The sequence below is a fragment of the Methylomonas sp. MK1 genome, from assembly GCF_000365425.1.
GTDB lineage: Bacteria > Pseudomonadota > Gammaproteobacteria > Methylococcales > Methylomonadaceae > Methylomonas.
This window is the reverse complement of record NZ_AQOV01000001.1, coordinates 2,016,205-2,072,767: the sequence shown is the minus strand read 5'-3', so window position 1 is coordinate 2,072,767 and position 56,563 is coordinate 2,016,205. Positions and strand designations below refer to the sequence as shown.

Genomic DNA, 56,563 nt, shown 5'->3' with positions numbered 1-56,563 from the left:
CCTCCGCGCACCTGGCCTCCGCCGGCATTGGCATGCGCACGCAATGGTTTAAGCATTTGCTGGCCGAGTTGGACTGGAGTTATCCGTTTTACCGGCAAGGTACTGTAGATCCCGGCCAGCAGCGGGTCGATTTTAGGGTGATTTATGAGTTTTAGCCTCAAAGGTTTACATTACTTTCGATGGTTGCTTCGTGAGCATTTCGATTGCAGAACAAAAGGATAGGATTTCAATCAAACGCTTCCGTCGATGTATCATGCTAATTCTTCGTTGTCACCGTTCGTTGAAAAAGTATGAAATCTACACAGATAGAATCCGACGCTTCGCTTCCGCGCTTAAAAATCACGCTTCGTTTACTTCATAATGAAGAAATCGCCATGGGGCCGGGTAAGGCCGAGCTGTTGGCGGCTATTCAGTCAACCGGTTCGATTGCGGCGGCCGGGAAAAGCATGAATATGAGTTACCGGCGCGCTTGGTTGCTGGTAGATGTGATGAATCACAGTTTTGCCGGTCCCTTGGTGCATGCGGCCAAGGGTGGGCGGCATGGCGGAGGGACCACATTGACACCGTTGGGACAGCACGTATTAGATCAGTATATGAAGATGTCCGAAGCAGTGAATCATACCGCGCAGGCTTATCTGCCGCTGTTTTCCGGGTTGATGTCCCAGCAGGCGGATGAGAATCCCATAGATGAATAACGTGTTTTCCAGGGACTGGATCGAGGGTGAATTACGCTTGATAGGCTCGTTGGATACCCGGATGATCGGTTTATTGCGAGCCATAGATGAAACTGGTTCGATTAACCGTGCAGCCATGCAGGTGGGCTTAAGTTACAAAGGAGCCTGGCAGATGATAGAGCGCGCTAATAATCTGGCGCCACGAGCGTTGATCTCCACCGCCATCGGCGGCAGCAAGGGCGGCGGCAGCTGTTTGACTGTGGCGGGTCGCGCCTTATTGGAGTTGTTTACTCGCTTGGAGGTGCAGCATCGCCGGTTTTTACGGGACCTCAATCAAAGTTTGCTGGATGATCCCGACGTGATGTTGTTACTGCGGCGGCAGGTAGTAAAAAACAGCGCTAGAAATCAGCTATTCGGCAAAATTACTGCGATAGAGCTTGGTGCGGTGAATGCCGAAGTGTATGTGACCCTGAAGGGAGGCGAACGCGTAGTGGTCAGTGTGACGCTGCCGTCATTGGATTATCTTGGCGTCAATATCGGTAGCGATGCAGTATTGTTGATCAACCCGTCGGATATTCTCGTGGCCGGTGGCGACGAGCATTTTTTATTGTCGGCGCGCAATCGTCTGGATGGTCATGTGATTCGGGTGCAATTCGACGGCGTCGATTCTGAAGTGATTCTCCAGTTGTTGAGTGGCGAAACGATAGCCGCGACGGTTACGCAAACCAGTGTCGAGGCTCTGGATTTGAAACCAGGCTGCAAAGCCGGTGTACTGTTTAAAAGTAATGCGGTGATTCTGGCCGTGCTCGCTGCTACCGGCGCTTCTTAGTTGGGGCTCCTTCAAGCTTTCGTGCTAAATCTTACAAAGCTCAAATAATTGCCGGCTGACGATTGTCGTGTTTACGACATTGTCGGATCGCACCGCTGCGAAATCGCTTATTTCCGCGAACTATTTTCCAAAGAGATACTAAGTAAAAACCTTATCAACCATGGCTTTGATGTGGTTTTAGTCGTCCTGGCAAGTGTTTTGCTTGCAAGCTGTTAACTACTTTTCATTCATTACCTTTCATTGGGGATTTAAGCAAATGCTACTTGAAAAATACGACAGCCAAGGGCTTTTATGGATTACCACCTTAGTCGGCAAAACCAGCACTGCCGGGCTTTCCGCGTTTCGCGGCGACTTGGTGTTAGTGGAAGGTGAGTTGCGTGAAGGGTCGACGAACATCCGTGACCGGAAAACCCCGGAGATGGTGATTAATCAATCAGCGATATTGGCCGATGCCGACAAGATTTTGTTCATCAACGGCCTGTTTTTCCAATTGGAAGACTTACCGGTATTCGTCGAAAAATATAAAGAAGCGTTGACCCCGGAAACCGTCACCCTGTTCTACGTGCAAAATATCGCTAAGCCGATGCAAATCGTTTTAGATGGCGTGGTTTTCAATTTATTGCCGCATCAGGAAGGCATGATCTGGAACTTGATGTTGGAAGAGCTATATATCGAAAAATCCGATCTGAAGGGCCAGTCCGGCGAAGACAAGGTAATCACCGCATACGAGGCGGCTAAGGGCTATAAAATCACAGCCGAGCCTATTAGTCTGGAGGCTGCTCTCTCGCAAACTATCGAAGTTAAAAAAGATTTAGCCGGTGGGCCGGTTTAGGGTTGGCTTCTTGAGCCTGGTGAGGATGTTAGTGCTATGAAAAATTTCAAAACTATCTCCACGGCCGATTCCGAACAGCTGATTGCGGAGCAGCAACCGATGATTCTGGATTGCCGCGATCTTAAGGATTACCGGGCCGGGCATATCGAAAATGCCATGCATGTCCACGAGCAATTGCGCGATTCGCTATTGAAAAAAGCCGACAAGGCCAAGCCTTTGCTGATTTATTGCTATTACGGCCATGCCAGCGAACATTTGGCGGAAATGTTCGGCGATTTCGGTTTTCAGCAAGTCTACAGCTTGGCCGGCGGCTATGCCGATTGGAAAGAACAGCACAAACTTTAAGGGTGACGCTATGGAACAATTATCACGAGATCTGGCTTTGCGTATCGCATTGGCTTCGCGGATTTTGCCGGGAGTGGATGTGCCGAAGTTGATCGGTGTGTTGCACGAGAAAGTCGGCTCGCCGCTGGACGACGAGAAACTGAAGTCGATTACTGTCACCAACCTGAAGACCGGCATCGGTAGTCTGGATGGCGAGGAAGACGGCGAAGATATCGGCATCGGTCTGGAAAACATCAAGCTGGCAGTCAGGTATTTGTGGGGCGAGGAAGAGGAAGACGAAGGTCTGCCGGAGATTATGCCTTACAAAGACGGCGATATTCCGGAATCGATTCGGGTGGCGATTGCCTCCAATAGCGGTCAGCTATTGAATGGGCATTTTGGTTCCTGCATTCGGTTTTTGGTCTATCAATTGTCCAAAAGCGATATGCGCTTGATCGACATTCGCTCTACTGTGGAAGCCGATAGTGCGGAAGACAGAAATCTGTTCCGGGCTAATATGATCAAGGATTGCCATGTGCTGTTCGTGCAATCCATCGGCGGACCGGCGGCGGCCAAGGTGATTCGTGCCGATATTTATCCGATCAAGGAACCCGATGTAATCGACGCGGTGGAAAAACTCACCGAGTTTCAGAAGGTTTTTGATGCCGCGCCGCCCTGGATGGCGAAAGCCCTCGGTAAAAGTGCCGAGGAGCGGAAGCGGTTTGCTCATCAGGAATAAGATTCGAAAATCGTGCGTCTTACCCTCTCTGTGGAGAGGGTAAGTTTTCGGTTCGAAAATAGTCCGTCTTTGCTTCAATCAGAATGGCTTGGTGGCGAAGCGTTATTGCTTTTCCATAGTCTTGATAAACGCGTCCGCCTCATTAATCGATTTTTCCATTTCCACTACCAAGGCCGATACATCGGATCTAACCGAGTCCAATTGGCCTTTTAGCGAGGCGATAGCTTGTGCATTCAGGTTGTGTTTTAGATAGAGCACTTGATCCCGAAATACGCTGAGCACCGGCTCGATTTTGGTTTCGGCTTTGCGCATTGCCGCAATCAGTTGTTGATAGTGCGCTTTGGTGGCTGTCAATTTTTGCTGACTATTTCGTCTTAGTGAGGCATTACTGTATTGGGTGAGTTCGGTTTCCCATTCGCTGAACAGAGCGCTGGAGACGTCTTCTATGTCGGCGATGCGTTTGTTAACTTCCTCGGCCTTTTTCACGCTGGCCTCATATTCACCGTTAAGTTTGTTGTAGGTGGCTTCCAAATCGCCGCCCTTAAAATTAGTCATCACGGTGAATTGTTCGAGCGCCGATTTAAATTGTTGCTTGGTTTCTTCCTGGGTGTCGCGAGCTTTTTCCACGCGATGCACCATCACTTCACGTTTAGGGATGCCGATTTTCTCCAGGCCGCTGTAATACGCGCTGGAACAGGCGGCTAAGCCAAACGTCAACAAAAACAACATAAAACGCGAACTGTATTTCATAAAAGCTCCTTGGATGGGTGAGCGCATTATAAGCTGGAGTCGGTGTAGTTCAACTTGGCTTGGTCGCTGGGTTCTTAGCAGGTAGACAGCGCGCGAGCATTCGATTGTGAATAGATTCACATATTCGGCATTGGGTTTTAAAACGCAATAAACATAGACAAGCAAACTCCAGAGTTAATCAGGGTTACAGCGGATATCAATAATATCTAAAGTTAAATAATGCGAGTGCTATTCAAAATTTATCTATTGCCAGTGGCGGATGATCCGATTTTGAGTTTTACTTATGCCACGTTTTCGAACAGGGCTTTGAAGAAGTTTTGGGATGATTTAAAAAATTATTAACAGTTTTAATTATTATTTTTTTATATTAGGTGGCGCAAATGAACGAATTAAAAAAAGACATGTTTATCGGTTCTGTATCTTTTTTAGGTATAGTCGCTTTTGTTTCAGGACAGTTTATATTGTCAACAATGATGTTTGGGGTTGCGGCAGTATGGAGCACGATTTTATTAAATAATCGTGCGCAAGCAGTTAAGAATTGAAAGTTTTCTCCTATAGTCAGAGACTTGCAAACGATCTTCCATCATACGTTTGCTTCCATACTCCCATAGATTCCTTGATTTATGGGAGTTTTTTTTGCCCGCTACCATAAGCGCAGAGCGAATCAGCTAATTCCGCTATCTATATATTCCAGTTATAATCGAGTTTTTAATGGTGTTTTGCTGTAGTTAAAATTATAGCCGCCAAAAGATTGCATCCAGTTTTCAATTCTTATAATTTCCGCAGGAAATTCAGTTTCTCTTTTATTTTTATTTCCAAACCACGTTCCGCCGGAAAATAATACTGCCGGGCTTTTAACGATTCCGGGAAATAGTTTTCGCCAGCGGCATAAGCATTTTTTTCGTCATGGGCGTAGCGATAGTCCGCGCCGTGTCCCAGTTCCTTCATTAATTTGGTTGGCGCATTGCGTAAATGGATGGGTACTTCCAGCGAGCCGCTGTTGCGAGCGTCCGCCATGGCGGCTTTGTAGGCCACGTAAACCGCATTGCTTTTCGGCGCGCAGGCCAGGTAAACGATGGCTTGCGCCAGCGATAGTTCGCCTTCGGGACTGCCCAGCCGCTCGTAAGCGTTGGTAGCATTCAACGCCAATTCCAGGCCTCTCGGGTCGGCGTTGCCTATGTCTTCGGATGCCATCCGAATCACTCGGCGGGCGATATACAAAGGATCGCAGCCGCCGTCCAGCATTCTGGCAAACCAGTACAGCGCGGCGTCCGGGTCGGTGCCACGTACCGATTTATGTAAGGCAGAGATTTGATCGTAGAAAATATCGCCGCCCTTATCGAAGCGGTTGGCATGGCCCAGCAGCACTTCGTCCAATACTTCGCGATTCACGGTTTCCCGGCCGTCGATGTTTTCCGCCAGATCGGCGGCGATTTGCAGGATGTTTAAACAGCGGCGGGCGTCGCCGTCGGCGGCTTTGGCGATCATGGTCAGCACATCCGCGTCGATCTGCAAATTGCGGCTACCCAGTCCGCGTTCTGAGTCAGTCAATGCATTATTTAACAAGGCCTCCAGATCTTCGGTCTCGATGCTGCGCATCACGTAGACCCGCAGTCGGGACAGTAAGGCGTTATTCAACTCGAACGAAGGATTTTCTGTGGTGGCGCCGAATAAAATAATCGCGCCGCTTTCGATGGGGGCCAATAACGAGTCTTGCTGGCTTTTGGAAAAGCGGTGAATTTCGTCGATAAACACCACGGTGTTCAGATTGCGGCTCTGTTTAACCTCTTCCGCCTCGGCTACCGCGGCCCTGATTTCCTTCACGCCTGCCATCACCGCCGACAATTCGATGAAATGGCAATGCGCGCTGGCGGCGATGATTTTGGCCAAAGTGGTTTTGCCGACGCCGGGTGGCCCCCAAAATACCAGCGAGTGCGGCGCACCTTGTTCGATAGCCACGCGCAGCGATTTGCCCTTGCCCAGCAGATGCTGCTGACCGATGAAATCGTCCAGCGTAGTTGGCCGCATTCTGGCCGCGAGCGGCGCATAGGCGGTATTATCAAAGGCGGTAGCATTCTTCATTTGCAGGGACTCGGTAAAACAAATAGGCAATGACGGCATTTTTCATTAGAATTGCCGGCCATTTTATTGATTCTAATGCCGGATTGACATGGATTTAAAATTCTTAGATTTCGAACAGCCGATTGCCGAACTCCAGGCCAAGATAGAAGAGCTGCGTAAGGTAGAGCTGGACAATAATTTCGACATTTCCGAAACCTTGAAGCAACTCGAACAGAAATGCGAGAGTCTGACTGAAAGTATTTTCGCGGATTTGTCGGACTGGCAAATATCGCAATTATCCCGCCACCCTGGCCGGCCGTACACCTTGGATTATATCGATCTGATATTCACAGAATTCCACGAGCTGCATGGCGACCGCTCCTATGCCGACGATCCGGCGATAGTCTGCGGGATGGCGCGTTTGTTGGGGCAGCCGGTGGTGGTGATCGGGCATCAGAAGGGGCGGGATACCAAGGAAAAAATTTATCGTAATTTCGGCATGCCGCGTCCGGAAGGTTATCGAAAAGCTTTACGCGTGATGAAGTTGGCCGAGCGTTTCAAGCTGCCTATCATCTGTTTGATCGATACTCCGGGCGCTTATCCGGGTATCGGTGCCGAAGAACGTGGCCAAAGTGAGGCTATTGCCCGTAACCTATTCGAAATGTCCAAACTCCGCACGCCTATTATTTGCACCGTCATCGGCGAAGGCGGCTCCGGTGGGGCGTTGGCTATTGGTGTGGGTGATAGATTATTGATGCTGGAATACAGTACATACGCGGTTATCTCTCCGGAAGGTTGTGCCTCGATTCTATGGAAAAGCGCCGATAAAGCCCAGTTGGCGGCGGAAGCGATGGGGATAACCTCGGACCGCGTACGTGAGCAAGGTTTTCTGGATGAAGTGATTCGCGAGCCAGTGGGTGGCGGTCATCGCAATTTCGAAAAAATTGCCGCCAATTTGCAGGACGCATTGTCCAGGCACCTTAACGATCTTCAGCAACAGGCGGAAAACATGGATTTACTGCTGGAGAGACGCTATCAGCGCATTATGCGTTTTGGTTCGTACATCGAAGAGCCGGTTAAATAAAACTGTCAGTCAAATTAGTTGTTCAATAAAAGGCCGAGTCAAATCGGCCTTTTTTGTGAGTAAACCATGCCCGATCTCAATCCGCAGACTGTTGCTGCTTTATTGCCTGCCACGTGCCGGAAAGTGTTCGTCGCCTATAGCGGCGGTTTGGACTCGACTGCGCTGCTGGATTTATGCGTGGGCTTGCCTGCGCTCGCCGGCAAGATCGTCGCCGTTTATGTCGATCACGGCTTGCAAGCTGAGTCAGCGGGATGGGGCGAACATTGTCGCCGGCAAGCAGAAAGCTTAGGAGTGGATTTTGAATTGCTAACGGTGGATGCGCGGGCCAGCAACGGCGAAAGCCCGGAAGCAGCGGCCCGCGAGGCGCGCTATCGGGCGCTGCGGCAACTATTGGCTGTCGACGATATTATCCTGCTGGCCCAGCACCGCGAGGATCAGATGGAAACCTTACTGTTGCAATTGTTTCGAGGCGCCGGCGTGTCAGGCTTGGCCGGCATGCCAATTGCGAGTGCTTTTGGGAACGGACAGCTGCTGCGGCCGCTATTGGACGTGGCTAAGGTCGATATCCAGCGCTATGCGCAAACGCACGGTTTGCAATGGGTGGAAGATCCCAGCAATCAAAGCAGCAATTTCGATCGTAACTACCTGCGTAACGAAATCCTGCCTACATTGAAACAGCGCTGGCCGTCGCTGGATAAAACGGTTGCGCGTTCGGCCAAGCTCTGTGGCGATGCGGCACAGATGATTGAGGCTTGGGCGAATCAGACCTTGCCGGCGGTTTTCGATCCCACCGATGGCAGTTTCAATATCGCCGATCTATCAGCTTTCTCGGCAACGCAGTTGAATTGCCTTTTGCGGCAATGGTTGGGACGCATGGGATTGAAGCCGCCAAGTCAGGCGGTGTTGCAAACCCTGGTCGAGCAGTCAATTGGTGGGCGTGCCGATGCATTGCCGCAAATTTATATTCAAGGCCATTCCATCCGCACATATCGGCAAAAATTGTATTGCATCCCCGAGCTCAATCTACGAAAGGACACTGAAGCAAAGTGCTGGGCGCAAGAACAGGAGCAAATATCTTTAAGCAATGGCTATGTGTTGCGTAGAAATTCAGCATCGGTCGGGTTATCTAAAGATTTATGGCAGAATGCAAAAGTGACGGTGGAGCCACGGCGCGGCGGCGAAAAGCTTAAATTGGCTGGTCGGGTCGGTCATCATTGTTTAAAAAAACTCTACCAGGAAGCAGGGGTTCCGCCTTGGGAAAGAGATATTCGGCCATTGATTTATTTGGATGGTAGTCTGGCTGCGGTAGCAGGCTTATGGATTGCGGAATGGGCTTGGCTTAGTGCGGTGGACGCTTGTTACCAGTTGGATTGGCGCGCATCCGAAAGCATGTAATGATAGCTAACGAAAACCGATAGGAGGTGTCATGTTGATGTTTCCCGAGATACTCCAGGCCATGATCGTGGGCATGATGATCGCGATTCCGGCGATCTTGATCTATAAAAAAGCCGGTCTAAATCCGGCGTGGGCGGCATTGGTGTTTTTGCCGGTCTTTGGATTGCTGATCGTGTTTCTGCAACTGGCTTTCCAAGAATGGCCGAATGCAAAAAAGGAGGGCTAGTCATGGAACTATTTTTCGTGTTGTTGCCGGCATTCATGCTGTTTTGCCTTTGGCTGGGCTATCGAATTTTGGAAAAAGCCGGATTCGACGGGCGCTGGACGCTGGTTTTGTTGGTGCCGGTGCTTAACGTCATCATGATTTGGGTGTTTGCATTTAGCTCGTGGCCCAAGTTACAAAATGGCGTAGACCAGGGTTTTTAAGCGGCATCCTGACATGACCGAAAAGACCCGCGGCAAACTTCCGGCGATTTTCATTCCGGTGGTGTTGTTCATCGTGTTTGATGCGGTGGCGCTGGGGCTTAATTTTTGGATTTCCGCAAAGCTGGAAAAGAGCGCGGTGGCGATTAATTTATCCGGCCGCCAACGCATGTTGTCGCAGCGGATGACCAAATCTTTGCTGATGTTGCATGTCGCGCAAACCAATACGGAAAAGCTCAGCGCTTTTAGCGAATTTTCCAATGCCGTCGACTTGTTCGATAAAACCTTAGATGGTTTTTTGCAAGGCGGTATGACCAGTAGCGGTGATGGCAAACCGGTTTATCTGGCCGCCGCCGATGCCCCCAATACGCAAATGATTATCGGCTCGGCGTCCCAGCTTTGGACGCTGATTCACAAACGCCTATCGCCGGTTGAGCAGGGCGGTGCCGGGGTTGATGCCGAGGTTTTGCGGCCGGCACTGAATGCTTTGTTGATGCATAACTCGCAATTGCTGGGTTTGATGAATGAACTGACTACCGCATTGGAGCAGAACGCCACCAAGGAAGTGTTTTATCTGCGCAGCTTGCAAGCCAGTTTGCTGTTACTGGCATTGCTGAATTTTGCCTTGGTCTGCAAGCGCTTGCTGGCGCAAATCAAGCAATCGCAGGGCAATGTGCAGGCCTTGCGCAATATCATCGATTCCATCGAGACCGGTATCGTGTTGTATGGTCGTGACGAATGTGTGCGTTCCGCCAATAAGACGGCCAATCAGTTGTTCGGATATAGCGATCAGGCTTTGATCGGCAAGCCTTTAAAAGAATTGATTATTGCGGACAATGTCCGAATGCTGGGGTTGCGGCGCGACAACTCCACCTTTGTTGCGAAAATCAACATCCAGACCCTGTTCGAATTTAACGATCAGATCAGCTTATGCACGATTACCGATGTCAGCGAACAGGAGCGCAAGGAAAAGCAGTTAATGTATCTGGCGTTTCACGATCAGCTCACCGGTTTACCCAACCGCGGTTTGTTGGTCGAGCGTTTACGGCAAGACTTACTGCGCGCTAAGCGCGATTCGACATTTTTGGCAGTATTGTTTCTGGATTTGGACGGTTTCAAGATTGTGAACGATGAAATGGGCCACGATGCCGGCGATGAGTTATTGCAAGCCGTGGCCCGGCGTTTCGAGCAATGTTGCCGTGAAGTCGATACCGTTGCGCGCTTGGGCGGCGATGAGTTCGTATTCGTGCTAACGTCGCTGCACTCGGTGTTGGCGGCCAAGCAAGTGGCGCAAAATGTGTTAAAAGCTATCAATCAAGCATTTTTAATTCATGGAAAGACCGTCAAAATTGGTGCCAGTATCGGCATTGCCATGTATCCCACCGATCATTCCGAAGCTGAATTGTTGATTAAATGTGCCGACGATGCGATGTATTTGGCCAAGCAACGCGGCAAAAATCAGTTGGTGTTTACTGCCGAATGTCGTTGATGTTTTTCAATTATCGAGATCCCAGCTCAGCTTGCTTTGGCAATTAAAAAGGCAATTGCACCATAAAACTGTTAGAATTTGCCGCTTTTCGACCCCCTTGCTATTGCTTAACAGGGCGCCAAACGTTCATGACAAAATTCATATTCATCACCGGCGGAGTGGTTTCATCCTTGGGAAAAGGGATAGCCGCTTCATCGTTGGCAGCCATCTTGGAAGATCGCGGCCTCAAAGTCACTCTCACCAAACTCGATCCTTACATCAACGTCGACCCCGGCACCATGAGCCCGTTTCAGCACGGCGAGGTGTTCGTTACCGAGGATGGCGCGGAAACCGATCTGGACTTAGGCCATTACGAGCGGTTTTTAAAAACCACGATGGCCAAGAAAAACAACTTCACCACCGGCCAGGTTTACGAACAAGTGTTGCGCAACGAGCGCAAAGGCGAGTATCTGGGCGCTACGGTACAAGTTATTCCGCACATTACCGACGAAATCAAACGCCGCGTCTATGCCAGTGCCGAAGGTACCGATGTGGCCTTGATCGAAGTCGGCGGCACGGTTGGTGACATCGAATCTTTGCCGTTTCTGGAGTCTATCCGGCAAATGGGCGTGGAATTGGGTCGGGACCGGGCGGTATTTATCCACCTGACTTTGGTGCCTTACATCAAGTCGGCCGGCGAAATTAAAACTAAACCGACGCAGCATTCGGTAAAAGAGCTGCGCACTATCGGTATCCAGCCGGATATTCTGATTTGCCGTTCCGAGCAGCCGATTCCGGCCAGCGAGCGCAAAAAAATCGCCTTGTTCACCAACGTCAACGAAAAAGCGGTCATTTCCGCGATTGACGCCGACACCATTTATCGCATCCCGCTATTGTTGCGCGAACAAGGACTGGACGACATTGTCGTAGCCCAGTTGCGTCTCGATGTGCCGCCGGCTGATCTGTCTGCTTGGGAAAAAGTGGTTGATGGTCTGACTCACCCGACCGATGAAGTCAACATCGCCATTGTCGGTAAATATGTCGACCATACCGATGCCTACAAATCCTTGAACGAGGCTTTGATTCATGCCGGTATCCACACTCGCCACAAAGTACAAATCACTTATATCGACTCTGAAACCATCGAAGCCGAAGGCACCGCAAAGCTTAAAGATGTCGATGCGATTCTGGTACCCGGTGGTTTTGGCGAGCGCGGCGTGGAAGGCAAAATTTCCACGGTACGTTTCGCCCGCGAGAACAAAATACCTTATCTGGGCATTTGTTTGGGCATGCAGTCCGCAGTGATCGAGTTCGCCCGCGACGTGGTCGGTTTGGAAGGCGCCCATAGCACCGAGTTTTTGCCGAATAGCCCGCATCCCATTATTGGCTTGATTACCGAGTGGATGGATGAGGCCGGTCAATTGAATAAGCGTGACGAAGATTCCGACATCGGTGGCACCATGCGCTTGGGCGCGCAAAAATGCCGTTTAAAATCTGATTCGTTGGCGTTCGAGTTGTATCAGAAAGACGTGATTACCGAGCGGCATAGGCACCGTTACGAATTCAACAATCAATATTTGAAACAGTTGGAAGCCGCCGGTATGCGCTTCTCCGGTAAATCGCTGGATGGCCGCTTGGTGGAGATTATTGAACTGCCCGATCACCCCTGGTTTTTGGCCTGCCAATTTCATCCGGAATTTACTTCAACACCGCGTAATGGTCATCCGTTGTTTTCAGGCTTTGTGGAAGCGGCCGCCAAACACAAGAAACAAGGTTAAACATGCAATTATGTAATTTCGAAGTCGGCCTGGATAAGCCGTTTTTCCTGATCGCCGGCACCTGTGTGATCGAAAGCGAACAAATGACCCTGGATACCGCCGGTAAATTGAAAGAAATAGCCGACGAGTTGAATATTCCATTTATTTATAAGTCCTCGTTCGATAAAGCCAACCGTTCTTCACTGGGCAGTTTTCGTGGCCCTGGCTTGGAAAAAGGTTTGCAGATCCTGGAAAAAGTGAAGCAACAATTGCATGTGCCGGTTTTGACCGATGTGCATGAAGATACCCCTTTAGAAGAAGTTGCGGCGGTGGTCGATGTGTTGCAGACGCCGGCATTTCTATGCCGCCAGACCAATTTCATTCAAAGCGTCGCCGCTTTGGGCAAACCCGTAAATATCAAAAAAGGCCAGTTTTTAGCGCCGTGGGATATGGCCAATGTCGCCGCCAAAGCCAAGGCGACCGGCAATCAACAAATCATGGTTTGCGAGCGCGGCGTGTCGTTTGGCTATAATAATTTGGTTTCGGACATGCGTTCACTGGCAGTGATGCGCGACACCGGTTGCCCGGTGGTATTCGACGCCACCCATTCCGTGCAGTTGCCGGGTGGGCAAGGCAATGTTTCCGGCGGGCAGCGCGAGCATGTGCCTGTTTTAGCGAGGGCGGCAGTCGCAGTGGGCATTGCCGGGCTTTTCATGGAATCACATCCCAAACCGGAAGAAGCGTTGAGCGACGGCCCCAATTCTTGGCCCTTGCACCGCATGAAAGAATTATTGGAAATGTTAGTAACGATAGACCGGGCTGTTAAATCCACCAGCCTGATTGAAACCACACTATAGGGCAAAATAATGGCAAGAATAGTAGACGTAAAGGCAAGAGAAGTTCTGGATTCACGCGGTAACCCGACCGTGGAAGCGGAAGTGTATTTGGCATCAGGCATCATCGGCAGCGCGATGGTGCCATCCGGTGCATCAACCGGCGAACGCGAAGCAATCGAATTGCGCGATGGCGATAAATCCCGTTATCTGGGCAAAGGTGTATTGAACGCCGTTAACTTCGTCAATACCGAAATTCGCGAAGCGGTCGTCGGTATGGATGCCAACAACCAAGCTGCGTTAGACGAAAAAATGATTGCCTTGGACGGAACCCCAAGCAAAAGCCGGATTGGCGCCAATGCCATCTTGGGCGTTTCCATGGCTGCCGCGCGCGCTGCTGCTCAAGAAGCCGGCGTACCGTTGTACAAATTCCTGAACAAATCCGGCGAATTTATTTTGCCTGTACCGATGATGAACATCATCAACGGCGGTTCGCACGCTGATAACAGCGTTGATTTGCAAGAGTTCATGATTCTGCCTGTCGGCGCGCCAACCTTCCGCGAAGCGATCCGTTACGGTGCGGAAGTATTCCACAACCTGGCTAAAGTATTGAAAAGCCGCGGTTTGGCGACCACTGTGGGCGACGAAGGCGGCTTTGCGCCTAACTTGTCTTCCAACGAAGAAGCCATCGAAGTCATCTTGGAAGCCATCGAAAAAGCCGGTTACAAAGCGGGCGTTGACATCTATCTGGGTATGGATGCAGCCGCTTCCGAATACTTCGACGACGGTAAATATGTGTTGTCTGCAGAAAATCGCAGCTTCAATTCTACAGAAATGGTCGACTTTCTGGCTGCGTGGGTTGATAAATACCCCATCATCTCGATCGAAGACGGTCTGGACGAAAACGACTGGGACGGCTGGAAATATCAAACCGAAAAATTGGGCGGCAAAATCCAGTTGGTCGGTGACGATTTGTTCGTGACCAACCCTGCTATCCTGAAAGAAGGTATCGAGAAAGGCATCGCCAACTCCATCCTGATCAAGGTCAACCAAATCGGTACCTTGACCGAAACCCTGGCGGCTATCGATATGGCGTCTGCTGCGGGTTACAGCGCGGTGGTTTCTCACCGTTCCGGTGAAACCGAAGACACCACCATCGCCGACTTGGTTGTTGCCACCGGCACCGGCCAAATCAAAACCGGTTCATTGAGCCGTTCCGACCGGGTTGCTAAATACAACCGTCTGATGAAAATCGAAGACGAGTTGGGCGACAAAGCCAAATACGCCGGCCGCAGCGCGTTCAAAATGCTGAAATAAAAAAAGCGTAGGTTGGGTTAGCCCTTAGCGGTAGCGAAGGACGTAACCCAACACGTTGGCATTAAATGTTGGGTTACGCTCTGATAGAGCTAACCCAACCTACATTGTTGAGAATTCGCTATAAAAACGCTCATCGCCATCATTATCCTATTGATCGTTCACTTCCAGTATCGGTTGTGGCTAGGTGATGCCAGCGTCTCGCAGATTAGCGATTATCGGGAACGCCTGGATACTTTGACCAAGGAAGCCCAGGAAAAAAAGGAACGCAACGATTCTTTATATGCCGAGGTGCTGGATTTGCGCCGTGGTTTGGAAACCATCGAAGAACGCGCCCGCTACGAGCTGGGCATGATCAAGGAAAACGAAACCTTCTTTCAAGTGCTTGAGTAGAGCATGAAGCAAATTCTCAAATGCTGGGCAGTAGTCCCGGCAGCCGGCGTCGGCAAACGTATGCAAGCCGACCGCCCTAAACAATATCTGCCATTGGCCGGCAAAACCGTCATCGAACATACCTTAAACCGTTTATTGCAATCCGGTGCTTTTCAGGCAGTGGCGGTGGCGATTTCAGTTGAAGATCCGTATTGGCCGGAATTGGACGTGTCCAAACATCCTGATGTGATTACCGCACCGGGCGGCAAGGAACGGGCCGACTCGGTACTCTCGGCACTGAAATCTTTGCAAAGTCAGGCTGCTGAAGAGGACTGGGTGTTGGTACATGACGCCGCCCGGCCTTGTTTGACTGCCTCCGATATTCATCTGCAAATCGACACGCTTAAAAACGATGCGGTCGGCGGCATTCTGGCGCTGTCTTCACACGACACGCTGAAGCACGTCGACGGCGATACGATTACCGCAACGATAGATCGCAAACATGTCTGGCGGGCGTTGACGCCACAAATGTTCAAGTACGGCATGCTGCGCGATGCCTTGCAGCAAACCGAAGGCAATCCGGCCGTTACCGACGAGGCTAGCGCATTGGAATTGTTGGGCTACAAACCCAAAATCGTCGAAGGCCGCCCCGACAACATCAAAATCACCCGGCCCGAAGATCTGGCGCTGGCGCAATTCTATATGGAGCAACAAGCATGATTCGAGTCGGCCAAGGCTACGACGTCCACCGTTTCAACGACGGCGACCACATCATTCTCGGTGGCGTTACCATTCCGTACGAGAAGGGCTTGGAAGCCCATTCCGACGGCGATGTTGTGCTGCATGCCTTGGCCGATGCAATTCTCGGCGCGGCAGCACTGGGCGACATCGGCAAACACTTTCCAGATACCGACCCCGAATTCAAGGGTGCCGACAGCCGGGTATTGCTACGCCACGTCTACAAAATTGTCCAGGAAAAAGGTTACAAGCTGGTTAACGCCGATGTCACTATCATCGCCCAGGCACCGAAAATGCTGCCGCACGTGCCGGCTATGCGTGCCAATATCGCTGCCGACTTGGCCGTGGATGTCGATTTCATCAATGTCAAAGCTACCACGACTGAAAAATTAGGCTTCGAAGGCCGCAAGGAAGGCATCGCGGTGCAGGCGGTGGTGTTGATAGAGAAATAAAAACGTTGCCAGCGTTAGATCACGAGCGATACCGCGATACTCGACCATCTAGTGTAATCTTGAAAATTGCACCATACGGCATCAATTAGTATTACTGTCTTTAGTATTGATGCTCGGTAAATGAAGGAATTGACAATGAGTCTAAATGACACAATAAGCGAATTTATCGCCTATGGCTTTGAGCGTCATGGCGTAGGATTCGGAATTGTTCTTTTTGGCACCGCTATGCTTATTAGTTCCGGGATGATTCCTTGGTTAAGCGACAGGCAAAAAAGAGGAGTCAGAGGGTATTTAGACGCTCAAAATGACTCACGCCCGCCAACCAAGGAGGAAGAGTTTTATCACTCGAATTTTCTTACGTTTAAAGCCGGTATTTTCATTGTTGCCTTAGGCGTTTTTTTTATCCTTTTTCAACCGAAGCTAATTTTCTGAACCTATGGATTGAAAGCGATAATCCATGTAGGTCATGGTGCGAGTAGCGTTCCCTGACAAAACAACTCAGCATTTCACGTAACCTCTATCGCGGCAACATGCCGACGATATTTTACATACCTAATGACAGATTTTAGTTTACCCGACTGGCCCTACGCCTTCGGCGCCCCTAGTGGCACCGGCGATATTAAAGCCGAGCCCGAGGACTTCGTCGTCGAAGAAATTCTATCGTTCGAGCCCGAAGGCAGCGGCGAGCATATATTCCTGTATATCGAAAAAATCGGCGAAAACACCGAATATGTCGCGCGGCAGCTGGCTCGTCATGCCGGGGTCAGGCAGCGAGATGTCAGCTATGCTGGTCTTAAGGATAGGCACGGTCGCACTCGGCAATGGTTCAGCGTGTGGCTACCGGGTAAGGCATATCCCGATTGGTCAGCTATCGAAACCGATCAGCTGAAAATACTGCACACGGTTCGTCACGCTCGGAAACTGAAGCGTGGTGTATTGGCCGGCAATCGATTTACGTTACTGATCCGTAATTGGACGGGCGATCAAGAAACCGCCGAAAAACAACTGCAGCAGATTAAAGCCCAGGGCTTTCCCAATTACTTCGGCCCACAACGTTTCGGGCATCACGGCCAAAATATCGATCATGCATTGGCGATGTTTGCCGGTGCCAAGGTCAAACGCGAACAACGTTCCTTGTATCTGTCGGCGGCGCGCTCCTATTTGTTCAATCTGATTTTGGCCCGGCGCGTCGAGCAAGCCAATTGGCTGCGTGCGATAAACGGCGATGTATTCAAGCTAGACGGCAGTAATAGCTGTTTTACCGGCGATAACAACGATGCCAGCCTGCCAGCTCGTGTCGAGCAGGGCGATATTCATCCCACCGGGATCATGTGGGGCCGTGGCGGTAAGATTGCCACGGCTGAGGCTGGTGCGATAGAAGACGCCGTGATTGCCGCTAACGCATCCATAGCCGACGGTTTGCTTGCGTTTGATCTGGAAGCTGATCGACGCGCTTTACGCACATTGCCACAAGATCTGGAGTGGCAGTGGCTGGATAATCAACTCAAGTTGAGCTTCAATTTGCCCGCCGGCAGCTATGCCACCGCCTTGTTACGGGAAATAATTGGCGGTGCATCTGGTGCCGGTGATTGAATTTGCTTTGATAAAAATGCTTTTTGGGTTGTAATCGCATGTATTTATAATACTTAAGTACAATAGCGCCTAAAGCGTTATAAAAATCATAACTTCTACTTACATCCTACATGCCTGATAGCGGCCAGATATCCGGACCAGCAGATTCCACGTTTGACGATCCTCTATTGTTGGCTTTGCTATCGGTCTGCAAATTGTTACATATTCCGCAAACCGCAACGGCCTTGGTAGCCGGGCTGCCCTTGGTCGAGAATAGATTGACGCCCGAATTGTTCGTGCGCGCCGCTGAACGCGCTGGTTTGACCAGCCGCTTGTTGCGCAGACCCTTAGAGAAAATTTCCAATTTGGTATTGCCGGCAGTGTTGTTGCTGAAAGACGGTAATGCCTGCGTTTTGCTTGCCAAGAGCGGTGAAAACTATACGGTAGTGTTGCCGGAAACCGAGAGCGGCGAGAAGAGCGTTAGCGCTGCGGAGTTGCAAGCTAGTTACAGCGGTTCGGCTTTTTTCGTGCAGTTGCAGCACCGCTTTGATGGGCGCACTGCGGAATCGGCTGTGCCGAAGGTCAAACATTGGTTTTGGGATGTACTTTATAAGTCCTGGCCTATCTATGCGGAAGTGCTGGCGGCCTCGTTATTAATCAATCTGTTCGCTTTGGCCGCGCCCTTGTTTTTCATGAATGTTTATGATCGTGTGGTACCGAATCACGCGCTGGAAACGTTGTGGGTACTGACTGTAGGTGTGCTGATCGTGTTTGGTTTCGAATTGGCGATGAAGCTGCTACGAAGCTATTTTATCGATGCAGCCGGCAAACGCGCCGATATTATTTTGTCGGCGAATATTTTCGAAAAGCTAATGAATATTCGCATGGAAGCCCGGCCGCCATCGGTGGGAGCATTTGCGAACAACTTAAGCGAATTCGAATCCTTTCGCGAGTTTTTGACTTCGGCAACGCTGGTGACGTTGATAGATTTGCCGTTTTTGTTTTTGTTTTTACTCATTATTTATAGTGTCGGCGGCAATTTGGCTTTAATTCCATTGGCGATTTTACCGTTAGCAATGTTGATTGGCATCGCCTTGCAGGCGCCGTTGAAGAATACGATCAACGCCATGTTCAAATTCGGCGGCGAAAAAAATGCCACGCTGGTGGAAGCGTTGTCCAATCTGGAAACGATCAAAACGGCCGGCGCGGAAGGGCAATTGCAGCGCCGTTGGGAACAGAATGTCGGCGAAATCGCCCGGCTGGGCTTAAAGTCGCGGTTTTATGCCGGCTTGACCGTCAATTTGACCGCATTTTTGCAGCAATTGGCATCGGTGTTGGTGGTGGTGGCCGGCGTCTACCGGATTACCGATGGTGATTTGACGACAGGCGGCTTGGTGGCTTGCACCATGCTGACCTCGCGGGCCTTGGCTCCGGTCGGGCAGGTCGCGGCACTATTGACCCGTTACCATCAGGCGGTGACCGCCCTGGGGTCGTTTAACCGAATGATGGCTCTACCGGTGGAACGCGAGAACGGCAAGGACTATTTGCATAGACCGCGCTTTAACGGCGAGATTGAGTTCAAACACGTTCGCTTCAGCTATCCGCAGCAGCCGGTTAAGGCCTTGGACGGCATATCCTTTAAAATCAAGGCCGGCGAGCGCGTGGGTTTTATCGGCCGAATAGGTTCCGGCAAGAGCACGCTGGAAAAATTGATGCTGGGTTTATATCAGGCTCAAGAAGGTTCGATATTGATAGACGGCACCGATATTCGCCAAATCGATCCTTCCGATTTACGCCGGCAAATCGGCTATGTGCCGCAAGATATTTCCTTAATGTTTGGTAGCGTGAAAGACAATATTGTCTTGGGTTCGCGCTACGCCGATGATGCTGCGGTGTTAAAGGCGGCGGCGATTGCCGGCGTCGATCAGTTCGTCAGTAAACATCCCGCCGGTTTTGATTTGCAAGTGGGCGAGCGCGGCGCATCCTTGTCGGGTGGGCAACGGCAAAGTATTGCACTGGCCAGAGCCTTGTTGTTGTCGCCGTCGATTTTTATTATGGACGAGCCGACTAATGCGATGGACAACAGTAGCGAAGAAGCCTTTAAACAGCGGTTTGCCGCGCAATTGGGGCAACAGACTCTGATACTGGTCACGCATCGCATGTCGCTGCTCAGCTTGGTGGACAGGCTGATCGTGATGGACGGCGGGCATATGGTCGCAGACGGCCCCAAGGAACATGTGCTGGAAGCCTTGCGCCAAGGACAGATCAAGGTGGCTATCTAATATGTTGAAAAAAATAGCCGAGTGGCGCGCCGAGCATCGGTATCGAGCCGAAGATCAGCGTTTTTTAAGCGACGTCAACGCCGCTAATCTTTACGAATTACCCTTGCAAAGTCATTTAATCCTGTGGTTTGCCGCGGCTTTTGTTGCGGCATCCTTGGTTTGGGCCGGGTTTGCCAGCTTGGATGAGGTCACGCGCGGCGAAGGTAAGACCATACCCTCCAGTCAAGTGCAGGTGGTGCAGAACCTGGAGGGCGGTATCGTTTCGGAAATATTGGTGCAAGAAGGTCAATTGGTGGACAAGGATCAGGTTTTGCTGCAACTCGATCAAGTCCGTTTTGCTTCCTCGTTTAAAGAAGCCAAGTTAAAGTATTACGAGTTGTTGGCAAATACCGCGCGTTTAAATGCCGAAATCAACGGCACGCCTTTGGCGATTCCGGAAGAGGTTATGAAGAACGCACCGCAAATCGCCGACAACGTCAGGCAATTGCTGGTTTCCAAGCAGAACGAAATAAGATCGAATAGCGACATTTTTGCCGAGCAGGTGCGGCAGAAAGAGCAGGAAATTATCGAAATTCAGTCGAAAAGCGACCAATTGGCGCGTAGCTACAAACTATTGCAGGACGAAGTAAAGATGTCCGAACCGTTGGTGGCCGATGGCGCAATGTCGCAGGTAGAATTACTACGCTTGCAGCGTGCCGCAAATGACTTGAAAGGCGACTTGAATTCCGCAAACTTGGCGATGCCGCGGCTACGTTCGTCATTGGACGAAGCGCGCAACAAATTGGCGGAGATCAAGATTCGCTTTAAAACCGAAGCGTTGAAAGAATTGAACGAAGTGAAGGCGGAACTGGATCGCATATCCGAATCTGCGGTAGCTTTGGAAGATAGAGTTAGCCGTACCAGAGTGTTGTCGCCGGTAAAAGGCACGGTAAAGCGCATCAAGGTGGCTACGGTTGGCGGCGTCATTCAACCCGGCATGGATTTGTTGGAAATCGTGCCGCTGGAAGATCAGCTGTTGATTGAAGCGAAAATTCGGCCGGCGGACATTGCTTTTCTTCGCCCTGGGCAGAAAGCTGTGGTAAAACTAAGCGCTTATGATTTTTCGATCTACGGTGGCCTGGAGGCCTCTTTGGAACATATCAGCGCCGACAGCATACCCGGCGAGAAGAAAGATGAGGACAGTTACTATTTGATTCGTTTGCGCACCGCGAAAAACTACCTGGAAAAGGGCGGCGAACGTTTGGAAATTATTGCCGGGATGACCGCGGAAGTTGATATTTTAACCGGAAAAAAAACAGTGCTTGATTACCTCTTGAAGCCGATATTGAAAGCCAGGGATAGGGCTTTAAGAGAACGATAACTCATAACAACAATTACATTTGTGGCTAACATACTGATTTATTCCAATAATCCTCAGCTGACGGCGCAGTGGACTCATGCGCTGATTGCGGGATATAACGTTAGTATGCTGCACAGTATCCGCAGTGAATATACCGCCGATGCAGTGATTTTCGATGCAAAAAAACTGGATGACGATGCCGGTTTGTTAACGGTTTTTGCCAACAAAAAAGTCCGATTTCTGGTCATCGGCTCCGATTGGCCGGAACATAAGCAGATCGAGGTGCTGATTAACGGTGCCGCCGGCTATTGCGAACAATCCGAAGCGTCGGAGCTTTTAATGCGTGCGGTAGCTTGTATTTTGGCGGGTGATATTTGGATTCGTCGGGCCTTGGTGCCCAAGGTCATTGGTGTGTTGACCAGTGCCAGACGTACACAACTTACGCCTAGTACCGTCGATACCGAACTAAAGCTAAAGCAACTGGCCAGTTTATCCGCGCGCGAAGTGGAAGTGGCGGACATGATACGGCAGGGCGAAAGTAATAAGCGTATTGCTTTTGCGATGAATATTTCCGAGCGGACTGTAAAAGCGCATTTATCATCGATTTTTAGGAAACTGAATGTCGATGACCGCTTAAGACTAGCCATATTGTTAAAAGAAATCGACCAATATCAGAGAGGAATGTCATGAGAGTCAGCAGGAGTTTGAGTTTAGGAATAGCCATGCATTTGGCCTGCGTATCAAGCAGTCAGGCGTTGAGTTTGCAAGAATCTATTCAGAAAGTGTTGGATGAAAATCCCAAAATCCAAGCTGCCAAATCAGAACGCCGCGCGGTTGAAGAGGAAATCGGTCAAGCCAAGGCCGGTTATTTTCCAACAGTGGATGTCACAGCCGGCATCGGCTGGGAAGAATCGAATAACCCTACCACCCGTGGCCGCGGTGACGGATCGGTTTTTTATCATAGAGAGGAAGGGGCCATTCTAGCCAGACAAATGTTGTTTGATGGTCTGGCTACTCCGAATGAAGTGGAGAGGCAGGAAGCTCGGACCGACTCTCGGGCTTACACCGTATTCGGCCAGTCGGAAATAACCGCGCTCGATGGTGTTGAAGCCTATATTAAGGTGTTGCGGCGTCAGGAGTTGTTGAATCTGGCTAAGGAAAATCTGCAACGCCATCAAGGTACCAACGATCAAATCAAACTGCGTAGCGAACGCGGCGTCGGCAAACGGGCGGATGTCGACCAGTCAATGGGCAGGGTAGCCTTGGCGGAAAAGAACGTGTTGTCCGAAATCGGTAATTTGAAAGATGCCGAGACCAGTTTCTTGCGAGTCATCGGCATATTGCCGGAAGGTATTCAACCGATTCAATCGCCGGGAACCGCGCTACCCCAATCGCTGGATCAAGCGATAGAAGAAGCGTTGGCCGACCATCCTATTCTGAAATCTGCCAATTCCGATATCGATTCGGCATTTGCCCAACATGCTACGGCTATGGCCCCCTATTTTCCGCGTTTTGATATTGAGGCCGGTGCCAGTCATAACTACAACTTAGACGGTATCCGCGGCACCAATTCCGATATGACGGCAATGTTACGTATGCGCTACAACATTTTTAACGGTGGCAAAGACATCGCTCGCCGCGAGCAAACCGCGCAGTTAATTAATCAGGCCAGGGATATTCGCGACAATACGCATAGGCAGGTGATTGAAAGTATGCGTTTGTCTTGGGTCGCTCATCAAACCGTGAAGAGCCAGTTGGAGTTTTTTAAACAACACGTCGATTCCAGCGAAAAGACCATCAGTGCTTATCAGCAGCAATTCAATATTGGTCAACGGACCTTATTAGATTTGCTGGATACCTTCAACGAGGCTTATATTGCTAAAAGCTCGTATATCAATGCTAAATACGATGAGCTGTTTTCGCAATTTCGAATTTTAGCGAGCAAGGGCCAACTGAATAAATATTTGGGTACCACTTTGCCAGCCGAAGTTCAACCGCTTAGTTCCGCTGACTAAGGCGCTCAATCATTAATAGTTAAGGCTATGTAGAGATGTAGACTTCCCCAAAATGTCTTCTATTTGGGGGAAGTTTTCAATTAGGCTGATGACCAGTTTAGAGCGATGGTCGATAAACTGATTCAATAAATACGAGCAACCGATGCACTAGCCCAGAGTTACTTGGCAATACGCAATACAGCTTCCGACACTATTTCCATCAACTCTTTACCACCTTGTTGCACATATTCGACAATCGCTTTTCGCATGCGCGGTTCCCAAAAGTTTCGGATATGTTGTTCAACGCCCTTAATGGCCAATTCCCGGTCGGGTTCGGATTTGAAAAAAGCGCCAATGTTGTTGGCCATTTTAATGAGGTTATGGTTATCCATGTTTTATGCGGCTGATTCTTGGTAATGTTGTAAACGATGAGGGTGAGTGTAGATCATATGATTTTCGTGGCGGGCGAAGCCAACCAGGGTCAGTCCGCACTCTTCCGCCAATTGAATTGCTAACGCGGTAGGTGCCGAGATGGCTGCCAGCAAGGTGATGCCAACACTGGCCGCTTTTTGTACCATTTCATAACTGGCGCGGCTGGTGACCAGCAGCCAGCCATTTTCAAAATCGCAGTTGGCCTTGGCTAATGAACCGATCAGTTTATCCAGTGCATTATGACGGCCGACATCTTCCCTTACAGTAACGATGCCGCGTTCCGGGTGCAGCCACGCTGCCGCATGGACCGCACCGGTCAGCAAATTCAGAGATTGCTTTTGCGCCATATCGGCGAAACCGCTGCTTAATAGCGCTGCACTCAGCGCTAAACCTTGACCCACGTGATTCGGACGCCGAATGGCTTGCTCCAGGGTGGTGGCTCCGCATAAACCGCAACCGGTTCTGCCGGTCATATTTTTTCCCTTGCCGTGCAGTTTCTCAAAACGCTCTTCAGGGATCGTCATCCTAACTTCCACTCCTTTGGAGCGTTGTACGACGCGTACCGATTGCAATTCCGACGTATGGCCGATGATTTCTTCGGTCAGACTGAAGCCCAATGCAAAATCTTCCAGATTGAGAGGGGTCGTCAGCATCACCACGTGCGGAATGGTGTTGTAAACCAACACCACCGGCACTTCTTCAGCGACATAATCCTCTTTCGCGGTGTGAACCGGGCCGCGCCAGCTATCGAACGTACCGGTTCGATAGCTGGTCCAGCCCAGTTCGCTTGAGACTGCATCCATAAGGCGGTTGCTGCTTACTCGTTGACCGCGATGCGGTTTTCCAGTAAAGACAACTGATTGTCGGAAAAGTCTTGGTATTCCTGTTGCCATGCCGAAGTTTGTGCAACTTTGGCGACATGCACAGCGGTGACTTTGTATTCCGGACAGTTGGTAGCCCAGTCCGAGTTATCGGTGGTGATGACGTTAGCGCCCGAATGCGGGAAATGGAACGTGGTGTAAACCACGCCAGGCTGCATGCGATCAGTAATCAAAGCTCGCAACACGGTTTCCCCGGAACGGCTTTTCACGCCGCACCAGTCACCATCGCTAATACCCAGTACTTCTGCATCGTGCGGATGCAATTCCAGACGATCTTCCTCGTGCCAGGCGACGTTTTCCGTGCGGCGAGTTTGGGCACCGACGTTGTACTGAGACAAGATCCGGCCGGTAGTCAGAATCAAAGGATATTTGCTGCTGGTACGTTCTTCGGTAGCGACATATTCGGTTAGCATGAAGCGGCCTTTACCGCGCACGAAGTGGTCGGCGTGCATAATCGGCGTGCCATCGGGTGTTTCGTCATTGCAAGGCCACTGTATGCTGCCCATTTCGTCGATTTTTTCGTAACTGACACCGGCGAATTGCGGCGTCAGCGCCGCGATTTCGGCCATGATTTCCGAAGGATGTCTGTAATTCATAGGATAACCCAGGGCGTTCGACAAATCCTGGGTTACTTCCCAGTCTTCCTTGCCACCCAGCGGGGTCATCACTTTACGAACCGGCGAAATCCGGCGTTCAGCATTGGTAAACGTGCCGTTCTTTTCCAGGAACGAGGAGCCTGGTAAAAACACGTGAGCAAATTTAGCGGTTTCGTTCAGGAAAATGTCTTGTACGACCAAGCATTCCAATTCACGTAGCGCGTGATGTACGTGGGTGATATCAGGATCGGATTGAGCGATGTCTTCGCCTTGTACGTACAAGCCTTTGAAACTACCGTCGATAGCGGCGGCAAACATATTCGGGATACGTAAGCCGGGTTCTGAGGACAGCGCCACGTTCCAAGCAGTTTCAAACTGAACGCGAGTTTGCGAGTCGGAAACATGGCGGTAGCCGACAAACTCGTGTGGGAACGAACCCATATCGCAAGAGCCTTGGACATTGTTTTGTCCGCGTAGCGGGTTGACACCAACGCCGTCGCGGCCAATGTTACCGGTCGCCATTGCCAGATTGGCAATACCAATAACGGTCGTGGAGCCTTGGCTATGTTCGGTCACACCCAAACCGTAATAGATCGCGCCATTACCGCCCGTTGCGTACAAGCGAGCCGCTGCGCGCATGGTTTCGGCGGGTACGCCGGTTAATTCGGCGACGGCCTCAGGTGAATGTTGGGGCAGCGCAACAAAGGTTTTCCATTTATTGAACGACTCAACATCGCAGCGTTCCAGTGCGAATTTTTCATCCGCCAAGCCTTCGGTGACGATGACGTGAGCCAATGCGGTGACAACCGCAACATTGGTGCCGGGGCGCAGTTTCAGATGGTAGTCGGCTTTCACATGCGGGCTATTGCTAACCAAATCGATACTGCGTGGATCGACCACGATCAGTTTCGCGCCTTGGCGTAAGCGGCGTTTCATCATCGAACCGAAAACCGGGTGGCCGTCAGTCGGGTTGGCGCCGATTACCATAATCACATCGGACTGCATCACCGAGTCAAAGGTTTGGGTGCCGGATGATTCGCCAAAAGTGCTTTTCAAGCCGTAGCCGGTCGGCGAATGGCAAACGCGGGCACAGGTATCGACATTGTTGTTACCGAAGCCGGCACGGATTAATTTTTGCACCAGATAGGTTTCTTCGTTAGTGCAACGCGAAGAGGTAATGCCGCCGATTGAGTCTTTGCCGTATTTGGCTTGGATCCCCTTCAATTTGGTGGCGGCAAAACTGATCGCTTCTTCCCAGCTGACTTCGCGCCAAGGATCGGAAATGTTTTCCCGTACCATAGGGGTAGTGATGCGGTCTTTGTGCGTGGCATAACCGAAGGCAAAACGGCCTTTGACGCAAGAGTGGCCGTGATTGGCTTGGCCGTTTTTATCCGGCACCATGCGTACCAGTTGTTCGCCTTTCATTTCGGCTTTGAATGAGCAACCGACACCGCAATAGGCGCAGGTGGTGACGGTGCTGTGTTCCGGAACACCGTGGTCGATTACCGATTTTTCCATCAGTGTCGCGGTGGGGCAGGCTTGCACGCAAGCGCCGCAGGATACGCATTCGGATTCCATGAATGGCTGATTTTGCCCTGGAGAGACTTTGGAATCGAAGCCGCGGCCGTCGATGGTCAATGCGAAGGTACCTTGTACCTCTTCGCAGGCACGGACGCATCGTGAACAAACGATACATTTTGCCGGGTCGAAGCTGAAATAGGGGTTACTGGTGTCTTTTTCGGAATCCAGATGATTCTCGCCGTCGAAACCGTAACGCACTTCGCGCAAGCCGACTTGGCCGACGGTATCCTGCAATTCGCAATCGCCGTTGGCGGCGCAGGTTAAACAGTCTAAAGGATGATCGGAGATGTATAGTTCGGCAATGCCGCGTCTGATGCTGGCTAGCTTGTCGTTCTGGGTACATACCTTCATGCCTTCTGCCACCGGGGTAGTACAGGAAGCCGGATAGCCGCGCGCACCTTCGATTTGCACCAGGCACATCCGACAAGAACCGAACGGATCCAGGCTATCGGTGGCGCACAATTTAGGAATGCTGATCCCCGCTTCGGCGGCGGCGCGCATCACGGAACTGCCGGCATTGACAGTGACCTTGTGGCCGTCGATTTCCAGAGTGACTTGATTTGCAGACGAACTTGCGGGAGTTCCGTAATCTATTTCGTTATTGTCAGACATGTTTATCTCCTGGTAATCGCGATCAGGCTTTGGCGGATTGTAAGCCAAAGTCTTCAGGGAAATGATTCAGCGCGCTTAACACCGGGAAAGGTGTCATGCCGCCCATTGCACACAAAGATCCGTAAGTCATGGTGTCGCATAAATCGCGCAACAACACGGTGTTTTTATCCTTTTGCACGCCCTCGACGATACGATCTATTACTTCGACGCCACGTGTTGATCCTATCCGGCAAGGTGTGCATTTGCCGCAGGATTCTTCCACACAAAATTCCATTGCATAACGCGCCATGTCGGCCATGTTGACGGTATCGTCATGAACCACTATGCCGCCATGACCCAATACCGCTGAAATGGCCGCGAAGGCTTCGTAATCCAGCGGTGTATCGAACTGGCCCTCATGCAAATAAGCGCCCAGCGGTCCGCCGACCTGTACCGCGCGTATCGGTCGGCCGCTCGCTGAGCCGCCGCCGTAATCGTAAAGCAGCTCGCGTAAGGTCATGCCGAAAGCGACCTCAAACAGACCGGGGTGCTTGATATTTCCAGCCAGTTGCAGAGGCAGCGTACCGCGTGAACGGCCCATGCCGTAGTTTTTATAATATTCGCCACCTTTGTCCAGAATCACAGGAATCGAGGCCAGCGAAATGACATTGTTGACGATGGTAGGTTTACCGAACAGGCCGACGATAGCGGGGAGTGGTGGCTTAAAACGTACCAATCCACGTTTACCTTCCAGGCTTTCCAACAGGGAAGTTTCTTCGCCGCAAATATAGGCTCCGGCGCCGCTGCGTACTTCCAGGTGGAACGTTTTTCCGCTGTTTTGGATGTTTTCGCCCAAATAACCGTTTTTGTACGCCGCTTCGATAGCTTGATTCAGCGCAATCTTAGCGTGTGGGTATTCGACGCGCAGATAGATATAACCCTGAGTCGCGCCCACAGCCAAGCCGGCTATGGTCATGCCTTCGATCAAAACAAAGGGGTCGCCTTCCATGATCATTCTGTCGGAAAATGTACCGGAGTCGCCTTCATCAGCGTTACAGACGATGTATTTTTGATCTGCCGGGGCGTTTAATACCGTGTTCCATTTGATGCCGGTGGGAAACGCGGCGCCGCCACGGCCGCGCAGACCGGAGTCAGTGACCTGTTTGACGATTTCGGTGGCTTGCAAAGCCAACGCATTTTTCAGGCCACGGTATCCATCGTGAGCCAAGTATTCGTCGATGTTGACCGGGTCTGTTAGGCCGACGCGGGCGAAGGTAAGACGATTTTGATTTTTGAAATAAGCTATTTCTTCAATGTTGCCTAAATAAAGCGGATGTTGCTTGCCATCCAGCAGTCCGGCATCGAGTAAAGGTGCCACATCTTCTACTTGCACGGGGCCATAGGAAACTCTGCCTTGGCTGGTTTCGACTTCGACGAGGGGCTCCAGCCAGAACAATCCGCGAGAGCCATTGCGGACGATTTCAGCTGATAAGCCTTTGCTGCTAGCTTGCTGTTCCAATGCCTTGGCAACTTGTTCAGCACCCAGGGAAAGTGCGGTGGAATCACGGGAAATAAATACGCGTGTCATTATTTGGCACCTTTATAAGTGGCTAGCAAACGATCAAATTTTTCAGTTGTGACGCGACCCATCACCTCGTCGTCTATGGTAATTGATGGCGAACAAGCGCAGTTACCTAAACAATAAACAGGTTCTAGTGAAAAAATTCCGTCAGCTGTGGTTTCGTGAAAGTCGATGCCAAGCTGTTGTTTAACATGGGTTTCCAGCGCTTTACCGTTCATTGCTTGGCATGATTCGGCCCGACAAATTCGTATTGTGTGCTCTCCGGGCGGAGTCTCCCGAAAGTAATGATAAAAACTAATAACCCCGTGGACTTCCGCTTGGGAAAGATTGAGCGACTTGGCAATGTCTACTACGGCGGCCGGCGGGATGTAGCCCAGAGTGTCCTGAATACCATGCAAAATAGGCAACAGATTACCCGGCATTGCTTGATGAGTGTTCAGTATTTCCAACACGGTGGGTTTTTGGGTTTGATAGTCTTGCATCATTGGCTCTGTAATAAATGACGAAAAGGTTATCGTCCTATTTAATCATGAACAAACCTGGGTTTGCAATTCGGGTTCGTGCCTCAATCCCGCGTATTTCCTAAGCAAAGCAAGGTAATTGCAACATCGGACTCTGATTAGTTTGGGAAGTTCGCGTGGAAAAAATGTGATGGTGGATGCTTTACTTTTAAATGATAATTGTTATCATTAATGCGCATATGAATTAAGTGAGGGTGTTATGTACGTATGTGTGTGTAAAGCGGTCACCGATAGACAGGTTACGCAGGCAATCAGTCAAGGTGTATGTAATCGCAGACAGCTGATGCAGTGCACGGGTGCGGGTGGTGTATGTGGAAAATGCACGGCCAGTATTAAAGCTTTACTGGATGAAAATACGCAGAATCGGAAGATGCAAGCTCAAGCGGCATAGTTATTTAGTTAGCTGAGCTTATAGGGATATAAGACGTATGTTGCAAAAAAACAGGGCGGTTGGACCGCCCTGTTCTGTATGGCGCGTTATTTAGCTGTAGCCGCTGGTTCGGTGGGTTTTACGTCTGCGTTTGGTGCGGCGCTGGCTGGTTCGGCCGGAGTGGCCTCAGCAGCAGGTGCTGGTGCAGCCTGATCAGCCGGTTGAGCCTCTTCTTGCTTTGGTGGTGTCGGCGGCAGTAAGACTTCAACTTTGGCGTTTTTGCGCAAATTTTCGATCATGGCTTGCGCTTTTTGGCGCTGTAACATTGGGCGAATTTGTTCTTTAACTGAATCAAACGGCGGTGGTGTTAGCGCTCTGGACTCTTCGCGCAGGATCACATGCCAGCCAAACTGAGTTTGCACGGGTTGTTTGCTGAATTTGCCGTTTTCCAGCGCAACCACTGCTTCAGAGAAGGGCGGGACCATGCGATCAGCGGTAAACCAACCTAAATCTCCACCTTCGGAGCCCATCGGGTCGATGGAATGTTTTTTAGCCAGCGCGGTAAAATCGCCGCCTTTTTCCAGTTCTGCGATCAGTTTTTTTGCTTCGTCTTCGGTTTTAACCAAAATGTGGCGGGCTTTGTATTCACTGCCCATATTAGCCATTTTGGAGTCGTATTCCGCTTTGATTTCTTCGTCGGTGACTGGGTTGGCTTTCAGGTAGTCTTGTAGGGCCGCTTGCGACAATAAGGAGTTTCTAACGGTCGCCATCCGTTCGATGACTTCCGGCGATTTATCCAGTTGTTTTTGTACGGCTTGCTGAATCAACAATTCGCGTTGAATCAGTTCTTCCAATAGCTGTTCTTTTGGGAATGTTTGGCCTTGGCTGCGTTCTGCAATTTCTTTTTCCAAGGTTTCCAAGGTTTTCTTGCTGATATAGGTGCCGTTAACCGAAGCAACCGCGTCCTCTTTGCTGACAGTCGGTGCCGCTGGTGCGGACGCTTCCTTGGCTTTTTCTTCGAAGCAACCGGGTAACAGTACGCTACTGGCTAGTATCAGGGGAATAAGTTTCAGTTTCATCTTAAGAATTTCCTTTAGCTGTTTTCAGAGGGGGTTAAAGCGTTAATGCCCAGGGCATGGATTTCATCCTTCATCATGTCGCCCAAGGCCTGATAAACCAGCTGATGTCTTTGCACCAGAGATTTACCTTCAAATTGAGTGGATATGAGAGTGACATGGAAATGACCGCCACCTTTGTTACCGGCGTGGCCGGCGTGTGCGGCGCTATGGTCGATGATTTCGATTAATTCTGGCTTAAAAGCTTCTTCCAGCTTCTGTCTGATATGGTCGGCTGTCATTGGGGAAATACTTGTTTGAAAGGTTTAACGGTAACACGAGCATATACGCCCGCGGAGATATAAGGGTCGGCATCGGCCCAGTCTTGGGCGTCCTGCCGACTGGCAAACTCGGCAACAATCAGGCTGCCGCTAAATCCGGCATCGCCGGGGTTTTCGCTATCTATCGCAGGATGCGGCCCGGCCAATACCAAGCGGCCTTGGTTTTGCAATATAGTTAATCGTTCCAGATGCTGCGGACGGGCGGCCAAACGATTGCTCAGGCTGTCCGCGACATCTTCGGCCATGATGGCATACAACATTACTCTTTAGCCTCTGGTGCGGGAATAAACTTATACAAGAACACTATTTGTACGGCAATAAAAATAAGCATCAGGCCGGGAACGCCGAAAGTTTTAAAGCTGACCCAGTCGTCGGTGCTGTAGTTCGCCATCACGTATAAATTTAAACAGCCGACCCCGATAAAAAACATGGACCAGCTCAGGTTAAGGCGTTTCCAGATACGATCCGGCAATTCGAGGTTTGCGCCCATCATGCGTTCTATAAAAGTTTTTTTGCCGACGAATTGGCTGACCAAAAATGCACCGCCGAACAGCCACTCAATAATGGTTAGTTTCCACTTAATGAATTGCTCGTCATGTAAATATAGTGTCGCACCACCCATGACCAAAATTAATCCCAGTGTAATCCACTGCATGGTTTCCACTTTGCGATAGAGCAGCCAATAGCTGATGACCTGCACAACCGTGGCGGCGATTACGACGGCAGTGGCAATGTAAATGTCGTACAGTTTGTACGCGACAAAGAATAGAACGATAGGGAAAAACTCTAAAAGCGGTTTCATGATTGACGTTTAAAGATGGGAGGGAGGTTAGACGTAAAGATCGATACCGGAAATGATCTCTGCAACCCGGGATTGGGCGGGTTGATTGCGGTTTTCTGTGTAGGCGTTCAATGCTTTCAAGGTACGCGAATTACTTGGTTGGTCGTTATTGCTTACCGTCAACCCGTTGTCCGCCAGAGCGGCCTTGATTTGAGCGGTTGACGAGGTTTTAGGTAAATCAGGATTCTGCCGAGGTATCTCGGTCTCGTCGCTATTAGGCTTTTGCTTTTGTTCAAGATTATTATCCGGCCGTACGGCTCTCGGCTGGTTATAGCCGACCGGATAAAAAGCCAAGGATGAACTGTGTATTGTGTTCACAAAGCGCGATTAGATCCCAAGTATCAATTACTTCATTGTAGAATCTTTGGGTGCAATTGTACATGAGCCTAACGGCTTTGCTGCTAAAATGCCGGTTTTAAAGGAGGATTTCATGATTCAGTCCAATAACGTCGAACTGGAAGCGGCGGCTTTCAGGCAACTACTAGCCCATTTACAACAGCATACCGAAGTGCAGAATATCGAACTGATGGTGCTCGCTGATTTTTGCCGGAATTGCCTGGCTAAATGGTATGCAGCCGCCGCCGCAGAACGCGCAATCGACATTGATTACGAGCAAGCACGGCAGATTGTCTACGGCATGCCTTACAGCGAATGGAAAGATAAATATCAACGCGAAGCCACTCCGGAGCAACTGGCAGCGTACGACGCAAAACAAAAACTGAAAGCGCAATCATGACGGAAGAAAAACCCTTCGATGCGATGTTCTCCAGCGTGATTGGTAAAGAATATCAAATGCTCAACTTGATATGCCCATTTGCGACGGAAATGAGCCGCTTAGTCGGTGAAATGGTTGGCGATTACTGTGAGAAGCAGAGCACTCCCCAGACAGTGGTTGAACTCGGTGGCGGTACCGGTATCACCACGTTGGCGATCCTGTCTGCCGCGGATAACCTAAGTATATTAAGTGTCGATAACGAACCCACCATGCAAAATCAGGCGAAGCAGAGTTTGCGGGACTGGGTCGCAGCAGGCAGATTGTGTTTTTCCGGCGAGGACGCCTTGACGGCATTACAAGCATTGGCGAGCGACAGCGTCGATATTTTGGCGTCGGCATATACTTTGCATAATTTCCATAGCGATTACCGGCGGCAAGTGTTGACTGAAATATATCGGGTGTTAAAGCCAGGTGGAAAATTCGTCAACGGCGACCGTTATGCCTTGGATGATGTCAGCGCGCATACCCGCAGCATTCAGCAAGAAGTTGGCGGTTATTTTAAGGTGTTGACCGAAATCAACCGATTGGATTTACTCGAGCATTGGATAGTCCATCTGTTTAACGACGAGTCGGAAAATCATGTTATGCGCGAATCCGTCGCGTTGGCGCAGATGGCTAAGGCCGGTTTTCGGGACATTGATTTGCAGCAACGCATGGAGGTCAATGCCTTGGTAACTGCGCTTAAATGACACCTTACGGTGCTTGCGAATCAGCATTTGCTGAACTATGTGCGGCTTAAACGAGAAAAAACATGGCTGAATCGACTGGTAGTAAAAACAAAAAAACCTTGGATGCGTTCGCCGACGATCTGGATGCCATGCTCAATATTGGCGACCCCTCCGAACAACAGGTTGGCACAATAGATGATGACGAAGCCATTGACCGTTTGCTGGTGGGCGACGAGACATTCGAGCCTGAGGCGCAACAGGAAATTGACGAGTTCGCGGATATCGATGAATTGCTGAGTGCAAATGAGCCTAAGGCAGTATCGAGTTTAGCCGACGATATTGATGAGTTTGGTGACGATTTCAACGCCGACATCGGCATTAATCCCGGACGCGAGCAGCAAGTTATCGACGATGAGTTTGCCGATATCGTCGATGCCGAAAATCAGGGGAACCCTTTAGATTTGCCGGTTGATGATGTATTTGAAGAAGTAGCAGAGTTAGAGCGGGTCGGTCAAATCGACGATTTCCCCGAAGACACCCCGGTCGCCGCAGTGGGTTTGCCGGAAACCGTGATGGACGAGCTGGAGAATATGGCCGAAATAGACGAGTTTTCCGATGATGCTGAGTTGGCTGGCGGCAATGCCGATTTTCTGATTGCGGATTTCGATATTTCGGCTGATGACGAATATGCACCAGCGGTACCGCCAATCGTCGATGATTTTGCCGATTTGGAAGAACCCGATAACAGCGTCCAAGCAAGTGCGCCGGAACCGGAGCCGGATTTGGATCAGATATTTGCGGCAGCGGTCAGTGAGCAAAATAACGAGGAAGAATTAGTCGTCGTCCAGAGCAATGAGCCGGAAATAGTGCCGATTGCCGACGCGGTCGAGCAAGTTCAAGCGGCCCCAGTGCCGCCTATACAAGTCATCGATCATAGTAGCGAAATTGCCGCGTTGAATCGGAATATCGTCGACCTCAAAAAGCATCAGCAGCAGATGCGCCACGATCTAACCGAGGCGGCGGGTAAAAATGAGATGCTTGGTTGTTTGGATAGTCTGGAAAGCGTACAGACCGAACAGAAGAAAACCAAGCGGGCCTTGGATGCCTTGGCGGCTAAAAAGCCGGTAGCCGCCTATGTGGCCAATGGCATCGCAGTGGCGGCGCTGCTGATCGGTACCGGATTAGGAATACAAGGCATGATCGCTAAGTCGCAAGTCGGCGAGTTGGTCAGTATTATCGGAAAACTGCAGGAACAAGTGAATGCTGCGCCTGCCAGCGATGCAGCGGACAAGGAAATGTTGCGCAAACAGTTGGACGAGTTGACGGTGAGCAATGGCGTGATGGCCACTCAGATTGCGGAATTAAGTAAGGCGGGGCATGCTGATACTGGTGCGGCAAAAGCGAACGGCGATCAGGCCAAGCCTTCTGCCGAAATCGGCAGCCAGATCATGCAAATCGGCGCTGCGATAGAAGCTTTGCAGAACAAGGTGAGCGCCTTGGAAAAAGGTCGAGCGGTAGCTGCCGCGCCGGCCCCTAAGCCGGAAAAGAAAAAGCCGGTACCGGTCGAGGAAAATTGGGCGGTCAATTTAATTGCGTTTAAACAGGATTGGTATGCCAAGAGCAAGGCCCAAGAGTTTGCGGGCAAAGGCGTGCCGGCCAAGGTAGTCAAAACCGAATCCAAGGGCGAAAACTGGTACCGTTTGTTTGTGGACGGTTTTAAAACCCAGTACGAAGCGGCGGCTTATGCGGCGAAAATCAAGAAAACCCTTAATCTCGATTCGGTGTGGGTTACCCGCAATAAAGAATAGCCATGGATAATCAGAAACTTGTGGTTGCCGTATCGTCCAGGGCCTTATTCAATCTGGATGAATCGCACGCGATTTTCGAAACCCAGGGCAAGGAAGCGTTTTGTCGCTATCAGATTGAGCACGAAAACGAAATTCTGCCGCCGGGTTTTGGATTTTCCTTGGTGAAGAAGTTTTTGGATATTAACAAAGCTTTTCCCGGGGCGCCGCTGGTGGAGATTATCCTGCTGTCGCAAAATAGCGCGGATACCGGTTTGCGTATCTTTAACTCGATTAATCATTACGAACTGGCGATTAGCCGGGCGGCGTTTACTAGCGGCGTTTCGCCCTACGAATATATTCCGGCTTTTGGCGCGCATTTGTTTTTGTCGGCCAATGGCGAGGATGTCAGAAAAGCTCTGGCTGCCGGTTATGCTGCTGCGACCATCGTCTCCGGCGCGGTAGCCAATCCGTCCCCGCAATTGCGGATTGCGTTTGATGGTGATGCTGTGCTGTTTTCCGATGAATCGGAGCGGATTTATCAACAACACGGTTTGGCGGCTTTTGCCGCCAATGAGCGCAACGAGGCGCATAAGCCCTTGTCCGACGGACCGTTGAAAGAGTTTTTAAGTGCTTTGCACCGCATTCAAACCCATTTCGATCAAGATTTGTCGCCGATTCGCACCGCGTTGGTCACCGCACGCGCCGCACCGGCTCACGAGCGGGTCGTTAGAACCTTGCGGGCTTGGGGAATTAGAATTGATGAAGCCTTGTTTTTAGGCGGCATGCCCAAGGGGGCGTTTTTAAAAGCGTTCGGGGCTGATATTTTCTTCGATGATCAAAAAGGCCATTGCGATTCCGCGGAGTCCCATCAAATCGCTGCCGCCCACGTCCCGCATGGCGTCACAAATCAACACCGACCTTGAAGCGCACTAACCAAGGGGTGCTTTCCACGCAAGCTTTCAAATACAAGGTGTTGCCGTACAGCAGGCTGATTTTACTGCCTACCGTGTATTTGCCGTTGGCTAACAACACCTCGGGGTGCTCGGTTTCCATCCCGATGACTATGGCTTTCTGGCTGTTGCTGTCGCCGGCATTTTCGATGTCGTGGATTGTAATGTTGCCGATAATGGGTTCCAGCAAAATTAGTGTTACATCTTCATATAGCGTTTGCTGGCGAACTATCACCACTTTGGCGGGCTGCTGCTCGCGACACAGTAAGCCAATATCGCCGGTTGAACAATTGGGCGCGGGGCTTTCCGCCACCAGGAATTGTTTGCTGACGTTGCGTAGCAGACTCAGGCTAGTGCCGTGTTCGGGGAAACTGACAATGCTGGCATTGAGCGGTTTGTAGAAACTTTTTTCATGTTCCAATGGCACAAGAGACATATCGCGGGCCAGGGACCTACCGCGCGACAATTGCGAGCTAAGGTTCATGATTTTCGATAATTTTTCTTCGCCTTGCAGATGGGCGCTGACCGCAACGAAGCCCTCGAGTAAGTGTGCAGGCATCGGCGGGCCGATTGCCACCGATGCGAAAATATTGCTGTATCCAGTCAAGTGCAAGGCCAGTTTGGTCTGCATGTTTGAATTCAGTTCGGTCTCGATTTCGCCAAGTTGCAAGGCATGGCCGAGTCTCAGGCAGCTGATGTGCACGGAGCCGCGCGGCAATGTACTGTTCGTGCGCGGTATTGGACTTGGTTCGCTGCCCAGATTCCAAAAAAAACCGCTATCCGGATTGGCAGTTTTGCTGAGCTCCAGGCGATCTTGATGCTGATTGACCAACTGAAATAATTGACTGATTTCAGTTGTTGAGTATTGGTTGGGTTTGCTGAGTGCAAACAAGACGTTGCGTTTAACGACTGCTTCAATGGTGCTTTGTAACTTAAACTCCTGAAGTTTGGAAGAGATCGGTTTTTTTAACAGTTGCAGTTCAACAGCTATGGTGTAAAGCAGGCCGCTCTTTTTCCACAAGGTTGTAGACGGCATTTCGTAAAACAGCGCCGTGCTGCGCAGACAGTACCCAACGAGTTGCAAAGCATAAAATATCGCTTGTTGGGTCAGCAATGTATCGAGTTGTTTGGTCTCGACAGTACGGCAAAAAGCCAGGCTTAAGTGCCTGAGTAATTGCATGGCTAGTTTCGCAATTTTTAGCGCTTTGGTGTTGGTGGCTAGGTCTGTTTCGGAACGCGCCGCATTGGTTAATCCATTGGATAAATGCAATGTCAGTGGCGTTAAATTGACGAGTATCGGCAACACGTTTGCGGCTGGGGCGTTGCTGCGAGTCAGTTGTTTAAGGACCAGATTCAACTGATTTGCAGCGTTCGCCGCCGGCAACGCGCTTAATGAATTTATCCATGCGCCGAGGGACTCCGTTGACAGCTCAAAAGGCAGTGATGCGTTATCGGTCATGTACTTGCGAGTTAAGTTGTGTTGAAAACATTACCTCAGTTTAGTTCAGATTGGCGGCTAAAGGCAGCTGCCAATTTTACGAAACCCCGGCGGCTGCATAAAATGCCGATTCCATCGAATAAACACAGCAGAGTAATGACGCGAATATTGAATTGTAAATGGGAACTTGCCGCACCGGTTTTTGGGATATTGCTCACCATGGCCTTTGCTCCATACGATTATGCCTACGCCGCAATCGGTGCATTAGTTTTCATTTACTGGGTTTGGCAGCGGCAGATGCCGAAGAGGGCGGCGCTCAGTGGTTATTTGTTTGGCTTGGGCTTGTTCGGTTCAGGTATTTGGTGGACGTATATCAGTATTCACGATTTTGGCGGCGGCGACCCGTATAGCTCGATAGCGCTGACGGCTTTGCTGGTAGCAGTTTGGGCTTTGTTCCCGGCCTTGACCGGCTGGTTTATCGCCAAAACCTCGGTGTGGTCCGGGGCATGGTTACGAATAATAGCCGCCGCTATTGCGTGGGTAGCAGTCGAGTACTTTCGCGGTTATTGGTTGTTGAATGGTTTTCCCTGGCTGCAAATTGCCTACAGCCAACTGTCTACGCCTTTGGCTGGTTATGCCCCACTGACCGGGGTTTATGGAGTCGGGTTTTTGTTGGCTGTATCGGCTTTTTCGTTAGTCGAGATATTGCGTGGCAAATTGCGGGCTTTGCCGGGGCTGCTGGTTTTAGGATTAATTTGGGCGGGCGGTGGCTATTTGCAAACCGTGTCGTGGACTCAAGCCGCTGGCGCGCCGATCAAGGTAACATTGGTGCAAGGCAATATTGGCCAGGATCAGAAGTGGCAAAAAAATCAGAAACTCAACACGCTCAGACTTTATCAAGAGCTCACAGAACAGCATTGGGATTCTGATGTAATCATCTGGCCGGAAACCTCGATTCCGGCCTTTCTGTCGCAAGTGAAAGAGTTCTACATCGATCCTCTGCAAACTGCCGCGCAAGCGCATGGAGTTGATTTGGTTGTTGGGCTACCCAGCAGCGGGCAGGGTAAGGAGTATTACAACAGCGTCATGACCTTGGGCGAAAATCAAGCCCTTTACCACAAAAATCACCTACTGCCTTTTGGCGAATATTTACCGCTTCAGCCGTTATCGGGCTGGGTATTGGATAAATTGCAAATACCTCTGGGCGATTTCGCTGCCGGTGGCGACCGGCAAACGTTGTTGACGGCGGGCGGTCACGCGTTTGTCACTACTATTTGTTATGAAGATGCCTTCGGCGAGTTGGTTGCCCGACAGATTGCGGATGCCGGCTATATCGTCAACATGACTAACGACGCCTGGTTCGGCAATTCCTCACAGCCGCATCAACACATGCAAATGGCGCAAATGCGGGCGCTGGAAACCGGCCGCTATTTGGCACGAGCCACCAATACTGGTGTGACCGGGTTTGTAGGTCCGGACGGTGCATTACGTAAGCAGGCGCCTTTGTTTACTACGACTACTTTAACCGATTATATAGTTCCGATGCGTGGTCTTACGCCTTACGTCATCTTGGGTGATAAAGGTTTTTTCGGGGTGTTGGCGGTATTGCTACTGGTGACGTATGTCTGGCATCGCAAGTTCGGTGCGGGTATTTCCAAACAAGGCGTTGAAGCCGTTTAGAACTGTGGCGATTGATTTAGAAAACATTCCTCAGAAGTACTTATGATCCCTACGCGCTGTAAATCCGCAATCCTGATTGGCACACTGGCCTTTGCGGTCGGAACATCCCAGGCTGAACCTGCTTTAGAAACGCCTGCATTCTGGTTGGAATCTGGGCAAAACCGCATCAAGGCGGCTGAGCAACTTAAAGCCAATAAAGCATTCGCCAAAAACGTGATTCTATTTGTCGGCGACGGTATGGGCATCGCGACCATTACCGCGGCGCGTATTCTGGAGGGGCAGCGTAAACCGGGCAATCGTGGCGGCGAGGAGAATTCGCTGAGTTTCGAAACAGCGCCTTATGTGGCGCTGTCGAAAACGTACAGCGCCAATCAGCAAACCCCGGATTCCGCGCCGACCATGTCAGCCATCATCACTGGTGTGAAAACCAACGATGGTGAATTGTCGGTGGGGATGCAGGTGGCACGCCGGGAAAAAAGCGCAGATGTCATCAATACCTACAAGGTGAAAACCTTACTGGAACAGGCCGAGGAAAAAGGTCTATCGACTGGCGTGGTTTCTACTGCCCGAGTCACGCATGCCACTCCGGCTGCTTGTTACGCCCACACCTCTGAACGTGATTGGGAGTCTGATGCGCAAGTTCCTGCGGGCGCCACAGTTCGCGATATTGCCAAGCAACTCCTGGAGTTCGAATACGGTAACGGCCTGGAAGTGGCTTTGGGTGGCGGGCGTAGCATGTTTTTGCCCGAAACGACGCCGGACCCGGAAGATAGTGACAAGTTTGGTAGCCGCAAAGACGGTGTTGATTTGACCCAGCGTTGGCTAGCCCAATATCCGCAATCGGCTTACGTTTATAACAAAGCCGGCTTCGACGCCATAGACTTTAAGCAAACCGAGCATTTGCTGGGACTGTTCGAACGTTCGCACATGGAATACGAACATGACCGGCTTGGCGACAAGGGTGGAGAGCCGTCTTTGACCGAGATGACCGAAAAAGCCATAGATATATTGTCGAAAAATAAAAAAGGCTATGTGCTGATGGTGGAGGCGGGCCGTATCGATCATGCCCATCACGCCGGTAATGCCTATAGAGCCTTGACGGAAACAATCGAGCTATCTAATGCGGTGCGCAAGGCGCTGGAAAAAACCAATCCTGTAGATACTTTAATCGTCGTTACCGCCGACCATAGCCATACCTTTACTATCGCCGGCTACCCGCAACGCGGCAATCCTATCATGGGCTTGGTGAAACAAGCCGGCGAGAACGGTTTTGCCAAGGACAGCAACGGCCTGCCTTACGCTACGCTGGGATATGCCAATGGCCCGGGCTATCGAGGCCAAAACGGCCGCCCGGATCTAAGCGTTGTCGATACTGCACATCCCGATTTTCTGCAGGAAGCCGTCGTCCCGCTGGGTAGCGAAACGCACGGTGCCGAAGATGTGGCGATTTTCGCGTTTGGCCCCAAAGCGCATTTATTTCATGGCGTACAGGAGCAAAGTTATATCTATCAAGTGATGGCGCATGCATTGAAGTTTAAGGCCGGGCGGTAAAATCTCACCAATTGTGAATATAGGGGTCTCAGCGCAAATCTACGCTAAAGATAAGGCATTAAGACCGTGGTACTTGTTAAGCGTACGAACCGAGCTATGTCGGCAAATTTAAAAATTCATGGCAAATTACCGTTTGGCCGGATTTGCTTGGGCCATTAATAATGAAATCTTAATTTGCACATAATCTAGATTTAAGGAAGTCTAAATAAAGTAACGACACACAAATCTAGCTTAGACGGTTATAAGGAAAAAATTATGGACAATATAAAAGCGATACCAATAGCCAGCCATGCCGACAGCAATTATTGTGACCACCCGACCTTGACCATGGAATTCGCCTACGGGTCGCCAACCGGGAGTTTCATCTGTATGGAATGCGGGCGACTGTTATCTAAATCGACGGTCCGACAGGCAGCATTCGTCCCAAATGCTGTGCCAATAAAGACCATGCAGCCGTTAAGATTGCCCGTGTTTATAGTTTAGATACGCGCACGAGAAAACCACAATCACAAAAAAGCCGGGTATTGTTCCCGGCTCTGCTTATCTAATTGACAACTCAGTGATTTTTTGGAAGCTAATTATTCTGTTATAGCTGATTTGAATAGGCTTATCTTCCGATCTCAACGTCACGCCATGCCTCAACGGCGAACTCCGCTAATTCTTTGATTATTCCAAGTATGAATAACGCAAGACCATAAGTAAGTCCGGCGAGTATCAGCACTGCAAGTATTTTCATAAGACCTCCCAAAAGCTATCGGCTGGTCCGATTCTGCCACCTTTTTTCTAAAACTCAACAGTGTTTTGGTCGCTCTCGTAGACGGTGTGCTTCCAAAAAAGTAGACAAAATCTTCCAAAACAGAATCTTGATTCACTTTCTTAAAGTCAATTAAATGTTATCGATTTTGTCATTTGAACTGCCATATCTTGGTGGTGTCTCTGTGTTCGCGCAATCGAAGGATTTGTTCATCAGCTTGAATGGGCTGATAGATTAGCCTTAGGCCGTGGCTGATCGCCGTATTGGACACAGATAAGCGATCGTTTCCGTTACTGACCAAAAATGTCAGGTGACTGTCACTTATGGCAATACTGCGCTGACAAAAAATAGTCTTATCTACGCAGATCGTTCGAAGAGGCGGAGGTCATTCCGTGTTCAGAAAATGGTGCGTTATTTGCTTTATATCTATTGCCAGATGCTAGCGACATACATTCCGGTACAGCTAGATACACGTTTGATCAGTGTTTGTAAGCTAACGAATTCAATTGTTTATGAGACTTGAACAAGTTTTTGCTTTTATAGATAAACTGCACATTAGGGAATTATGATGATAACTAAATTCGGCAAATCCAACTCGCTTAAAACCCGTGATGCTGGTTTTCAAGCAAACCCAATATATCTTTACGAAATTGACCTAAGAGTCCAAACAGAAAATTGGTTGAAGCAAGGGCCTCAGCAATTGCAAAATAAATTGAAAAAATATCCGGTTTTGTAACTTAGTAAACGTCGTATGTACTGCTCTAATCGGGTCAGTTTTTCTAAGGAATGGTGTTGGCGGGATAATTGAGACCGACACTGACTAGACATAACCCGGCTACAGCATAGGAACCAGATCCAACGCAAACATAATTGCGTCCTCGCGACCATTTTTCGCCGGATAATAATTCTTACGGGTGCCGATTTCGCGAAAGCCGGTTTGTCGGTACAAATTGATGGCGCCAGGATTGCTGGGGCGCACCTCGAGGAATATTTTCTCGGCGCGAGGCCTGGCGTATTCAATTAAGTGTTCCAACATTTTGCGGCCGGCTCCCTGCCTTTGAAAGACAGGGTTGACGCTGATGTTCATAATGTGTGCTTCGCCAGCCGCAACATTGATGATGCAGTAGCCTACTATGTTGTCATCCGGCGCTTCGCAAACCCAACTGGTGTAAGTCATCGTGCGGAAACAATCTTTAAATATCCCTTCGGACCAAGGGAATTCGTAATTTAATTCTTCGATCTTCAGGACGCTGGCCAAATCGGCATGGTCCATTTTACGCATGCGCATTAAGTCTTTGCTATCTACCGAATCGGGAAACACCTTGGCGTAAAACTCGCGATCCGCATCGTAAATCACAGCATCTTTCAATTTATGTAACAGTTTCCACATGGTTCAATTTTTCTAGTTTTTGATAGACCGACAGTGCAAATTGCAAGTCGCTCCAGGCCTTGGCTTTTTCCAGCAATGAACGTAATAAGTAAGCCGGGTGGTGAATGACAATTAAAGGGATGTTGTGCAACTGATGCTGGACCCCTCGCAATTTTGCCAGAGGTTGTTGCGTGTCGAGCAAATTTTGTGCGGCAATGCGGCCTACAGCCAAAATAATTTTTGGCTGTATCAATTCAATTTGCTGCTGTAAAAAATTTTTACAAGCGGCAACTTCCTCTGTTTGCGGATCGCGGTTGTTCGGCGGTCGACATTTCAGCATATTGGCGATGTAGACTTCTTCGCGCTTTAAGCTAATTGCCCGCAGCATTTCGGTTAAAAGTTGGCCAGCCTTGCCGACGAATGGCTCGCCCTGTAAATCTTCGTTCTGCCCTGGCGCCTCGCCGATCAGCATCCAGCTTGCTTGCTTATTGCCGACACCGAATACGGTTTGGGTGCGGGTTTTACACAGCGAGCAGGCTTGGCACAAAGAAACCTCGTGTTGCAAGTCTCTCCATATTTGATCGTTGGCGTGGGATGATGGCGATGAAACGGAATGTCGCGGAAATTCGGCATTAACGGTTTCGATGACGCTTGATACCGTTTGCTTGGAGGGCACATCTTGCCGGCCTTCAGGTTGTTCAAGCCGTTCTACGTTTTCGACTGGATTTTCAAGATAAACGGCCGCTCGCGGAATGACGACAGGTTGATGCCTGGGTAGCCAGGCATCAATGCCCATCGCCTCCAAATATTGCAAGCGGGTCGCGTTATCCATGGTGGCTCAACAATCAGACATCGCCTTTTTGCGGATGCTGACGCTGGTCGGGTGTTTGCAGTTTGTTAACCGCGTTGATGTAAGCCTTGGCCGAGGCGATCACGATGTCGGTGTCGGCACCCGAGCCGTTGACAATCCTACCCGCGTTTTCGAGTCTGACGGTCACTTCGCCTTGAGCATCGGTGCCGGTGGTGATGTTATTTACCGAATATAGCGCCAAAGTCGCGCCGGTTTTCACCAGACTTTCGATGGCTTTCAAGCTGGCATCCACCGCGCCGCCGCCTTGCCCGCTGCCGGTGACTTCCTTGCCGTCAACGCGGATCGTAACGGTGGCGTTAGGCACTTCGCCGGTTTCGGAACAGACTTTTAAAGCGACCAACTTGATATGCTCGTCTTCGGATTCGAAACCTTGTTCAGAAATCAAAGCCTGCAAGTCTTCGTCGAAAATATCGTGCTTTTTGTCCGCGAGTTGTTTGAATCTGAAAAACGCATCGTTCAAATCCGCTTCGCCGGCAAAGTCTACGCCCAGCTCCGCCATGCGGGTCTTGAACGCGTTACGTCCGGAATGTTTGCCGAGTACCATTCGGTTGGTGGTCCAACCCACATCCTCGGCGCGCATGATTTCGTAAGTTTCGCGATTTTTGAGAACACCGTCTTGGTGAATCCCGGATTCGTGGGCAAAGGCGTTCGCGCCGACGATGGCTTTATTGGGCTGTACCGGAAAACCGGTAATAGACGACACTAGCTTTGAGCAGGTGACAATCTCACGCGCATCCAAGCCGGTATCGCAACCAAAGAAATCCTGCCGGGTGCGTACGGCCATCACCACTTCTTCCAAGGAAGCATTGCCGGCGCGTTCGCCTAAGCCGTTGATGGTGCATTCCACCTGCCGAGCGCCATTCATTACCGCTGACAAGGAATTGGCGACCGCCAAGCCCAAATCGTTGTGGCAATGCACAGAGAAAATTGCTTTGTCGGAATTGGGAATGCGTTTGATCAAATTGGCAATGGTCGCGCCGAATTGCTGAGGCATGCTGTAGCCGACCGTATCCGGGATATTAAGCGTCGTCGCTCCGGCATCGATCACTGCTTCCAAGATACGGCACAAGAAGTCTTCTTCCGAGCGGCCGGCGTCTTCTGGGGAGAATTCGACGTTGTCGGTGTACTGACGAGCACGCTTAACCGCCCGAACAGCGTATTCAATCACCTGATCCGGCTGCATATTCAGTTTTTTCTGCATATGGATTGGCGAGGTGGCGATAAACGTATGGATTCGCGAGCTTTTCGCGCCTTTCAAAGCTTCGCCAGCTCTGTCGATGTCTTTATCCAGGGCCCGTGCCAAACCGCAGACTGTGCTGTCCTTGATTGCATCGGCTACGGCTTGCACGGCTTCGAAATCGCCCTGGCTGGCGGCGGGAAAGCCGGCTTCGATCACATCAACTTTCATCCGCTCCAGCGCACGGGCGATGCGGACTTTTTCATCGCGGGTCATGGAGGCGCCAGGGCTTTGCTCGCCGTCGCGCAAAGTAGTGTCGAATATAATTAATTTATCTTTCATGAGAACTCCGATCATGAAATGTTCGGCGCTGAGGCCGAGAAACAGAAAAGGGTTGTATTATTTAGATGAGGATAGATTGCGCCCCTCAGGGCAGCAATCTTAAAGACAGGCCGAACAACCATGTGCCAATGGCTGGCATGGGAGCTAAATTTTTATGATAAACGATTATCTGATTGTTCATGGCTGGAAACTATACTTGATTGCCGACTGACGCTCAAGTTTGCGATGCTGTGGTAGTAAGCTATTTTACCTTTTTGTTTCGTTCAGAGGTCTGAGCAGGTTACTTTTGTTCTTTAGAGCGTAAACTTAATCCCCAGCTATATATAGCATGCGCTAAAAACTTAATCTGAAGAAAGTGAATGCCGTATCGGAAACTAGTCAACATGGTTCTAATTGCTAGTAAGCCCTGGTTTTGATTGATGTATTCCCAACTCAAATCTTGAGCGGATTGGATGTAGTTGAGCCTGATCAGTTTAGCTAGATCAGGTCTGACATTCCGTTTAATCAGTTGTTTTTTTATTTCCAGATTGGATAAAGAGTGATCCACCCGGCGGCGAGGCTGAGACGAGTATCCTTGGCCGGCGCTGCGTTGCAGGTACAAACCCTCTGTCACTAATCCGCATTGACCATTCAGCGCAGCACGCAAAGCCCAATCGCAATCCCAAAGTAGGCAATCTTCTTGATATAGGCCGATTTGCATAACTTGTTCCCTGGCTGCTACCGGTCGTTGAAATGCCATAGGGACCCGTTTTAGTAAAGCTTTGAATAGACGGTCTGCGTCAAATTCCAGCAGGGTTTCCGTAACCTGCGTTCCAGCCAGATCTGCCAATATTTTGTTCATGGCGTCAGTGTAGGATTCGTGCGTCCATTTTGAATTTGGGCCAAACCAGGCGACGCTCATGAACAGCGTGTTAATTTCTGGATGTTTTTGTAAAGTTGAAACAGCTTTTTCTAAATAAGTCGGCGCGTAAAGGTCATCGTCGTCCAGAAACGCAATATATTTGCCAGAAGCAGCTTTGATTCCGGTGTTTTTCGCTGCAGCCCCTCCCATTGAACTGCTGTGCTGTAGAACACGAATTTTGGGTCCGAATTTTTCTTGGAGTTGCTCCGGGCTAACGCATGGATTCGAAAAGTCATCTACAACAATTATTTCCCAATCAGACAGTGTTTGGTCAACCACGCTACTAATAGCTTCATCCAAAAGATCGGGACGATTGTGAGTAGGAATGATGACAGATATAAAAGTAGCCATATGTTTAAACTAAGGGGGTGTTTTTGTATCTGAATTAGTAATTGAATGCAGTGATAAAGCTCAATGCAAAATAAACTGTTAAGGTATGGTTAACTTACAAATCACGACTTTATTCTTGATATCAAAAGTACCCAAAGTAACCTAGCAAGGGTGTTCAAATCAGACGGTTTTATAGCTAGTGCGTTTTTGTAGGCCTCGATAGATAATGCTGTGTTTCCTCGGATTCTTGCCCACCATCCAAGCGATTTCGAGCATTCATAGAGTTCATTGAAGTAAAGGGTGCGTGTGGATAACTTTTCATGATTCTCTAGCTGAGATTTACAGCTTAAAAGAGCGCGATATTGTCCATATAACTGCTCTTCATGAACCTGTTTTGATGCGGTTAAGCTCGCTGGGTGGCGGCGATAACTACTTAATGTGTCGATCAAATACAGAAAAGGACCTTGCAAAGAAAGCTTTAACCATAAACCGTAATCTTCATATTGTCTGACATCTTCTGGAAAGCCGCCTGCTAATTCAAAATTTTTTCTCCGAATTATTACAAGAGAAGGTGAAAACCCGAAGACGCCTTTCCCAAATAAAAGAGGTTCTAAAATATTGCCGGAACACCAACCTGTTCTATAAGCATCAGTCGCCTTTATTAGATTGCCTTGAGCATCTATATATCTAACGTCAGAATACAAGCCAATTGCTTCAGGATGGTTTTCCAAGACTTCAAGTTGTCGTTCCAATTTGTTTTTATCCCATATATCGTCACTATCCAAAAATGCAAGAATATCTCCAGAGCTAACAGAGACACCTAGGTTTCGCGCAGCACTTGCGCCTAAATTGGGTTGAGATAAGATCTTGATGCTATCGGCATATTTTTTGAGTATATCTTGGCTTGAATCGGTGGAACCGTCGTTGACTGCAATGATTTCTATATTGTTATATGTCTGGGATAATGCACTTTGTAAAGCTTCCTCCAGGTATTTTTCGGAATTGTAAACAGGTATTATAATTGATATGAGAGGGGGGTTATTCATTTTATATTCTCAGTTCGATTAGTTTTTCAATAACGGTTTTATAACTATTTTTGAGGAATATATCGTAAGAATATTCTGGGCTTTGGATGTCATTGGTTGCAAGTAAGGTTGATAACTCTTTCTCGTTTGTATATATATGGATTCCCTTTTGATTGTAGATGTAATCTAAAAAGCCTGTTTTTGCCGAAATAATAGGTATATTGCAAAAAAATGCTTCTGCAAGCGCCCATCCAAAGCTTTCATAGGTTGAGAAAGATATAAATGCTTTAGCGTGTTCATAAGCGTAGAAGAGCTCTTCTTGTGCCAAATTTGGCATTTTAATTATATTAGGATGGTCGGGGAGAGTGTCGTGCTGGACAATAGTTTTATTATTAAAGCACCAGACTATGGGGTATTTGGTGAGCTCGGCTGCTTTTAAAAAAATATCATAGCCTTTTTGTTTGCTAGAAAACGGGTTGAAAACGGTTATGAAGTATTTTTCAGGTAATTCTATGGGTGTTCGATCTTTAGGAAAGGTGGCTCTAACATCTGGAAATGTGAAAATGTGCTTGTCGTGATTGTTAAAGAATCTTGGAAAGTCAGTGCATTGATGAATAATGTAGTCGAACTTGTTTTCTATTGAGCTGATATTTCGTGCATTCGTATTTATTATTTTAACTTTGAAATCATAGCTATCGCCGTGGTACATGGCGTGTCCGCCGCCAGCAAAGTAATAGTAAGCGTCAAATTTCTTATTTGTAATAAATAACGGCTTTAGATAATAATTATAGGATTTTGGAGTAAAACCTTCAGAGTTTATGTTCTCCGAAAAAATATAAAAAACACTGTCATTCATGCTTTCAACTAAAGATAGTAGGTCTTTTTCCGAGCCACCAACTCCACCAAAATAAATCGATGACACCATGATTCTATATTTTGGTTTATTTAGAGCAAATCTGACGCTTGTAAATATGCTACGTATTCCGTTTATTTTGATTAGAGTGATTAGACGGTGAAGCTTCCAAGGCATTCTTTTTTCAACTACCAGTGTTTTGTATGATAGCTTTAGTAGTTTAAAAGGGTTGTATTTTTGATGCCGAAAAATATTCATAATAGACTTGTTGATTATTTAAATAGCATTAGGCGCCTATTTTCCAATAAAAAATTTCAATCAATACGAAATTTTTTTCTTAAAATAAATTCTTGGAACTTTAGATTGTTGGCCAAAATTCTATAATAGACTCTCGCTGATTTATGAAAGTGTTTACTAGCTCTTGCTGTTGCTGACTATAATGTTGCTTGATGGTCACAGGTATTTTATGTTTAAAAAATGCTTCCATAGTATTTAAAAGCACTACCGAATTCTGAATGTTACCCATGCAAGTTAAATAGTTTTTCAGTCGGTTTAACTCCGTTTTTGCTATCTCTGAATCGACGGATTGTGTTGCCAATAGAGTGTAGCGCAGTTTCTTAACTGCAATGCGCAGATGGTGAATGCTGGCAGGGTTGGCCGGATCCAGCTTTTGATAACGATTCGTGACAACGCCGTATATGTCATGAACAGCGCTTGACACGGCCAGTTCAAGATCGATGTCGGCGGTTTGAGTTTTGAAGTATTTGCCAGCTTTTTTCAGCTTGCGCCGCAGTTTTGGTTGGTACAAGCTGGCAATGAACGACTGGTTTTCCAGCAATAAGCGCTGTTCGCAGCGATGCATGTGCGCTAAAAACGGCTCTAGCTCGGGAAGGATAGGCAGGGACTTGGCTGATTCGAACAGCATCACCTGAGTGTCGCGCAGTTGGTCGAAGCCGTCGAGCTGTTTTTTCAGGGATTTGCGAATTCTTAGCAGCGTGTTCTGCGGTGCCAGGGCTTGCAGCAATTCGATCAGCGCCAGTAAGCGCCGGGTACTGACACGTAATTCGTGGACGTTATCTTCGTTGGCGCTTTGGCGGCAGGCTTTCAAGCGTTTGCGATATTGGCGCCAGTGTCTTTCCAAGGCGTCAAGCAACAGTTTGCCGCCAGTATTTTGCATCAGCTAACTTTTACGGCTTTGCAGCTTACGTTTGCGCAAAACCAAGGTGACGATGGGGCCGGATACGGCATAGCCGACCGATAACAGAAACAGCATCCGCTGCGGTTGCGCCAAGATGAAGCTGATTACCAGCATCGCGATGATGGCAACGATAAACGGCACTTTGTTTTTAAAATCGATTTCCTTGAAGCTGGAATAGCGGAAATTGCTAACCATCAGCAAGCCGGTGCTGATGGTGGTTAGCAATACTAAATATTTAATATTTTCCACGTCATAGCCATTTTCCACGCAGAACCATAAGCCGCCAGCCAGAATGGCCGCAGCCGCTGGGCTGGGTAGACCCTGAAAATAACGTTTGTCGGCGACTTCCACTTGAGTATTGAACCGCGCCAACCGTAACGCGCCGCCGGCCATATGCACAAACGCGGCGAACAGGCCCGCCTGGCCCATGCTGGATAGGGTCCAGAGATACATCACAATAGCCGGAGCGGCGCCAAACGACACCATGTCGGACAAGCTGTCATATTGCACGCCGAATTCGCTTTGGGTGTTAGTCAGGCGGGCAACCCGGCCGTCCAACCCGTCTAGCACCATCGCGATGAACATGGAAATTGCCGCTGTTTCGAAGCGGCCGTTAATCGCTGACGTGATCGCATAAAATCCGGCAAACATGGCGCCCGTAGTGAACAGATTGGGCAATAGGTAAATGCCACGATGACGCGTAAGCGGTTGCTTCTTGATCATAATGTGTCTACAAAGGTTGAAAAGTTGGCGGCATTGTACATGCTGAATATGACAGCTGCTTAACTAAATACCCGGCAATTGGCTTCAAAATTGCCACAAAAGCAAGGCTTGCGGCACGTTGTCGTGCAGGCCTTTAATGCCGTATTTATTGTGCCAGTATTGATATTCGATGCCCAGATACAGATGGCTACGATTGCCCCATAAGTCGCCAATATCCAGCCGTAACTGCGGTTGCGCCAAGGCCTGACGCGCAGCGCGGTCGCCTTTCTTGCCGATGAAGTCGGCGAAGCCTTCGAAACTCCACTTGGTGCCGGCGATCTCGAAAGGTAGTTTCCACACGGGTGTGATTTGCCAGGATGTACCAATGTCCGCTGTTTCGGTAACGCGTTGGCGCAAAAAGTCCACATTGAAATAGTCAAAACCTGGCAGATTGAAATCAAGGGTAATACCGTACAGCCACGCCCGAAAACCACTGCGCCGGCTGTTCATGTTTTCGCCCAGGTTAATGCCGCCAGTAAGGCCAAAATCCTTGAATATGCCGTATGACAGATCCAGGCCGCTAATTTTGCTCAGGCTGAGAGTGCTGTAAGCCTCACCGTAAAGGTTGGTTTGCGAGGACTGGCCAGATTCGGTAAACAGCGTATCCATAAAGAAAAAATTGCGGCCATAGGTCCAGCCGTGAGCGTTGGTTATCGTGATGATGGATTGGCTGACATCGTTGGGGTTGAACGGTTCCTGGTAGTTGCCGCCATGCAGGTATTGGATCTCGCTGTTGCTCCACTGCAAGAATTCAGCGGAGCAGGGTAGTGCCAAGGTCGCAGTTATGATGCCGAGATAAAGCTGGTTGAAGCGAGAATGATCAGGCATTTGGCAAAATCCTGCGGGCAAAAAAAAGCCCATCGTGTAGATGGGCTTTAATCCTAGCCGAAAAGCTTAGTTTTTGCTTTTATCGACGATTTGATTGGCCTTGATCCAAGGCATCATGCCCCGTAACTTGGCACCAACGACCTCAATAGGATGCTCGGCATTCAGGCGGCGTCTGGCAGTCATCTCAGGGTAGCCGGTTTGGCCTTCCAGGATAAATTGCTTGGCGTATTTGCCTTGTTGAATGTCTTCCAGGGCTTGTTTCATCGCCCAACGGCTTTCTTCGTTGATCACTTTTGGGCCGGTGACATATTCACCGTATTCCGCATTGTTAGAGATCGAGTAGTTCATGTTGGCGATGCCGCCTTCGTACATCAAATCCACGATCAGTTTCAGTTCGTGCAAGCATTCGAAATAAGCCATCTCAGGCGGGTAGCCCGCTTCGGTCAGAGTTTCGAAACCGGCTTTCACCAGTTCCACCGCGCCGCCGCACAATACCGCTTGTTCGCCGAACAAATCGGTTTCGGTTTCGTCGCGGAACGTAGTTTCGATGATGCCGGAACGACCGCCGCCGATAGCTGATGCATATGACAAGCAGATGGCTTTAGCCATGCCGGAAGCATCTTGATGAATCGCGATCAAGTCGGGGATGCCGCCGCCTTTGACAAACTCGGAACGCACGGTGTGGCCAGGCGCTTTAGGCGCAATCATGATCACATCCAGGTCTTTACGAGGCACTACTTGGTTGTACAAAATTGCGAAACCGTGCGCGAATGCTAGAGCAGCGCCTTGTTTGATGTTTGGCTCGATTTCTTCTTTGTACAGTTTGGATTGAAACTCGTCTGGGGTCAGAATCATCACCACGTCGGCGCCGGCGATGGCTTCTGGTACGTCTTTTACGGTCAGGCCGCTGGCTTGGGCTTTGGCGACTGACGCTGAACTGGCACGCAAGCCGACGACGACGTCAACGCCTGAGTCTTTCAGGTTGTTGGCGTGCGCGTGGCCTTGTGAGCCGTAGCCGATGATCGCTACTTTTTTGCTTCTGATAACAGAAAGGTCGGCGTCTTTATCGTAATAAACTTGCATAGGTTTTCTCGTTGCTGGGTAAATAATAAATGTTACAGGTGTAAGCCTTTCTCGCCGCGGGAGATGCCGGTCGGACCGGAGCGCACCACTTCGATGATGCTGCCTTCCTCAAAGCCGTGGATAAAGGCGTCCAGTTTGCTGGATTGGCCGGTCATTTCCACCACATAGCTGTTGGCGGTGACGTCGATAATCTTGCCGCGGAAAATGTCGACCATGCGTTTCACTTCTTCGCGCGTATCGTGGCTGGTTTTGATTTTTACCAGCATCAACTCGCGTTCGATATGAGCAGATTCCGCCAAGTCGATCAATTTCACCACGTCAATCAACTTATTCAGCTGCTTGGTGATTTGTTCAATGATCTCGTCGCTGCCGCTGGTGACCAGGGTCATCCGCGACAGGCTTGGGTCTTCAGTTGGTGCCACGGTCAACGATTCAATGTTGTAACCGCGCGCCGAGAACAATCCCGCCACCCGTGACAAAGCGCCGGATTCATTCTCGATCAAGATAGAAATGATGTGCCTCATTATGACAACTCCCTGTCTACCGGGGTGCCGGGTGCGACGCGCAATTTCATGTCATGATGGCCTTTGCCTGCTTCAATCATAGGGTAAACGTTTTCGGTACGGTCGGTGATGAAATCCAGGAATACCGTTCTGTCTTTCAAGGCGAACGCATGTTCCAGGGCGCCGCGCACGTCTTCGGGTTTTTCGATCAGCATGCCGACATGGCCGTAGGCCTCTGCCAGTTTGACGAAGTCGGGGATGGTATCCATATACGATTGCGAATAACGGCTCTCGTAGGAAAACTCCTGCCATTGCCGCACCATACCCATGTAGCGGTTGTTCAGGTTGATGATTTTCACCGGCGCATGGTATTGCAAGGCGGTGGAGAGTTCCTGAATACACATCTGGATGCTGGCTTCGCCGGTAATACAGGCGACATTGGCTTCCGGAAACGCCAATTTCACACCAATTGCAGCCGGCAAGCCAAAGCCCATCGTGCCCAAGCCACCGGAGTTGATCCAGCGCCGAGGTTTATCGAAGTGATAATACTGCGCTGCATACATCTGGTGCTGACCAACGTCTGATGTCACATAGGCTTCGCCATGAGTGACCTGATACAGCTGTTCCACCACATATTGCGGTTTAATTACCTTGCTGTTGCGGTCGTATTCCAGGCAATGTACATCGCGCCAGCTTTGAATCAGCTGCCACCAGGATTCCAATGCCGATTTGGATGGTTTGATTTTGCTGTCTTTGATCAGCTCCAGCATCTGTTCCAACACCGGTTTTACATCGCCAACAATCGGCACGTCCACTTTAACGGTCTTGGATATGGAGGCCGGATCGACGTCGATATGGATAATCTTCGCGTATGGACAAAACTCAGCCAACTTACCGGTCACTCGGTCGTCAAACCGCGCGCCGACCGCCAGAATGACGTCACTCTCGTGCATCGCCATATTGGCTTCGTAAGTACCATGCATGCCCAGCATGCCGACAAATTGTTTGTCGGTAGCTGGATAGCCACCCAAGCCCATCAAGGTATTTGTGATCGGATAACCCAGCAATTGGGTCAATTCGGTCAGCTCTTTATGCGCTTCACCGAGAATCACGCCGCCGCCGGAATAAATCATCGGCCTTTGCGCGGTCAGCAACATTTCTACCGCCCGCTTGATCTGGCCCTTATGACCTGTCACCACAGGGTTATAGGAACGCATGCTGATCTTTTTCGGGTACTTATAGGGCACCTTGATGTTCGGATCGGTCATGTCCTTCGGCACGTCGACCAACACTGGTCCAGGTCGGCCGGTGGTCGCCACGTAAAACGCCTTTTTCATGGTTTCGGCCAGGTCGTTGACGTCTTTGACCAGGAAGTTATGCTTAACGCAGGGCCGGGTAATACCCACCGTATCGACTTCCTGGAACGCATCGCTGCCTATCACCGGCGACGGAACTTGTCCCGAGATGATCACCATCGGAATCGAATCCATATAGGCTGTGGCAATGCCGGTGACGGCATTCGTTGCGCCTGGTCCCGAGGTCACCAGCACCACGCCCGGTTTGCCGGTCGCGCGCGCATAGGCGTCAGCTGCATGGGCAGCCGCTTGCTCGTGTCTGACCAGGATATGTTTCACTTCGTCTTGATGGAAAATGGCATCATAGATGTGCAAGACAGAGCCACCCGGATAGCCAAATACAAATTCGACACCTTCATCTTTAAGACATTGGACAAGAATATGTCCGCCACTGAGTTCCAATTTTACGTCCTCAAAAAACTAATCGATCGGGGAAATGCAGATTTTACAAAAAAGGTTGGATAAGCTACTGTTTTTGACCCTTTTCGTCAAGGAAAACCAAGGGTTTTGCTTGGGATTGTTGGTAAATAGATAGTTTTATACAGTAAGAGAGAAATGGTGAAACAGTATTTTGTCGATGTTTGGCATGGGGATATGCGCGTACCGGCAACGGCGTTGCAACAATTGACCGGATTGTTGACAGATGACGAGAGATGCAAAGCAGAGGTATTCAAGTCAGCCTTATTGCGGGACCGTTACCTTGCGGTGCGCGGTTTATTGCGGCAAATTCTGGCTGGCTATCTTGATGTAGAGCCATCTTCTCTGGCGTTCGAAACAGGGCGTTATGGCAAGCCTGCTTTGATTGGCTACGCGCTACATTTTAACCTTTCGCATAGTGCCGATACTTTATTATTAGCGGTTGCAGATTTCGCCGGTATTGGTGTCGATATCGAAACCTTTAGGCCGCGGCAGCATCTCGATAGGCTGGCAGAGCGTTGTTTTTCCCATCAAGAGTATCAGGATTGGTGCCAATTGTCGGCGGACGCTCGGTTTGAGGTGTTTTACCGACTATGGACTAAAAAAGAGGCTTTCGTCAAAGCGGTGGGTAGGGGAATTGCTTTGGGAATAGAACAATGCGAATTTCAATTGGAAAAGGGCGGGCAGTTGCTAGCCATTCCGCCAGAATACGGTTCGGCAAACACTTGGCTGGTTCACGAATTAGACGTTGATGATGCTAGTCGCGCGGCGCTAGTCACGCCGGCATGTTATTACGATTTGCGGCTGTTAGCGCTGCCAATAGATTGAGTTTTTCGCATGAATGAGTGGTCCGGCTTTTGCGTTTAGTCCATTGTCGCGTCTATCGTTGTTGGGTTTGCTGATTATGTGGGCTTTACAACAAATACCCGTTCCAACTCTTAATGCCGCCAACTCAATTTTTAGTAACGCATTGCCCTTGATTTGTCATTAACCGTTGATTGTCGGCCTGACTTAAGCTTCTTAACTGTAAAGCTGGATATTGGAATGGTATTTGCTGAGTATACCAAAAAGCAGGTTACTCAGAGAGGTTGATATGACTATACACATTGCATCCATGATGCCGGACCGCGCGCTTGACGAGAGTGTAATCGCCAAAGCCATTATCAAAACTGCCGTCGATTTGGCAAGATTCCGCGAGGAGCCGATCCAGAAACGGGCGCCGATTCTGGATTTGATATTTCTACTACCCAGCCGCCAGGAAAAAGCCGATTTCGACGGCTTGCGACTGCATTCGTTCGATAAAGCCTCGCAGACTTTGCGGATAGAATGCGCCGTACCGGAAAAAATGGTGGCATCCACCCACGCCGAGCGCTTTGTGGTCGCGGTGATGCTGGATGCCATCGACGCCGCGACCGAATTTTTCACCGAACAGCGCATATTGTTCGATGCAATGGGGCATTTGGCGTTGGTGGAAGCGCTGGGAGCAAGTGAGCAATATGCGATCAATTGAATGATGATTGAGTTTGTTGCTAATTTGAGGGCGGTTTACGCTGGATCCGCCAAGTCCAGCAAGCTGAGCACATTTAGTTTGATCGCTAACCGCGTCAACTCGATGTCGCTGTTCACCCCTAGCTTGTTTTTGATCAGATAGTGACAGTTGCCGACGGTTTTGGGGCTGATGTTTAGGGTTTTGGCGATTTGGTCCTGTGTGTTGGCCTCGACCAGCAGGCGCAGAATTTCGAACTCCCTGGCAGTTAAGCTATTCAGAGCCGTGGTTTCGTTGCCGAGTTTTTCCAAAGCCAACGCTTGGGCGATGTCGGTGCTGAGAATGTGCCTGCCAAGATGGACGTCTCGTATGGCCTGCAACAGCAGTTCCGGTGCACTGCTTTTGCTGACATAACCCAAAGCGCCGGCGCGGCAGGC

The 56,563-nt window shown here is 49.7% G+C and carries 60 protein-coding genes (2 of these 60 running past the window's edge); 33 read left to right on the top strand and 27 right to left on the bottom strand.

Annotated elements, in window-relative coordinates:
• The 6 genes from G006_RS0109780 to G006_RS0109755 form a co-directional block, all read left to right on the top strand.
• A protein-coding gene (locus G006_RS0109780; protein ID WP_020483007.1) for a ShlB/FhaC/HecB family hemolysin secretion/activation protein crosses the window boundary here: on the top strand, positions 1–155 show its 3' portion. Its footprint begins 1,501 nt before the window's first position; only the last 155 of its 1,656 coding nucleotides appear in the window; the start codon falls outside the window, past its left edge; its stop codon occupies positions 153–155.
• 135 nt (positions 156–290) lie between these two features.
• Positions 291–695, top strand: a complete 405-nt coding sequence (locus G006_RS25340; RefSeq protein WP_033193921.1) for a winged helix-turn-helix domain-containing protein — start codon at positions 291–293, stop codon at positions 693–695.
• Positions 688–1,503, top strand: coding sequence for a TOBE domain-containing protein (locus G006_RS0109770; protein ID WP_020483005.1), 816 nt, complete (start codon positions 688–690; stop codon positions 1,501–1,503). Before G006_RS25340 ends, G006_RS0109770 begins: the two co-directional genes overlap by 8 nt.
• Positions 1,504–1,759: 256 nt before the next feature.
• Positions 1,760–2,335 (top strand): hypothetical protein, encoded by a 576-nt coding sequence (locus tag G006_RS0109765; protein WP_020483004.1) that lies wholly within the window; start codon positions 1,760–1,762, stop codon positions 2,333–2,335.
• A gap of 36 nt (positions 2,336–2,371) precedes the next feature.
• Positions 2,372–2,680, top strand: coding sequence for a rhodanese-like domain-containing protein (locus tag G006_RS0109760; RefSeq protein ID WP_020483003.1), 309 nt, complete (start codon positions 2,372–2,374; stop codon positions 2,678–2,680).
• A 10-nt stretch (positions 2,681–2,690) separates the two neighbouring features.
• The gene (locus G006_RS0109755) at positions 2,691–3,398 is read left to right on the top strand and encodes a dinitrogenase iron-molybdenum cofactor biosynthesis protein (protein WP_020483002.1); all 708 of its coding nucleotides are present in this window, start codon (positions 2,691–2,693) and stop codon (positions 3,396–3,398) included.
• 102 nt (positions 3,399–3,500) lie between these two features.
• Here G006_RS0109755 and G006_RS0109750 read toward each other — a convergent pair whose 3' ends face one another.
• Positions 3,501–4,148: a DUF2959 domain-containing protein gene (locus G006_RS0109750; protein WP_020483001.1), complete on the bottom strand. Its 648-nt coding sequence runs from the start codon at positions 4,146–4,148 to the stop codon at positions 3,501–3,503.
• A 380-nt stretch (positions 4,149–4,528) separates the two neighbouring features.
• Here G006_RS0109750 and G006_RS28805 point away from each other — a divergent pair, with 380 nt between their 5' ends.
• Entirely contained in the window at positions 4,529–4,690 is a 162-nt protein-coding gene (locus G006_RS28805) for a hypothetical protein (RefSeq protein WP_197491552.1), read from the top strand.
• A gap of 229 nt (positions 4,691–4,919) precedes the next feature.
• On the opposite strand, the gene G006_RS0109740 is transcribed toward G006_RS28805, so the two are convergent.
• Positions 4,920–6,230, bottom strand: a complete 1,311-nt coding sequence (locus G006_RS0109740; protein ID WP_026146945.1) for a replication-associated recombination protein A — start codon at positions 6,228–6,230, stop codon at positions 4,920–4,922.
• A gap of 88 nt (positions 6,231–6,318) precedes the next feature.
• Here G006_RS0109740 and accA point away from each other — a divergent pair, with 88 nt between their 5' ends.
• The 17 genes from accA to G006_RS0109655 all read left to right on the top strand — a co-directional run bounded on the left by accA (position 6,319) and on the right by G006_RS0109655 (position 23,253).
• A complete protein-coding gene (gene accA / locus G006_RS0109735) occupies positions 6,319–7,293 on the top strand; it encodes an acetyl-CoA carboxylase carboxyl transferase subunit alpha (protein WP_020482998.1) in 975 nt (324 codons plus the stop codon).
• Positions 7,294–7,359: 66 nt separating this feature from the next.
• The gene (gene tilS, locus G006_RS0109730) at positions 7,360–8,688 is read left to right on the top strand and encodes a tRNA lysidine(34) synthetase TilS (RefSeq protein ID WP_020482997.1); all 1,329 of its coding nucleotides are present in this window, start codon (positions 7,360–7,362) and stop codon (positions 8,686–8,688) included.
• A gap of 31 nt (positions 8,689–8,719) precedes the next feature.
• Entirely contained in the window at positions 8,720–8,914 is a 195-nt protein-coding gene (locus G006_RS0109725) for a hypothetical protein (RefSeq protein ID WP_020482996.1), read from the top strand.
• Between the two features lie 2 nt (positions 8,915–8,916).
• Complete coding sequence (locus G006_RS0109720) at positions 8,917–9,114, top strand: hypothetical protein (protein WP_020482995.1); 198 nt, start codon at positions 8,917–8,919, stop codon at positions 9,112–9,114.
• 13 nt (positions 9,115–9,127) lie between these two features.
• Positions 9,128–10,600: a diguanylate cyclase domain-containing protein gene (locus G006_RS0109715; RefSeq protein ID WP_020482994.1), complete on the top strand. Its 1,473-nt coding sequence runs from the start codon at positions 9,128–9,130 to the stop codon at positions 10,598–10,600.
• Positions 10,601–10,728: 128 nt separating this feature from the next.
• Complete coding sequence (locus tag G006_RS0109710; protein WP_020482993.1) at positions 10,729–12,357, top strand: CTP synthase; 1,629 nt, start codon at positions 10,729–10,731, stop codon at positions 12,355–12,357.
• 2 nt (positions 12,358–12,359) lie between these two features.
• On the top strand, positions 12,360–13,193 hold the full coding sequence (kdsA, locus tag G006_RS0109705) for a 3-deoxy-8-phosphooctulonate synthase (protein WP_020482992.1): 834 nt from the start codon (positions 12,360–12,362) through the stop codon (positions 13,191–13,193).
• A gap of 9 nt (positions 13,194–13,202) precedes the next feature.
• Complete coding sequence (gene eno / locus G006_RS0109700; RefSeq protein ID WP_020482991.1) at positions 13,203–14,486, top strand: phosphopyruvate hydratase; 1,284 nt, start codon at positions 13,203–13,205, stop codon at positions 14,484–14,486.
• Between the two features lie 120 nt (positions 14,487–14,606).
• Positions 14,607–14,876: a septum formation initiator family protein gene (locus G006_RS0109695; protein ID WP_026146944.1), complete on the top strand. Its 270-nt coding sequence runs from the start codon at positions 14,607–14,609 to the stop codon at positions 14,874–14,876.
• Positions 14,877–14,879: 3 nt separating this feature from the next.
• A complete protein-coding gene (gene ispD / locus G006_RS0109690; RefSeq protein WP_020482989.1) occupies positions 14,880–15,575 on the top strand; it encodes a 2-C-methyl-D-erythritol 4-phosphate cytidylyltransferase in 696 nt (231 codons plus the stop codon).
• Positions 15,572–16,045, top strand: a complete 474-nt coding sequence (gene ispF, locus G006_RS0109685; protein WP_020482988.1) for a 2-C-methyl-D-erythritol 2,4-cyclodiphosphate synthase — start codon at positions 15,572–15,574, stop codon at positions 16,043–16,045. Before ispD ends, ispF begins: the two co-directional genes overlap by 4 nt.
• 135 nt (positions 16,046–16,180) lie before the next feature.
• Positions 16,181–16,477 (top strand): hypothetical protein, encoded by a 297-nt coding sequence (locus tag G006_RS0109680; RefSeq protein ID WP_020482987.1) that lies wholly within the window; start codon positions 16,181–16,183, stop codon positions 16,475–16,477.
• Between the two features lie 123 nt (positions 16,478–16,600).
• A complete protein-coding gene (gene truD, locus G006_RS0109675; protein ID WP_020482986.1) occupies positions 16,601–17,638 on the top strand; it encodes a tRNA pseudouridine(13) synthase TruD in 1,038 nt (345 codons plus the stop codon).
• Positions 17,639–17,748: 110 nt separating this feature from the next.
• Positions 17,749–19,899, top strand: a complete 2,151-nt coding sequence (locus tag G006_RS0109670; RefSeq protein WP_020482985.1) for a type I secretion system permease/ATPase — start codon at positions 17,749–17,751, stop codon at positions 19,897–19,899.
• 1 nt (position 19,900) lies between these two features.
• Positions 19,901–21,259, top strand: a complete 1,359-nt coding sequence (locus G006_RS0109665) for an HlyD family type I secretion periplasmic adaptor subunit (RefSeq protein ID WP_020482984.1) — start codon at positions 19,901–19,903, stop codon at positions 21,257–21,259.
• A 21-nt stretch (positions 21,260–21,280) separates the two neighbouring features.
• Complete coding sequence (locus tag G006_RS0109660) at positions 21,281–21,928, top strand: response regulator transcription factor (RefSeq protein WP_033193920.1); 648 nt, start codon at positions 21,281–21,283, stop codon at positions 21,926–21,928.
• A complete protein-coding gene (locus G006_RS0109655; protein WP_051067677.1) occupies positions 21,925–23,253 on the top strand; it encodes a TolC family outer membrane protein in 1,329 nt (442 codons plus the stop codon). The genes G006_RS0109660 and G006_RS0109655 overlap by 4 nt, the downstream gene beginning before the upstream one ends.
• A gap of 158 nt (positions 23,254–23,411) precedes the next feature.
• On the opposite strand, the gene G006_RS0109650 is transcribed toward G006_RS0109655, so the two are convergent.
• The 5 genes from G006_RS0109650 to G006_RS0109630 are packed head-to-tail and all read right to left on the bottom strand — an operon-like array spanning position 23,412 to position 29,377.
• Positions 23,412–23,624, bottom strand: a complete 213-nt coding sequence (locus G006_RS0109650) for a formate dehydrogenase subunit delta (protein WP_020482981.1) — start codon at positions 23,622–23,624, stop codon at positions 23,412–23,414.
• Between the two features lie 3 nt (positions 23,625–23,627).
• Positions 23,628–24,467, bottom strand: a complete 840-nt coding sequence (gene fdhD, locus G006_RS0109645; protein ID WP_020482980.1) for a formate dehydrogenase accessory sulfurtransferase FdhD — start codon at positions 24,465–24,467, stop codon at positions 23,628–23,630.
• A gap of 14 nt (positions 24,468–24,481) precedes the next feature.
• The gene (gene fdhF / locus G006_RS0109640; protein ID WP_020482979.1) at positions 24,482–27,334 is read right to left on the bottom strand and encodes a formate dehydrogenase subunit alpha; all 2,853 of its coding nucleotides are present in this window, start codon (positions 27,332–27,334) and stop codon (positions 24,482–24,484) included.
• A gap of 22 nt (positions 27,335–27,356) precedes the next feature.
• A complete protein-coding gene (locus tag G006_RS0109635) occupies positions 27,357–28,901 on the bottom strand; it encodes a formate dehydrogenase beta subunit (RefSeq protein ID WP_020482978.1) in 1,545 nt (514 codons plus the stop codon).
• Positions 28,901–29,377: a formate dehydrogenase subunit gamma gene (locus G006_RS0109630; protein WP_020482977.1), complete on the bottom strand. Its 477-nt coding sequence runs from the start codon at positions 29,375–29,377 to the stop codon at positions 28,901–28,903. The genes G006_RS0109635 and G006_RS0109630 overlap by 1 nt, the downstream gene beginning before the upstream one ends.
• Before the next feature lie 238 nt (positions 29,378–29,615).
• On the opposite strand from G006_RS0109630, the gene G006_RS27705 reads away from it, so the two are divergent.
• Positions 29,616–29,807, top strand: coding sequence for a (2Fe-2S)-binding protein (locus G006_RS27705; protein WP_081607912.1), 192 nt, complete (start codon positions 29,616–29,618; stop codon positions 29,805–29,807).
• Positions 29,808–29,893: 86 nt separating this feature from the next.
• On the opposite strand, the gene G006_RS0109625 is transcribed toward G006_RS27705, so the two are convergent.
• Genes G006_RS0109625 through G006_RS0109605 form a run of 5 tightly spaced genes read right to left on the bottom strand, consistent with a single transcriptional unit; the run spans position 29,894 to position 32,341 of the window.
• Positions 29,894–30,865, bottom strand: coding sequence for a peptidylprolyl isomerase (locus tag G006_RS0109625; RefSeq protein WP_020482976.1), 972 nt, complete (start codon positions 30,863–30,865; stop codon positions 29,894–29,896).
• Between the two features lie 14 nt (positions 30,866–30,879).
• Entirely contained in the window at positions 30,880–31,143 is a 264-nt protein-coding gene (locus G006_RS0109620; protein WP_020482975.1) for a BolA family protein, read from the bottom strand.
• Positions 31,140–31,442 carry a YciI family protein gene (locus tag G006_RS0109615; protein ID WP_020482974.1) on the bottom strand — a complete coding sequence of 101 codons (303 nt, stop codon included), beginning with the start codon at positions 31,440–31,442 and terminating at the stop codon, positions 31,140–31,142. The genes G006_RS0109620 and G006_RS0109615 overlap by 4 nt, the downstream gene beginning before the upstream one ends.
• Complete coding sequence (locus G006_RS0109610; protein ID WP_020482973.1) at positions 31,442–31,984, bottom strand: septation protein A; 543 nt, start codon at positions 31,982–31,984, stop codon at positions 31,442–31,444. Before G006_RS0109610 ends, G006_RS0109615 begins: the two co-directional genes overlap by 1 nt.
• Before the next feature lie 27 nt (positions 31,985–32,011).
• Entirely contained in the window at positions 32,012–32,341 is a 330-nt protein-coding gene (locus tag G006_RS0109605; protein WP_152428839.1) for a hypothetical protein, read from the bottom strand.
• Positions 32,342–32,453: 112 nt separating this feature from the next.
• On the opposite strand from G006_RS0109605, the gene G006_RS0109600 reads away from it, so the two are divergent.
• The 4 genes from G006_RS0109600 (at position 32,454) to G006_RS0109585 (ending at position 36,176) form a co-directional block, all read left to right on the top strand.
• A complete protein-coding gene (locus G006_RS0109600) occupies positions 32,454–32,759 on the top strand; it encodes a DUF1244 domain-containing protein (protein WP_020482971.1) in 306 nt (101 codons plus the stop codon).
• Positions 32,756–33,487 (top strand): class I SAM-dependent methyltransferase, encoded by a 732-nt coding sequence (locus G006_RS0109595; protein WP_020482970.1) that lies wholly within the window; start codon positions 32,756–32,758, stop codon positions 33,485–33,487. Before G006_RS0109600 ends, G006_RS0109595 begins: the two co-directional genes overlap by 4 nt.
• 62 nt (positions 33,488–33,549) lie before the next feature.
• Positions 33,550–35,274 carry an SPOR domain-containing protein gene (locus G006_RS0109590; protein ID WP_020482969.1) on the top strand — a complete coding sequence of 575 codons (1,725 nt, stop codon included), beginning with the start codon at positions 33,550–33,552 and terminating at the stop codon, positions 35,272–35,274.
• Between the two features lie 2 nt (positions 35,275–35,276).
• Positions 35,277–36,176 (top strand): 5'-nucleotidase, encoded by a 900-nt coding sequence (locus G006_RS0109585; RefSeq protein WP_020482968.1) that lies wholly within the window; start codon positions 35,277–35,279, stop codon positions 36,174–36,176.
• Here G006_RS0109585 and G006_RS0109580 read toward each other — a convergent pair.
• Complete coding sequence (locus G006_RS0109580; protein ID WP_152428838.1) at positions 36,154–37,560, bottom strand: hypothetical protein; 1,407 nt, start codon at positions 37,558–37,560, stop codon at positions 36,154–36,156. The two genes, G006_RS0109585 and G006_RS0109580, sit on opposite strands and share 23 nt — an antisense overlap.
• Before the next feature lie 204 nt (positions 37,561–37,764).
• On the opposite strand from G006_RS0109580, the gene lnt reads away from it, so the two are divergent.
• Both lnt and G006_RS0109565 read left to right on the top strand, forming a co-directional pair.
• The gene (gene lnt / locus G006_RS0109570; RefSeq protein ID WP_081607911.1) at positions 37,765–39,321 is read left to right on the top strand and encodes an apolipoprotein N-acyltransferase; all 1,557 of its coding nucleotides are present in this window, start codon (positions 37,765–37,767) and stop codon (positions 39,319–39,321) included.
• 42 nt (positions 39,322–39,363) lie between these two features.
• Positions 39,364–40,872, top strand: coding sequence for an alkaline phosphatase (locus tag G006_RS0109565; protein ID WP_020482964.1), 1,509 nt, complete (start codon positions 39,364–39,366; stop codon positions 40,870–40,872).
• Between the two features lie 607 nt (positions 40,873–41,479).
• Here the strand turns inward: G006_RS0109565 and G006_RS29350 are convergent.
• The 13 genes from G006_RS29350 to G006_RS0109495 all read right to left on the bottom strand — a co-directional run bounded on the left by G006_RS29350 (position 41,480) and on the right by G006_RS0109495 (position 54,625).
• Positions 41,480–41,608, bottom strand: a complete 129-nt coding sequence (locus tag G006_RS29350) for a hypothetical protein (protein WP_020482963.1) — start codon at positions 41,606–41,608, stop codon at positions 41,480–41,482.
• Positions 41,609–42,461: 853 nt separating this feature from the next.
• Positions 42,462–43,016: a ribosomal protein S18-alanine N-acetyltransferase gene (gene rimI / locus G006_RS0109550; RefSeq protein ID WP_020482961.1), complete on the bottom strand. Its 555-nt coding sequence runs from the start codon at positions 43,014–43,016 to the stop codon at positions 42,462–42,464.
• Complete coding sequence (locus G006_RS0109545) at positions 42,997–43,827, bottom strand: uracil-DNA glycosylase (RefSeq protein ID WP_020482960.1); 831 nt, start codon at positions 43,825–43,827, stop codon at positions 42,997–42,999. Before G006_RS0109545 ends, rimI begins: the two co-directional genes overlap by 20 nt.
• A gap of 13 nt (positions 43,828–43,840) precedes the next feature.
• Positions 43,841–45,385, bottom strand: coding sequence for a 2-isopropylmalate synthase (locus G006_RS0109540; protein ID WP_020482959.1), 1,545 nt, complete (start codon positions 45,383–45,385; stop codon positions 43,841–43,843).
• A 280-nt stretch (positions 45,386–45,665) separates the two neighbouring features.
• A complete protein-coding gene (locus tag G006_RS27045) occupies positions 45,666–46,637 on the bottom strand; it encodes a glycosyltransferase family 2 protein (protein ID WP_020482958.1) in 972 nt (323 codons plus the stop codon).
• Between the two features lie 101 nt (positions 46,638–46,738).
• A complete protein-coding gene (locus tag G006_RS25330; protein WP_020482957.1) occupies positions 46,739–47,662 on the bottom strand; it encodes a glycosyltransferase family 2 protein in 924 nt (307 codons plus the stop codon).
• 1 nt (position 47,663) lies between these two features.
• Positions 47,664–48,566 (bottom strand): glycosyltransferase, encoded by a 903-nt coding sequence (locus tag G006_RS0109525; RefSeq protein ID WP_160167671.1) that lies wholly within the window; start codon positions 48,564–48,566, stop codon positions 47,664–47,666.
• A 286-nt stretch (positions 48,567–48,852) separates the two neighbouring features.
• Positions 48,853–49,671, bottom strand: coding sequence for a CHAD domain-containing protein (locus G006_RS0109520; protein WP_020482955.1), 819 nt, complete (start codon positions 49,669–49,671; stop codon positions 48,853–48,855).
• 3 nt (positions 49,672–49,674) lie between these two features.
• Positions 49,675–50,415 (bottom strand): CDP-diacylglycerol--serine O-phosphatidyltransferase, encoded by a 741-nt coding sequence (pssA, locus tag G006_RS0109515; protein WP_020482954.1) that lies wholly within the window; start codon positions 50,413–50,415, stop codon positions 49,675–49,677.
• An 84-nt stretch (positions 50,416–50,499) separates the two neighbouring features.
• Complete coding sequence (locus G006_RS0109510; protein ID WP_033194156.1) at positions 50,500–51,282, bottom strand: outer membrane protein OmpK; 783 nt, start codon at positions 51,280–51,282, stop codon at positions 50,500–50,502.
• Between the two features lie 66 nt (positions 51,283–51,348).
• On the bottom strand, positions 51,349–52,365 hold the full coding sequence (ilvC, locus tag G006_RS0109505; RefSeq protein WP_020482952.1) for a ketol-acid reductoisomerase: 1,017 nt from the start codon (positions 52,363–52,365) through the stop codon (positions 51,349–51,351).
• Positions 52,366–52,397: 32 nt separating this feature from the next.
• A complete protein-coding gene (gene ilvN / locus G006_RS0109500; protein ID WP_020482951.1) occupies positions 52,398–52,889 on the bottom strand; it encodes an acetolactate synthase small subunit in 492 nt (163 codons plus the stop codon).
• Positions 52,889–54,625 (bottom strand): acetolactate synthase 3 large subunit, encoded by a 1,737-nt coding sequence (locus G006_RS0109495; protein ID WP_026146943.1) that lies wholly within the window; start codon positions 54,623–54,625, stop codon positions 52,889–52,891. Before G006_RS0109495 ends, ilvN begins: the two co-directional genes overlap by 1 nt.
• A 153-nt stretch (positions 54,626–54,778) precedes the next feature.
• Here G006_RS0109495 and G006_RS0109490 point away from each other — a divergent pair, with 153 nt between their 5' ends.
• Positions 54,779–55,468 (top strand): 4'-phosphopantetheinyl transferase family protein, encoded by a 690-nt coding sequence (locus tag G006_RS0109490; RefSeq protein WP_020482948.1) that lies wholly within the window; start codon positions 54,779–54,781, stop codon positions 55,466–55,468.
• A gap of 265 nt (positions 55,469–55,733) precedes the next feature.
• A complete protein-coding gene (locus tag G006_RS0109485) occupies positions 55,734–56,150 on the top strand; it encodes a hypothetical protein (RefSeq protein ID WP_152428837.1) in 417 nt (138 codons plus the stop codon).
• A gap of 35 nt (positions 56,151–56,185) precedes the next feature.
• Here G006_RS0109485 and G006_RS0109480 read toward each other — a convergent pair whose 3' ends face one another.
• A protein-coding gene (locus G006_RS0109480; protein ID WP_020482946.1) for a response regulator crosses the window boundary here: on the bottom strand, positions 56,186–56,563 show its 3' portion. 291 nt of this gene lie beyond the right edge of the window; 378 of the gene's 669 nt are visible here — the last part of the coding sequence; its start codon lies off the right edge, out of view — the gene reads right to left on this strand; it ends in the stop codon at positions 56,186–56,188.

What these genes read in the sequence shown, in the direction of transcription:
- G006_RS25340 (WP_033193921.1), top strand. Translation starts at nt 291, where the DNA reads ATGAAATCTACACAGATAGAATCCGACGCTTCGCTTCCGCGCTTAAAA.
- G006_RS0109770 (WP_020483005.1), top strand. Translation starts at nt 688, where the DNA reads ATGAATAACGTGTTTTCCAGGGACTGGATCGAGGGTGAATTACGCTTG.
- G006_RS0109765 (WP_020483004.1), top strand. Translation starts at nt 1,760, where the DNA reads ATGCTACTTGAAAAATACGACAGCCAAGGGCTTTTATGGATTACCACC.
- G006_RS0109760 (WP_020483003.1), top strand. Translation starts at nt 2,372, where the DNA reads ATGAAAAATTTCAAAACTATCTCCACGGCCGATTCCGAACAGCTGATT.
- G006_RS0109755 (WP_020483002.1), top strand. Translation starts at nt 2,691, where the DNA reads ATGGAACAATTATCACGAGATCTGGCTTTGCGTATCGCATTGGCTTCG.
- G006_RS0109750 (WP_020483001.1), bottom strand. Translation starts at nt 4,148, where the DNA reads ATGAAATACAGTTCGCGTTTTATGTTGTTTTTGTTGACGTTTGGCTTA.
- G006_RS28805 (WP_197491552.1), top strand. Translation starts at nt 4,529, where the DNA reads ATGAACGAATTAAAAAAAGACATGTTTATCGGTTCTGTATCTTTTTTA.
- G006_RS0109740 (WP_026146945.1), bottom strand. Translation starts at nt 6,230, where the DNA reads ATGAAGAATGCTACCGCCTTTGATAATACCGCCTATGCGCCGCTCGCG.
- accA (WP_020482998.1), top strand. Translation starts at nt 6,319, where the DNA reads ATGGATTTAAAATTCTTAGATTTCGAACAGCCGATTGCCGAACTCCAG.
- tilS (WP_020482997.1), top strand. Translation starts at nt 7,360, where the DNA reads ATGCCCGATCTCAATCCGCAGACTGTTGCTGCTTTATTGCCTGCCACG.
- G006_RS0109725 (WP_020482996.1), top strand. Translation starts at nt 8,720, where the DNA reads ATGTTGATGTTTCCCGAGATACTCCAGGCCATGATCGTGGGCATGATG.
- G006_RS0109720 (WP_020482995.1), top strand. Translation starts at nt 8,917, where the DNA reads ATGGAACTATTTTTCGTGTTGTTGCCGGCATTCATGCTGTTTTGCCTT.
- G006_RS0109715 (WP_020482994.1), top strand. Translation starts at nt 9,128, where the DNA reads ATGACCGAAAAGACCCGCGGCAAACTTCCGGCGATTTTCATTCCGGTG.
- G006_RS0109710 (WP_020482993.1), top strand. Translation starts at nt 10,729, where the DNA reads ATGACAAAATTCATATTCATCACCGGCGGAGTGGTTTCATCCTTGGGA.
- kdsA (WP_020482992.1), top strand. Translation starts at nt 12,360, where the DNA reads ATGCAATTATGTAATTTCGAAGTCGGCCTGGATAAGCCGTTTTTCCTG.
- eno (WP_020482991.1), top strand. Translation starts at nt 13,203, where the DNA reads ATGGCAAGAATAGTAGACGTAAAGGCAAGAGAAGTTCTGGATTCACGC.
- ispD (WP_020482989.1), top strand. Translation starts at nt 14,880, where the DNA reads ATGAAGCAAATTCTCAAATGCTGGGCAGTAGTCCCGGCAGCCGGCGTC.
- ispF (WP_020482988.1), top strand. Translation starts at nt 15,572, where the DNA reads ATGATTCGAGTCGGCCAAGGCTACGACGTCCACCGTTTCAACGACGGC.
- G006_RS0109680 (WP_020482987.1), top strand. Translation starts at nt 16,181, where the DNA reads ATGAGTCTAAATGACACAATAAGCGAATTTATCGCCTATGGCTTTGAG.
- truD (WP_020482986.1), top strand. Translation starts at nt 16,601, where the DNA reads ATGACAGATTTTAGTTTACCCGACTGGCCCTACGCCTTCGGCGCCCCT.
- G006_RS0109670 (WP_020482985.1), top strand. Translation starts at nt 17,749, where the DNA reads ATGCCTGATAGCGGCCAGATATCCGGACCAGCAGATTCCACGTTTGAC.
- G006_RS0109665 (WP_020482984.1), top strand. Translation starts at nt 19,901, where the DNA reads ATGTTGAAAAAAATAGCCGAGTGGCGCGCCGAGCATCGGTATCGAGCC.
- G006_RS0109655 (WP_051067677.1), top strand. Translation starts at nt 21,925, where the DNA reads ATGAGAGTCAGCAGGAGTTTGAGTTTAGGAATAGCCATGCATTTGGCC.
- G006_RS0109650 (WP_020482981.1), bottom strand. Translation starts at nt 23,624, where the DNA reads ATGGATAACCATAACCTCATTAAAATGGCCAACAACATTGGCGCTTTT.
- fdhD (WP_020482980.1), bottom strand. Translation starts at nt 24,467, where the DNA reads ATGGATGCAGTCTCAAGCGAACTGGGCTGGACCAGCTATCGAACCGGT.
- fdhF (WP_020482979.1), bottom strand. Translation starts at nt 27,334, where the DNA reads ATGTCTGACAATAACGAAATAGATTACGGAACTCCCGCAAGTTCGTCT.
- G006_RS0109635 (WP_020482978.1), bottom strand. Translation starts at nt 28,901, where the DNA reads ATGACACGCGTATTTATTTCCCGTGATTCCACCGCACTTTCCCTGGGT.
- G006_RS0109630 (WP_020482977.1), bottom strand. Translation starts at nt 29,377, where the DNA reads ATGCAAGACTATCAAACCCAAAAACCCACCGTGTTGGAAATACTGAAC.
- G006_RS27705 (WP_081607912.1), top strand. Translation starts at nt 29,616, where the DNA reads ATGTACGTATGTGTGTGTAAAGCGGTCACCGATAGACAGGTTACGCAG.
- G006_RS0109625 (WP_020482976.1), bottom strand. Translation starts at nt 30,865, where the DNA reads ATGAAACTGAAACTTATTCCCCTGATACTAGCCAGTAGCGTACTGTTA.
- G006_RS0109620 (WP_020482975.1), bottom strand. Translation starts at nt 31,143, where the DNA reads ATGACAGCCGACCATATCAGACAGAAGCTGGAAGAAGCTTTTAAGCCA.
- G006_RS0109615 (WP_020482974.1), bottom strand. Translation starts at nt 31,442, where the DNA reads ATGTTGTATGCCATCATGGCCGAAGATGTCGCGGACAGCCTGAGCAAT.
- G006_RS0109610 (WP_020482973.1), bottom strand. Translation starts at nt 31,984, where the DNA reads ATGAAACCGCTTTTAGAGTTTTTCCCTATCGTTCTATTCTTTGTCGCG.
- G006_RS0109600 (WP_020482971.1), top strand. Translation starts at nt 32,454, where the DNA reads ATGATTCAGTCCAATAACGTCGAACTGGAAGCGGCGGCTTTCAGGCAA.
- G006_RS0109595 (WP_020482970.1), top strand. Translation starts at nt 32,756, where the DNA reads ATGACGGAAGAAAAACCCTTCGATGCGATGTTCTCCAGCGTGATTGGT.
- G006_RS0109590 (WP_020482969.1), top strand. Translation starts at nt 33,550, where the DNA reads ATGGCTGAATCGACTGGTAGTAAAAACAAAAAAACCTTGGATGCGTTC.
- G006_RS0109585 (WP_020482968.1), top strand. Translation starts at nt 35,277, where the DNA reads ATGGATAATCAGAAACTTGTGGTTGCCGTATCGTCCAGGGCCTTATTC.
- lnt (WP_081607911.1), top strand. Translation starts at nt 37,765, where the DNA reads ATGCCGATTCCATCGAATAAACACAGCAGAGTAATGACGCGAATATTG.
- G006_RS0109565 (WP_020482964.1), top strand. Translation starts at nt 39,364, where the DNA reads ATGATCCCTACGCGCTGTAAATCCGCAATCCTGATTGGCACACTGGCC.
- G006_RS29350 (WP_020482963.1), bottom strand. Translation starts at nt 41,608, where the DNA reads ATGAAAATACTTGCAGTGCTGATACTCGCCGGACTTACTTATGGTCTT.
- rimI (WP_020482961.1), bottom strand. Translation starts at nt 43,016, where the DNA reads ATGTGGAAACTGTTACATAAATTGAAAGATGCTGTGATTTACGATGCG.
- G006_RS0109545 (WP_020482960.1), bottom strand. Translation starts at nt 43,827, where the DNA reads ATGGATAACGCGACCCGCTTGCAATATTTGGAGGCGATGGGCATTGAT.
- G006_RS0109540 (WP_020482959.1), bottom strand. Translation starts at nt 45,385, where the DNA reads ATGAAAGATAAATTAATTATATTCGACACTACTTTGCGCGACGGCGAG.
- G006_RS27045 (WP_020482958.1), bottom strand. Translation starts at nt 46,637, where the DNA reads ATGGCTACTTTTATATCTGTCATCATTCCTACTCACAATCGTCCCGAT.
- G006_RS25330 (WP_020482957.1), bottom strand. Translation starts at nt 47,662, where the DNA reads ATGAATAACCCCCCTCTCATATCAATTATAATACCTGTTTACAATTCC.
- G006_RS0109525 (WP_160167671.1), bottom strand. Translation starts at nt 48,566, where the DNA reads ATGGTGTCATCGATTTATTTTGGTGGAGTTGGTGGCTCGGAAAAAGAC.
- G006_RS0109520 (WP_020482955.1), bottom strand. Translation starts at nt 49,671, where the DNA reads ATGCAAAATACTGGCGGCAAACTGTTGCTTGACGCCTTGGAAAGACAC.
- pssA (WP_020482954.1), bottom strand. Translation starts at nt 50,415, where the DNA reads ATGATCAAGAAGCAACCGCTTACGCGTCATCGTGGCATTTACCTATTG.
- G006_RS0109510 (WP_033194156.1), bottom strand. Translation starts at nt 51,282, where the DNA reads ATGCCTGATCATTCTCGCTTCAACCAGCTTTATCTCGGCATCATAACT.
- ilvC (WP_020482952.1), bottom strand. Translation starts at nt 52,365, where the DNA reads ATGCAAGTTTATTACGATAAAGACGCCGACCTTTCTGTTATCAGAAGC.
- ilvN (WP_020482951.1), bottom strand. Translation starts at nt 52,889, where the DNA reads ATGAGGCACATCATTTCTATCTTGATCGAGAATGAATCCGGCGCTTTG.
- G006_RS0109490 (WP_020482948.1), top strand. Translation starts at nt 54,779, where the DNA reads ATGGTGAAACAGTATTTTGTCGATGTTTGGCATGGGGATATGCGCGTA.
- G006_RS0109485 (WP_152428837.1), top strand. Translation starts at nt 55,734, where the DNA reads ATGACTATACACATTGCATCCATGATGCCGGACCGCGCGCTTGACGAG.